33 protein-coding genes (1 of these 33 cut by a window edge) are annotated in these 41,430 nt (G+C 40.0%); 17 read left to right on the top strand and 16 right to left on the bottom strand.

Annotated elements, in window-relative coordinates; translation table 11 throughout:
* From QA601_10430 to QA601_10420, 3 genes are all read left to right on the top strand, one after another.
* A partial coding sequence (locus tag QA601_10430; GenBank protein ID MDG5815497.1) for a hypothetical protein occupies window positions 1-241 on the top strand: 241 nt, incomplete at its 5' end.
* Between the two features lie 3,167 nt (window positions 242-3,408).
* Window positions 3,409-3,792, top strand: a complete 384-nt coding sequence (locus QA601_10425; protein ID MDG5815496.1) for a helix-turn-helix domain-containing protein — start codon at window positions 3,409-3,411, stop codon at window positions 3,790-3,792.
* 168 nt (window positions 3,793-3,960) lie between these two features.
* Window positions 3,961-4,341, top strand: a complete 381-nt coding sequence (locus QA601_10420; protein ID MDG5815495.1) for a DUF2267 domain-containing protein — start codon at window positions 3,961-3,963, stop codon at window positions 4,339-4,341.
* A 51-nt stretch (window positions 4,342-4,392) separates the two neighbouring features.
* Here QA601_10420 and QA601_10415 read toward each other — a convergent pair whose 3' ends face one another.
* The gene (locus QA601_10415) at window positions 4,393-4,587 is read right to left on the bottom strand and encodes a ferredoxin (GenBank protein ID MDG5815494.1); all 195 of its coding nucleotides are present in this window, start codon (window positions 4,585-4,587) and stop codon (window positions 4,393-4,395) included.
* Window positions 4,588-4,599: 12 nt separating this feature from the next.
* Window positions 4,600-5,829 (bottom strand): alcohol dehydrogenase catalytic domain-containing protein, encoded by a 1,230-nt coding sequence (locus tag QA601_10410; protein MDG5815493.1) that lies wholly within the window; start codon window positions 5,827-5,829, stop codon window positions 4,600-4,602.
* Window positions 5,830-6,022: 193 nt separating this feature from the next.
* Between QA601_10410 and QA601_10405 the strand changes: the two genes are divergently transcribed.
* The 4 genes from QA601_10405 (at window position 6,023) to QA601_10390 (ending at window position 13,285) form a co-directional block, all read left to right on the top strand.
* Window positions 6,023-7,153, top strand: coding sequence for a polysaccharide pyruvyl transferase family protein (locus QA601_10405; GenBank protein MDG5815492.1), 1,131 nt, complete (start codon window positions 6,023-6,025; stop codon window positions 7,151-7,153).
* Window positions 7,154-7,201: 48 nt separating this feature from the next.
* On the top strand, window positions 7,202-8,575 hold the full coding sequence (locus tag QA601_10400) for an FAD-dependent oxidoreductase (protein ID MDG5815491.1): 1,374 nt from the start codon (window positions 7,202-7,204) through the stop codon (window positions 8,573-8,575).
* A 169-nt stretch (window positions 8,576-8,744) separates the two neighbouring features.
* On the top strand, window positions 8,745-12,917 hold the full coding sequence (locus QA601_10395; protein ID MDG5815490.1) for a PAS domain S-box protein: 4,173 nt from the start codon (window positions 8,745-8,747) through the stop codon (window positions 12,915-12,917).
* Window positions 12,914-13,285, top strand: a complete 372-nt coding sequence (locus QA601_10390) for a response regulator (GenBank protein ID MDG5815489.1) — start codon at window positions 12,914-12,916, stop codon at window positions 13,283-13,285. Before QA601_10395 ends, QA601_10390 begins: the two co-directional genes overlap by 4 nt.
* 89 nt (window positions 13,286-13,374) lie before the next feature.
* Here the strand turns inward: QA601_10390 and QA601_10385 are convergent, their stop codons facing one another.
* Both QA601_10385 and QA601_10380 read right to left on the bottom strand, forming a co-directional pair.
* On the bottom strand, window positions 13,375-13,740 hold the full coding sequence (locus QA601_10385; protein ID MDG5815488.1) for an STAS/SEC14 domain-containing protein: 366 nt from the start codon (window positions 13,738-13,740) through the stop codon (window positions 13,375-13,377).
* A gap of 86 nt (window positions 13,741-13,826) precedes the next feature.
* A complete protein-coding gene (locus QA601_10380; GenBank protein MDG5815487.1) occupies window positions 13,827-14,894 on the bottom strand; it encodes a hypothetical protein in 1,068 nt (355 codons plus the stop codon).
* 320 nt (window positions 14,895-15,214) lie between these two features.
* Between QA601_10380 and fusA the strand changes: the two genes are divergently transcribed.
* Genes fusA through QA601_10365 form a run of 3 tightly spaced genes read left to right on the top strand, consistent with a single transcriptional unit; the run spans window position 15,215 to window position 18,848 of the window.
* Window positions 15,215-17,308: an elongation factor G gene (gene fusA / locus QA601_10375; GenBank protein MDG5815486.1), complete on the top strand. Its 2,094-nt coding sequence runs from the start codon at window positions 15,215-15,217 to the stop codon at window positions 17,306-17,308.
* A gap of 17 nt (window positions 17,309-17,325) precedes the next feature.
* Window positions 17,326-18,036, top strand: coding sequence for a hypothetical protein (locus QA601_10370; protein MDG5815485.1), 711 nt, complete (start codon window positions 17,326-17,328; stop codon window positions 18,034-18,036).
* A gap of 23 nt (window positions 18,037-18,059) precedes the next feature.
* Window positions 18,060-18,848 carry a biotin--[acetyl-CoA-carboxylase] ligase gene (locus tag QA601_10365; protein ID MDG5815484.1) on the top strand — a complete coding sequence of 263 codons (789 nt, stop codon included), beginning with the start codon at window positions 18,060-18,062 and terminating at the stop codon, window positions 18,846-18,848.
* Here QA601_10365 and QA601_10360 read toward each other — a convergent pair.
* Window positions 18,822-20,384 carry an NAD(P)H-hydrate dehydratase gene (locus QA601_10360; protein ID MDG5815483.1) on the bottom strand — a complete coding sequence of 521 codons (1,563 nt, stop codon included), beginning with the start codon at window positions 20,382-20,384 and terminating at the stop codon, window positions 18,822-18,824. The two genes, QA601_10365 and QA601_10360, sit on opposite strands and share 27 nt — an antisense overlap.
* A gap of 119 nt (window positions 20,385-20,503) precedes the next feature.
* On the opposite strand from QA601_10360, the gene thpR reads away from it, so the two are divergent.
* On the top strand, window positions 20,504-21,046 hold the full coding sequence (gene thpR, locus QA601_10355) for an RNA 2',3'-cyclic phosphodiesterase (GenBank protein MDG5815482.1): 543 nt from the start codon (window positions 20,504-20,506) through the stop codon (window positions 21,044-21,046).
* Here the strand turns inward: thpR and QA601_10350 are convergent.
* Together QA601_10350 and ppdK are read right to left on the bottom strand one after the other, a co-directional pair.
* Complete coding sequence (locus QA601_10350; protein ID MDG5815481.1) at window positions 21,043-21,756, bottom strand: PHP domain-containing protein; 714 nt, start codon at window positions 21,754-21,756, stop codon at window positions 21,043-21,045. The two genes, thpR and QA601_10350, sit on opposite strands and share 4 nt — an antisense overlap.
* 91 nt (window positions 21,757-21,847) lie before the next feature.
* Entirely contained in the window at window positions 21,848-24,568 is a 2,721-nt protein-coding gene (gene ppdK / locus QA601_10345) for a pyruvate, phosphate dikinase (GenBank protein MDG5815480.1), read from the bottom strand.
* Window positions 24,569-24,742: 174 nt separating this feature from the next.
* On the opposite strand from ppdK, the gene QA601_10340 reads away from it, so the two are divergent.
* From QA601_10340 to QA601_10330, 3 genes are read left to right on the top strand one after another with little or no spacing between them, the layout of a single operon-like run.
* Window positions 24,743-26,668 carry a DUF1926 domain-containing protein gene (locus tag QA601_10340; protein MDG5815479.1) on the top strand — a complete coding sequence of 642 codons (1,926 nt, stop codon included), beginning with the start codon at window positions 24,743-24,745 and terminating at the stop codon, window positions 26,666-26,668.
* Window positions 26,655-27,275: an STAS domain-containing protein gene (locus tag QA601_10335; protein MDG5815478.1), complete on the top strand. Its 621-nt coding sequence runs from the start codon at window positions 26,655-26,657 to the stop codon at window positions 27,273-27,275. Before QA601_10340 ends, QA601_10335 begins: the two co-directional genes overlap by 14 nt.
* Window positions 27,259-28,032, top strand: a complete 774-nt coding sequence (locus tag QA601_10330; GenBank protein ID MDG5815477.1) for a lytic transglycosylase domain-containing protein — start codon at window positions 27,259-27,261, stop codon at window positions 28,030-28,032. The genes QA601_10335 and QA601_10330 overlap by 17 nt, the downstream gene beginning before the upstream one ends.
* Here the strand turns inward: QA601_10330 and amrA are convergent.
* The 7 genes from amrA to QA601_10295 form a co-directional block, all read right to left on the bottom strand.
* Window positions 27,999-28,589, bottom strand: a complete 591-nt coding sequence (gene amrA, locus QA601_10325) for an AmmeMemoRadiSam system protein A (GenBank protein MDG5815476.1) — start codon at window positions 28,587-28,589, stop codon at window positions 27,999-28,001. The two genes, QA601_10330 and amrA, sit on opposite strands and share 34 nt — an antisense overlap.
* An 11-nt stretch (window positions 28,590-28,600) precedes the next feature.
* Window positions 28,601-29,389, bottom strand: a complete 789-nt coding sequence (gene amrB, locus QA601_10320; protein ID MDG5815475.1) for an AmmeMemoRadiSam system protein B — start codon at window positions 29,387-29,389, stop codon at window positions 28,601-28,603.
* Window positions 29,390-29,631: 242 nt separating this feature from the next.
* Window positions 29,632-30,216: a nicotinate (nicotinamide) nucleotide adenylyltransferase gene (nadD, locus tag QA601_10315; protein ID MDG5815474.1), complete on the bottom strand. Its 585-nt coding sequence runs from the start codon at window positions 30,214-30,216 to the stop codon at window positions 29,632-29,634.
* Between the two features lie 37 nt (window positions 30,217-30,253).
* On the bottom strand, window positions 30,254-31,015 hold the full coding sequence (gene bamD / locus QA601_10310; GenBank protein MDG5815473.1) for an outer membrane protein assembly factor BamD: 762 nt from the start codon (window positions 31,013-31,015) through the stop codon (window positions 30,254-30,256).
* A gap of 276 nt (window positions 31,016-31,291) precedes the next feature.
* Entirely contained in the window at window positions 31,292-33,145 is a 1,854-nt protein-coding gene (locus QA601_10305) for a flotillin domain-containing protein (protein ID MDG5815472.1), read from the bottom strand.
* Window positions 33,146-33,181: 36 nt separating this feature from the next.
* Window positions 33,182-33,832 carry a YqiJ family protein gene (locus QA601_10300; protein MDG5815471.1) on the bottom strand — a complete coding sequence of 217 codons (651 nt, stop codon included), beginning with the start codon at window positions 33,830-33,832 and terminating at the stop codon, window positions 33,182-33,184.
* A 9-nt stretch (window positions 33,833-33,841) separates the two neighbouring features.
* Window positions 33,842-34,513 (bottom strand): PspA/IM30 family protein, encoded by a 672-nt coding sequence (locus tag QA601_10295; protein MDG5815470.1) that lies wholly within the window; start codon window positions 34,511-34,513, stop codon window positions 33,842-33,844.
* Between the two features lie 397 nt (window positions 34,514-34,910).
* On the opposite strand from QA601_10295, the gene QA601_10290 reads away from it, so the two are divergent.
* The 3 genes from QA601_10290 to QA601_10280 all read left to right on the top strand — a co-directional run bounded on the left by QA601_10290 (window position 34,911) and on the right by QA601_10280 (window position 36,749).
* Window positions 34,911-35,153, top strand: a complete 243-nt coding sequence (locus QA601_10290; protein ID MDG5815469.1) for a hypothetical protein — start codon at window positions 34,911-34,913, stop codon at window positions 35,151-35,153.
* 67 nt (window positions 35,154-35,220) lie between these two features.
* Window positions 35,221-35,844 carry a hypothetical protein gene (locus QA601_10285; GenBank protein ID MDG5815468.1) on the top strand — a complete coding sequence of 208 codons (624 nt, stop codon included), beginning with the start codon at window positions 35,221-35,223 and terminating at the stop codon, window positions 35,842-35,844.
* Window positions 35,845-35,846: 2 nt separating this feature from the next.
* Window positions 35,847-36,749, top strand: coding sequence for a hypothetical protein (locus QA601_10280; GenBank protein MDG5815467.1), 903 nt, complete (start codon window positions 35,847-35,849; stop codon window positions 36,747-36,749).
* Between the two features lie 12 nt (window positions 36,750-36,761).
* Here the strand turns inward: QA601_10280 and treZ are convergent, their stop codons facing one another.
* On the bottom strand, window positions 36,762-38,582 hold the full coding sequence (gene treZ / locus QA601_10275) for a malto-oligosyltrehalose trehalohydrolase (GenBank protein MDG5815466.1): 1,821 nt from the start codon (window positions 38,580-38,582) through the stop codon (window positions 36,762-36,764).
* A gap of 25 nt (window positions 38,583-38,607) precedes the next feature.
* On the bottom strand, window positions 38,608-41,430 hold the 3' portion of the coding sequence (gene treS / locus QA601_10270) for a maltose alpha-D-glucosyltransferase (protein MDG5815465.1). The gene runs 513 nt beyond the window's last position; 2,823 of the gene's 3,336 nt are visible here — the last part of the coding sequence; the start codon falls outside the window, past its right edge; the stop codon is at window positions 38,608-38,610.

The following is a 41,430-nucleotide window of genomic DNA, read 5'->3' as shown; positions in this document are numbered from 1 at the left end:
TCTTTTTCCCACAAATCTCGATGGCATCAACAAATATCCCGCGCCTTCAGCGCTTGGGATCTTTTTTCGCACCTGCACCCGGGGCTGCGCCAGAAGACTGGCTTACCCCGGGCTATTATATCCCGCGCTTTCAGCGCTTAAGAGGGAGATCAAGGCCAAAGAAAGTATCATCTGCAATAGAAACCGCCCTGTTGAGCTGGAAGGAGCAAGGGGAAGGAACAATCGTTCTACAAAACCATAGGAGATACAAATTCGTCTGTTAGCCAGATTAAACCGATGGGAATTATATATAATACCCCAAAGGGGTTTTCTATATTAGCCCCAGGTTTCCTACCTGGGGCGGTTTCTCTACCTGGGGCGATCTTTGAGCGTTGAGCAGAAAAAGGAAAAGAGAAAGATGATTGATTCCTATTTTTTTTCCACTTTCTTTCCCAGGTAACCAAAAACTACCCGAATTTGTAACGTTTTTGGTCAAAAGTCTGTTCAATTGGCCTTAAAAGCGACTTAGGAACTATAAAAAGGGTTCTGATATTAGCTCCTAAGCGACTTGGAAATCAAAAAAAGGGTTCTAATTTTGACTTCTAAGTGACTTGGAAATCAAAAAAAGGGTTCTAATGAGGCTCCTAAGTGACTTAGGAATAAAAAAAAGGGTTCTGATTTTGGCTCCTAAGCGACTTAGGAATAAAAAAAAGGGTTCTGATTTTGGCTCCTAAGCGACTTAGGAATAAAAAAAAGGGTTCTAATTTTGGTTCCTAAGTGACTTAGGAATAAAAAAAAGGGTTCTGATTTTGGCTCCTAAGTGACTTAGAAATCAAAAAAAGGGTTCTAATTTTGACTCCTAAGTGACTTAAAAATGAAAAAAAGGGTTCTAATGAGGCTCCTAAGTGACTTAGGAATGAAAAAAAGGGTTCTAATGAGGCTCCTAAGTGACTTAGAAATCAAAAAAAGGGTTCTAATTTTGACTCCTAAGTGACTTAGAAATGAAAAAAAGGGTTCTAATGAGGCTCCTAAGTGACTTAGAAATGAAAAAAAGGGTTCTAATGAGGCTCCTAAGTGACTTAGGAATGAAAAAAAGGGTTCTAATTTTGACTCCTAAGTGACTTAGGAATCAAAAACAGAGTCCAAATTACTTAACATTATGAAGTAGAAATAAAAAAACGAGTTGTGATTTTCATTTCTAAGCGACCAAGAAATAAAAAAACGAGTTGTGATTTTCATTTCTAAGCGACTAAGGAGCGAAAAAAAGAGTTGTGATATTCATTTCTAAGTGACCAAGGAGCGAAAAAAAGAATTCTGAGTTTCATTTCTAAGTGACCAAGGAGCGAAAAAACGGGTTGTGAGTTTCATTTCTAAGTGACTGAGGAGCGAAAAAACGGGTTGTGATTTTCATTTCTAAGTGACTGAGGAGCGAAAAAACGGGTTGTGATTTTCATTTCTAAGTGACTGAGGAGTGAAAAAACGGGTTGTGATTTTCATTTCTAAGCGACTAAGGAGCGAAAAAACGAGTTGTGATTTTCATTTCTAAGTGACCGAGGAGTGAAAAAACGAGTTGTGATTTTCATTTCTAAGTGACCAAGGAGCGAAAAAAAGAGTTGTGATTTTCATTTCTAAGTGACTAAGTAGCGAAAAAAAGAGTTGTGATTTTTATTTCTAAGTGACTAAGGAGTGAAAAAAAGAGTTGTGATTTTCATTCCTAAGTGACCAAGGAGCGAAAAAAAGAGTTGTGATTTTCATTTCTAAGTGACCAAGGAGCGAAAAAAAGAGTTGTGATTTTCATTACTCCTGCATTTAAATACCACCATAATATCTATCGCTTTCAGCTTGGGAGAGGAGCTCAAGTCCGCATTTCGATCTTCTTTCCTACCCGCGATAATTGCCCAAGGGTCCCCCCAAACGGATCCCTTCACGCTTTAAATAGCTATGAGCTATGAGCTGTGAGCGTTGAGCAGGAAAATGGGAAATTTATTTATTTCCTAATCTTTAATTAGTACTTGGTCATTAGTAATTATATTGTCGCCCTGGCCTCCGTAGCTTCAGCGTAGGACGCCCATATAAATCCTTTTTCCCACAAATCCCAAAAACCATCAACGAATGTTACGCGCTTTCAGCGCTTGGGATCTTTTTGTGTGCCAAAACCCGGGGCTGCGCCAGAAGACTGGCTTACCCCGGGCTATAGAATAACGCGCCTTCAGCGCTTATGAAAAAGATCAAGAGCAAACGTTCGGTTTTTTCTCGTGTAGTATTATGGAAGAACGAAAAAAATATGGATATATAACAGGAATGGTATTCCAATTTCCTCCTTCCTCCCAAGATCATAGCCCAAGGGTCCCCCCAAACGGATCCCTTCACGCTTTCACCATTGACGCCCGGGGGTGACCCAATCTATCGCCTTTAGCCCCATAAAAATCTCTTTTTCCTAAATCCAAATCTCTAACTCTCCAACGAATATCTCGCGCTTTCAGCGCTTATAAAAAAGATCAAGATCAAATTCTCCCTTCACGCTTACACCATTGACGCCCGGCTCCCCTCCGCAGTAGCTACTGCTACGGAGGCCAGGGGGGGTGACCCAATCTATCGCCTTTAGCCCCATAAAAATCCTTCCTACTAACTGTAATTAGTAATTATCTTATCGCCTTTAACCCCATAAAAAAAATAAATAAGTGCGGGACTCTCCCCTCTTTTCCAGGGTGGAACAACACTGTGTTTACTGCATAAGGAATAACCGTAGCACCCCTTTTGACATTCTAACCTAACAACATGAAACAACAACTATCAACGGTTAGGATTACACATAAAAACAACCGGGGCAAAGCAGATTTTTTCGTGCTGTTAAAACGATATCTCCTACCTGAAATGCGCGCGGATATTTTGAAAATTGGCAGATCCGGACTTAGGTACACAACTATATGTTTTACCATTTATTCAGCCAGAAAAACACTGACAGTCCGTTGAGCACCAATACCTTCGGTGTTAAAAATGACAATTTTCACAATCCCGCAGCGTTACCCCTATGTTCTAACATACTAACAAAAGGTGCCTTAGAACAGATTGCATCAGAATTGCTTTCTTTTACCAGTATATTATATGAAAAGAGGGGGATAATTTAGAAACGATCGAAAATTGTCCCTTGCTGAATCCCAAGTGAAGGGGTTTTATTATACTATGAATAGTACTTCTTTTGCTTATTAATCATCCAATTCTAAAATGTGATTGTTTAAATGTTCATTGATCCGATAAAAATGTGTTTATCCTAAATAAATAGATCTATTTACAACGGTCTTATCCTTTTTTTTTAAAAATAATCTTTTTTTGTATGCATTTTCCACTGGCAGATGATAATTTAACTGTTAAATAAAGAATACATTTTCCATTATATAATCTATATCCAAAACAAAAGGAGTTTTTACAATGCCCAGAGTTACTAAAACGGAGCTTCTTCGTTTGCAAAAAAAGTTCAAAACCGATGCGCGTATTGGTGACGAGTTTGGAATAACACGGCAGGCGATTCATCAGCTCCGTAAAAAGTATGGTATTCCATCACGTACATCTGGTAATCCCGAGAGAAACCAACAGATTTTAACAATGAGAGATAAAGGCGCGAGTGTTGAAGCAATTGCCAGAAAATTTAAGCTCTCAATCCCGCAAACGTATCGTATTATAAAAGAATCATCCGCTCCCCCCCGGAAGAAAGCAACCAAAAAAAGTGCCGCGAAGAAAACCAGTGTAAAGAAATCCCCTGCAAAGAAAAGCACTGCAAAGAAAAAGAAAGCCACCAAGAAGAAAAGAAGATGAGCCGAGTATAAAAGTACCCTGCGTATGACATTTGTACCAGGGTACCTTTCCCCCTTATAACTCACTATTCTGGACAATCCCCCCCCTGATACGGTCAATAAACCGTCTCCTGTCCCCGAACTATTTTATGGTTAAGAGCCCATTTACATGTTTTTGGGGGAGGTTAGTATGAATTACCAAGCAATCAAACAGCGGGTACTTGATCTGGATTTTGTCGCGGACGAAGAGGCTGCGGATTCTATGATTAAAGCAGTTTTGGGAACGCTTGCAAGTAGGATGAAAACAGAACAGGCACATCGATTCTCAAACGACCTTCCAGAACCTCTCAGTTATGAGAAATTGCGGGGACACCAGACAAATGTAACCAATATTTCTCTTGAACAGTTTGTTTCTGGAATATGCACTCAGTTTAAACTCACTACAGAGCAAGCACAGTCACTTATCAGAAGTGTTCTGCACTTTGCCAAAGATGGCATTCCTCATGAGGAGATAGAAGTGTGGGAGCAGGGTTTACCCACAGAATGGGCCAAGGTGGTTGAAAATTCTTAATGAATACTTCTAAGTGTCTGCACTTTTGTGTGCAGACACCTTGTATCCCCCCTATACCTGGGAGAAAATTTTAATGGCCTTTTCCGGACAGCTTTGTGCGGCGATCTGATACGAAAGGTGAAGATACTCCGGGACACTTTTATGTCGTGGCTGCGCTTTTTTCCCATCGATCACATCGAAAGAATCAGGGCATATACTGGCACATAAGCCACATCCGCGGCAACACTCATCAACTACAACTCTCATCTTGTTCCTCCCCTATTGGCCCTTATCGGTCATTCCGGGCACGATCTCAACCTTAACCCATCCATTGTCTCTTGAATCAAGCTCTTTATACACATTGGGAGCAAAAGTAAGTGGCTTTATATGGGTTAAGATATCCAGAGGATCAACCACCCCACTCTCCACCAGCCCAATAAGATGGGGAAAGTATTTCCGGTGATTGCAATTTCCCATGTTTATGGTTAAATTCTTCTCAATTGCCATACCTATGGGAAAGGAGTGCGCGGCATCGGGATATACTCCCACTATACCCAGGGTACCGGCCTTATCCACAGCTTCAACTGCCCACCGTAGAGAGAGTGAAGGCGCGTGTCCCGGGGACCATCCCTTTTTTTCACTGATTTTACTGTCGGGGAGTTGGTTTGACTCCTGCTCAAACTGGGACGTGTACAGTGAATAATTGTCCTTAGCAGGTCCTTTGTTTGGCGGCTGAGCATCGATTCCCACCGCTTCAATAACCCGGTCGACCCCTATGCCCCCTGTTAGCTCTCTAATTACCTCGACGGGATCTTCCTCATCGAAATTTATTATTTCTGCTCCGTGGCTCTGGGCCATTTCAAGCCGTCCTTTTACGTTATCTACGGCAAACACCCTTCCTGCCCCCTGTAATTTTGCGCTGATTACAGAAAACAAGCCCACCGGACCACACCCGAAAACTGCCACCGTATCGCCATCTCTCACCTCAGCCACCTCTGCACCAAAATACCCTGTAGAGAACATATCGGTGATTAAGACGGCCTGATCATCACTTATGGCATCGGGCAGTGCAACCATGCAATTTGATGCAAACGGGATTCTGGCACGCTCAGCCTGAAGCCCATGAAAGGGGCCGCTGCTCTCAGGTCCACCAAAAAATGCTGTTCCGGAAAGTTTTCCTTTGGGGTTTGCATTGTCACATTGAGCATAATAGCCTGCTCTGCAATAGGAGCAAAACCCACAGGAGATGGTGGGAGTAATCATAACCCTGTCGCCGACTCTGAAATTTCTAACCTGGGGACCAAGCGCCTCAATGATCCCTACCCCTTCGTGACCAAGGATCGTCCCCTCTTTCATAACCCCCAATGTTCCCCTGGCCATGTGAAGATCGGTACCGCACACCGCAGATGCCGTAATCCTAACGATAGCATCGGTAGGTTGCTCAATTTCAGGCTCATCCACATCTTCACACCGTATATCTCCCACACCGTAATAGATTATTGCTTTCAATAGAGGCTCCTTTCGGCTTTAAATGATGGGTCGTGTTGTTAGTAGGTATCCCCTTAAAGAAAAGCAAATAGAGTGCCTCAGTTGCTATCAGTTCTTTTGCTTTTCCTTTATATCTGCTATGAACCTATAAGGAATGAATTTTGCTCTAAATGGTGTTTGACAATAATTATCCTTTTAAAGGAGTACGTTCATCTTGTCCAGGCAAAGTAACCTTTTTCAGATAGGAATAACAGGCTCTTATGGTGGTTTGAATCTTGGCGATGAAGCGATCCTTCAGTGCATCATTTCCCAGATTCGCTCATCTATTAAGGCTCATATAACCGTTTTCTCCAAAGATCCGGCCGATACACTTAAGCGCCACAAAGTGGAAAAAGCGCTTGCAGTACGAAAACTCACCAGGGAGGAAGCTTCCAAAGAGGTGGAAAGGCTCGATCTGTTGATTTTTGGTGGAGGGGGGATTTTATACGATGCGGATGCAAGAACCTATTTACGTGAGCCGATACTTGCTATAGAAAAAAAAATCCCCTTTATGGTTTACGCCATTAGCGCAGGCCCCCTTTATGATAGCTCTATTCAGGGAACGATAAAAGAGTGTCTTGAATGTGCCGACGTTATAACGGTAAGAGATCATCACTCAAAGAGAATTTTGCAGGATATCGGAATAAGAAAAGCCATAGAGGTAACCGCTGATCCGGCACTTTTGCTCGAGAAGCAGTCTGTTAACAAAGAAACACTAAAGCTCGATGGAATACATCCCGGTAAACGCCTGGTGGGGATATCGGTGCGGGAGCCGGGTGTAGCGGCTCCCGATATTAACGAAACCATTTATCACGATATGCTTGCCAACACAGCCGATTACATAATCGATCGTTTCAATGCAAATGTGGTGTTTATACCCATGGAGAGAAAGGTTTTAGACTTACAGCACAGCCATGCGGTTATCTCCCTTATGCTTCGTCCCCAGCAGGCTACAGTTCTACAGAAAGATTACACCGCCGGTCAACTACTCACAATTTTTTCTCATTTCAGTTTCGCGGTGGGTATGAGACTGCATTTTCTAATATTCGCGGCCCTTAATCAAATCCCTCTTGTGGGCCTCCCCTACTCACCCAAGGTAAACAGTTTCCTTGAAGAGCTTCACCTGGAAATGCCTCCGATCCACCTGGTCAATGCAGGGAGACTTATATCCCATATCGATCATGCCTGGGACAACAAATCCTCTGTGGCTCAAAGAATAAATCGCTTTTTACCAGCTCTTAAAAAACGCGCACAGTATAATAATTCTATTGTAGTAGAGCTTTTAAAGAGTAAATCTGAAACGTAAAAGGGTATAAACGTACCACCTCTTCCCCGCCCAGAAAAATATAATTTCATGCTTCTTCCGGCCAGAAAAGCGGTGGTGGCTGAGAGCTGTGATGTGCTGGTGGTTGGGGGTGGTCCTGCTGGTATTGGAGCCGCACTGGGTGCGGCAAAGCTTGGGGCTCAGGTGGTGTTGGCGGAGCGGTATGGTTTTTTAGGGGGTAGTGCAACTGCTGCTTTAGTGATGCCTCTTATGTCCATTTTCACCCAACATCCAAAAAAGCAACATGCAGGCGATATAAGCATGTTTCCAACAGATCACGGGTGGGGGGAGCCGGTAATAGCCGGTGCTGTGCGGGAGCTTATTGAACGTTTGGTAAAAGCAGGTGGGGCGCTTCCCCCTACATACAAAACAGGATATGTGGTTCCCTTCGACCATGAAGTGTTTAAATTTGTTGCCATGGAGATGGTTGATGAAGCCGGGGTTCATGTGCTTTACCACTCCTTTGCAAGTGAATGTATCATGAGGAAAAAGGAACCAGGGGTGGTGTTTGAAACCAAATCGGGGCCTGTGGTGATTAATGCCAAGATGATTGTGGATTGTACAGGTGATGGAGACGTTGCCACCAGTGCGGGTGGCCACTATGATGTGGGACGAGACACCGATGGTCTTGTGCAGCCAATGACCCTGTATTTCAGACTAACTAACTTCGAAAAGGTAGCATTTGAAAACTATGCCAGGATGCATCCCGATCAGTGGAAAGGGGTTCATGGGTTGTGGGATCTTGTGAAACAGGCCGCTCTGGATGGTGAACTTGATCTTCCCCGTGAAGATATTCTTCTGTTTGGCTCACCGCACCCGGGAGAAGTAAGCGTAAACAGCACGCGTGTTATACGAGTTTTGGGAACCGACATCTGGGATATTACCTATGCCGAGTGGGAAAGCAGAAGGCAAATGAAACACCTCGAAGAGTTTTTTAAACGATATGTGCCCGGGTTTAATAAAAGCTATGTTATCCAAAGTGGTATTCAGATAGGGATAAGAGAAACAAGAAGAATTAAGGGGGATTATTGTCTGAATGCACAGGATGTTATGGAAGCCAGGAGATTTGATGATGTAATTGCACGGTGTATCTACCCCATAGATATTCATAACCCAACGGGGCGGGGAACTGTAATTAAAAGGGTTTCACCCGGGGAGGCATACGATATTCCTCTGCGATGCTGTATTCCTAAAGACCTTGACAACATACTGGTGGCGGGACGCTGTATTTCCGGTACACATGAAGCACACTCTTCTTACCGGGTTATGCCTGTATCGATGTCCACTGGTCAGGGCGCCGGAGTGTGTGCGGCGCTGGCAGCAAGGGCTAATGTGCATTCAAGGGATGTTGCTATTGAGGATGTGCAAAGAGAATTAAAAAAACAAGGGGCAGACCTTGGCTAATTGGTTTGCCAAATATCAGTTACAGCTATAAAACTACAGCCATCAATCAATCTGATAGAGAAAGGGTTGGTTCCGCAAGTGATTTTCAGGCATTAGTTTTGCTCTTTTTGTATAGAGTACTTTATTTGAAACACATACATAAAACCCAGGCTCAGAGAGAGATACAATCGTGAATGCTGAGTTTAGTTGGTTCGATGATACCACTCCTGCAGTTTTTATCACCGATTCTTCAGGTAACATTACCTCCATAAACGAGAGTGCAAGGCGCTTTTTTAGGATCAACGAAAGTGAAGTCTGTAACAAGCCCTATCTTTCCCTTTTCTCTCCTGAGTACACAGCAGTACTTAGCACTGAAGTTGCGAGCGAAGTAAACAAAAGCGGTCACTGCACAATCGACTTAAAAACCAACGGTAAAACTAATTATAAGAACCTGGTACGGGTATCGTTTTCTAAGCTCAGTGGGTGTGCTGAATCTGTTGAATCGATGATCGCTGTTATCGCTTCGGTTTCGGTTTCGGGTAAAAAAGCATCACAAAGCACTATTTGTAACGATGAGTGCCTGAAGGAAAAGGTGCTGTTGGAGGAGAACCTTCGTATTTCAGAGCAGCGTTCTAACTCCTTAATTAAAAACACCACTGAAGGGTTTTATCTGTTTGAATTTCCTGAGCCCATTTCCATTAGTTTACCCCTAAAGCAGCAAATTCAGCTGTTGTTTGACAGTACATTAGTAGAATGCAACGATGCTCAGGCAAAGATGTATGGTTATGAAAGCAGAGATCAGATCATTGGTAAATCATATAAAGAATTAGCCGGTGGGACCTTCAATCCTCAAAACATAAGTTTCTTTACCAAAATGGTAAAAAACGATTACTGTTTATGTGGAGAGATTACCGCCGAAGTCAAAAAAGAGGGGGAAACGGTATGGTTTTCAAACAGCGCTAAGGGGGTAATTGAACACAACAAGCTGATTCGTATCTGGGGTACACAGGTTGATGTTTCGGGGATAAAGAGAACGGAAGAGAAGTTAAGGGAGCAGCACTGGAGGCTTCAGACCATAATTGAAGCAACCGGTATCGGGACCTGGGAGTACAATGTAGTTACCGAAGAAGTACTCTGTAACGAGACATGGGCAAAAATCCTGGGCTATACGCTTCATGAACTCACCCCCTTAAGCATTTCCACCTGGAAAAACTTAACTCATCCCGATGATTTAAAGGGTGCATTGGTACAGTTACAACGTCACTTAAAGGGCGAAATACCTATGTTTAACTGGGAAATTCGAATGCGCCATAAAAGCGGAGCATGGGTATGGATTCTCAACCGGGGGAAAGTGATCTCGCGAACTCCTGAGGGAGATCCCCTGATGCTGTTTGGTACCGTTACCGACATATCTGAGCAAAAGGCAATTGAGCAGGAGATTATGAGGGAGCGGGACCTCTCCAATGCAATTCTGGAAAGTCTTCCGGGGGCATTTTACATCTTCGACCAGGAGGGGCATTATCTTCGGTGGAATACTTTTTTTGAAAATGTAACAGGGTACAATGAAGAAGAGGTTAAGAGGATCAATCCGCTTCAGTTATTCCGCAATGAAGAAAAAGAGCTGGTTACCAAGAGGATTAAGGAGGTTTTTGAGAGAGGGTATTCTGAAGTAGAAGCCTCTTTTTATGACCGCAGCGGGAGATCAAGACCATTTCTGTTCACTGGTCGCAGGATTGAGTATAAAGGTCGCCTCTGTCTTTTAGGGATGGGTATCGATATAAGTAAACGAAAAGAGGCCGAAATTAAGCTGCTTTCAAATGAAGAAAACCTTCGTATTACCCTTAATTCCATAGCAGATGGTGTAATAGCTACCGATCGAAGCGGAAAAGTTGTTAGGATGAACCCTGCGGCAGAAAACCTTACCGGGTGGAATTTAACTCCGGCGTTGGGAAAACCGGTAACAGAGGTTTTTAGGATTGTAAATGCTCAAACCCGCGCTACGGTTCAGGACCCGGTGTCACGGGTGTTTGATTCAGGAGCGGTGGTGGGTCTTGCAAATCACACAGTGCTTATTTCGCGAAACAACACAGAACATCAGATAACGGATTCCGCTGCGCCTATTCGAAGTGACCGGGGTGAAATAATCGGCGTTGTTCTGGTATTCAGAGATGTTACTCAACAATATAAAACCCAGCAACGACTTGCTTTCAATGAAGAACGATTCAGAATAATTTCTAAATTGGTATCAGATTTTGCTATTTGCTACCGAACCGATAAATCAGGACATCTAAAACCGGAGTGGATGTTTGGGCCTTTTGAACTTATTACCGGTTACAAATACGGAGAGTTAGAAAACGAAGATGGGCTTATTACTATAATTCACCCACATGACAGAGACGATTTTCTTAGAACCATTGAAAATGCTTTAAAAAGTAAAAAATCATTCAGACATGAATACCGTATTATCAAAAAAACGGGTGAAACCGGTTGGATTCAGGGCTATGGTATAAGCGATGAGGACAGAGAGCAGCGTCTTTATTATGCTGTAGAGGAGATAACAGAGCGCAAGCAGTCAGAGGAGCGATTACGGGAAGTAAGGGAACGGATGGAATTTGCACTCCAGGCGAGTCAAACAGGGGCATGGGAACTTGATTTTGCAGATCACTTTGTCTATCGAACTCTTGAACATGACAAAATTTTTGGCTATAACGAGCTGTTACCACATTGGAGTTGTGAAGAATTTCTCAATCATGTTCATCCCCAGGACAAAGATACCGTAGACCAAAAGTTTAAAAGAGCAGTTGCCCTAAAGCACAATTATGATATTGAGTGCAGGATAATAAGAGCTGATAATAAAGAGCGTTGGATAAAAGCGGTTGGACAGTTCCGGGAGGGTTCTGAAGGGAAGGGGCTTTATTTGGCAGGAATTGTCCGGGATATAACAGATAGTAAAAACTATGAGATTGAGATTAAGGCATGGCAGGATTTAATGGAATACACGATACGATACGATCCCAATGCCATTGCCGTTTTGGACAAAAATTTAAACCATAAGTTCGTAAGTGATCGATTCAAACGGGATTACCGGGTAGAAGATCAGGAACTAACAGGAAAAAACCACTATGCCGTTTTTCCTGATCTTCCACAAAAATTGCGTACAGTTCATAAAAGAGCCCTAAGCGGAGAAGTAATAAAGAAGGATGAGGATAGCTTTGTCAGAAATGACGGGACAATAGAGTGGGTGAGATATGAGTGCAGGCCCTGGTATGAATCAAGTGGCTCAATCGGTGGTATTATACTCTATACAGAACTAATAACTGAGCGCAAAAATACAGAGATAGCTCTAAAGGAGAGCGAGGAACGTTTTCGTAATCTAATAGACTACTCTCCTGATGCAATTTTTGTATATGTGGATAAACGAATTGTTCTGGTAAATAAAGCTGCAGTTCGGCTATTTAGAGCACATGATGAATCTGAGCTTTTGGGCAAGTCCCCCTTTGAACTCTACCACCCCGATTATCATCAAATAATTTCCGAGCGCCTTCACACGTTGCTAACTCTTGATGAGCCGGTCCCCCTCCAGGAGGAGAAGATCATGCGTCTGGACGGTACTTCTGTATATGTAGATGTGCTTGGTGCTCCCTTTAATTTTGGAAATAAAAGAGCTCTTCATGTAAGCCTAAGAGATGTAAGTGAACGTAAAAAAACAGAAGATAAACTAAAACAGTCGTTACGGGAAAAGGAGACGCTTCTTCAGGAGATCTATCACCGCACGAAGAACAATATGCAGGTCATTTCCTCGTTTCTGGAGCTACAGGGTGCATCTTCCTCCAGCAATGAAGTAAACAGAATTGTAAACGACAGTGTAATAAGAATACGAACTATGGCTCTGGCGCATGAAAAACTGTACAAAGCTAAAAGCCTCTCGCGCATAAACTTAAAGGATTACATTAAAGATCTGGTGGAGATAGTTGCTTCAAGTAATAAAACCCCATCTCAATCTATTTCAGTCGAGTTCGATCTTCAGGATATTGAGAGTCTCATAGATATCGCAATACCCTGTGGTTTAATCATTAACGAGCTGATTTCAAACTGCTATAAGTATGCCTTCCCAGAGGGCAGAAGTGGTACGATCACTATTTCACTTCGCAGACTAAGCACTGGTAATCTTTTTCTGAGCATTGAAGACAACGGGGTAGGTTTACCAAAAGGCTTTGATGTCACAAAAACCCCGACACTTGGAATACAAATTGTTCTTCAAATAACCAGACACCAGTTGCATGGTTCTGCCAGAGCCGAATCTAATGGTGGATTACACTGGAGTATTGAATTTAGTGATAACATCTACGAGACAAGGGTATGATGAAAAACAACTCTTCTCCTTCTGTGCTTATAGTTGATGACGAAGCGGTGATGGTGATGCTTCTTCAGGTGAGACTGCGGGCAAGTGGTTACCATGTTAGTGCAACCGCATCATCAAAAGAGGAAGCGATTTCAAAGGCAGTTGAGACCAAACCGGATTATGTGATTATGGATATTCGTCTTACTGGAAAGGGTGATGGTATCGAGGCTGCAGAGCAGATTTTAAAAAGACTGCAAACCAAGATAATCTTTATTACCGGGTATTCAGAGGGTGATATAAAGCGTCGGGCCCTGGAGTTGGATCCCGCCGCCTTCATCACAAAGCCCTTTGATATAGCTGAACTGCTTACAATTCTTGAACAGGTGTGATTGATGCTATAACGCCGGCAATAAATTTAGCATACTTTCCTGAAAACATGCTTGCTCTTTTTTTATAAGTTATGATCTAAACAAGAGTATTAACGATGAATTGATTCGATCCATGCTTTTGCAAGTGCTTCATCTTCCAGAGAGTAATGTCTAAATTCAATACCTGTAAATATACCGGCAAGTTTAGAAACCCACTCCATTGCCTTAATGTTACTGACCAAAACATAGCGCTCTATATCTTTTAGATGATCTTTTGCAAAACTTAAGCGTTCACTGATTGCATTAAGATCGGGAAAAGCTATTTCTGGTAGTTTAACATAGAGTCTGATTTTATCCTGTTTTGCTATGATCTCTCTTAGTTCAGAGAAAACCTGCTGATTCTCCTCTTTGCTTAAAGTTCCTGATGCTTCATAGGCTACGATGTTATCATGGCTCCAGTCTAACTTCTTAATCATTGTACCTCTCCCTCAGTATAGTTGTTTTTGGAAGGTTAGAACTACCTCTTTTTTATAGCATTAATCATTCCTTTTTTGGTAACCTCTTACCGCTTTGCGATCTGCTCAATCTCTCTGGCACACACCATTGCCCCATTTTTGCTCGCCACTTTTTGTTCTGTTTTGGTCTCTGCCATTTTTAGTATTTCCCCCCACCTGAGGTTTAAAAACGAATCGGTACTCAGCTCCCTTCCAATTCCAAGACTTAGCACCTCTTTTTTAAGAACAGGATATTCCGCAAAGTTTTCTCTGGGCAAAAACACCAATGGTATTCCATTAAGCATACTCTCAGAAGTTACCCCATAACCAAGTTTGCAGAGTATTATGTCAGCGGAAGCCGAGAGATCCTGATATCTAAAGTCTCTCTTTTTAACCAGGTGGAAATTTTGGGGAGCTTGGGAAATTGGGTATACTCCAAAAAACTCCCAATCTTTAAACTGTTCAAGCCTTTTCCAGCGGACATTTTCTAAACCGTAGTTTCCGGTGTATATTAGTCCGATCTTTTTTTGCTGATCAAAGTTGTAGAAGTGAGATAGTTTTGAGCGTTTATTCTCCCCCACTCTGCCCACAACAGGGACATGTTTAATTTGTTTAAAGTAACCCATGTTTAAAGAAGGGTAGAGTGATAGAAGAAGAGTAGCTAAGCTGTACTGCTCCTTAATTTTTTCTAAATGACGCTTAAACCAGGGATGTTGGGGGCAATAGTCATTATATACATCAAACCAGGTAAAATTAGAAACCGCAACAGAAGGGATAGAAGCACAACTGGCTACTTCAAAAGCAAAAGGTGTGATATCACTTACAATACAATCGATTTTCATTTCATTACACAACTGTACTTCTGTTTGGAGCAAAGAAGCATTACGCTTTGCAATCGTTGCGTACTTTTTTAGAGTACTATCGATATCTACACTGACTCCGTCTAATTGCACACATCCACAATCAAATTCTGCAGGTAAAAGGCGGTACGGTCTCTTCATCTCCTCTCTAAAGAAGCTTTCAGGCAAATTGGTACGAAATGTTATGTCTACAGAGGGGCTAAAACTATTAGCAATTGCAGCAGTTCTAACGGCATGCCCAAAACCATGGGAAGTTATATAATAGAGTAGGTTCATGATCTGCTCTAAAGCTTAAAAAAAACAATTTTTGGATAAAATATTTATACTCTTGTTATCGAAATAAGATACTTTTTGCACTAAGTACATTAAATAGCGCTCATTGTTAATTTGGGATGAGGGCTGGGGAAAAGGCAAAAAGGTTTAAAATTGGTATTTTTTTTATAGACATGATATTTAGCACATACTATTTTAGACGGCCGCAATAGTGGTAATTACCTCTTGATCCACGGAGCATCATACCAATTTACTGACCATGGGTTTTAGAGAAATAAGAAACAATAACAATAAGTGCTAATTTTTGAGAGGGAATTTATTGTATGGCGTACAACATCAAAAAAATGCGAAACATCGGGATTAGTGCCCACATTGATTCGGGAAAAACAACCCTGACTGAACGCATCCTGTTTTATAGTAACAAAATTCACGCCATCCATGAGGTCAAAGGCAAAGACGGTGTTGGAGCAACTATGGACTCCATGGAGCTTGAACGTGAACGTGGTATCACTATCGCCTCTGCAGCTACGAATGTATCCTGGCGTGAACACCCAATTAATGTCATTGACACACCTGGACACGTAGACTTCACCATCGAAGTTGAGCGTGCACTTAGAGTTCTGGATGGTGCAGTGTTGGTTCTCTGTTCTGTAGGTGGTGTTCAATCTCAGTCAATAACTGTTGATAGACAGCTTAAGAGATATAATGTCCCAAGACTTGCGTTCATTAATAAAAGTGACCGCTCGGGTGCCAACCCCTACAGGGTAACACAGCAGCTTCGCGACAAACTTGGTCACAATGCAGTTCTTATGCAAATTCCTATTGGACTTGAAGACAAGCATGAGGGAGTTGTGGATCTTATTACCATGAAGGCAGTCTATTTCGATGGTCCCAGTGGAGAGATAATCCGTGAAGATGAGATTCCCGAACACCTTATCGATGAAGCCAACGAGAAGCATGAAGAGCTTCTGGACGCGGTTTCATTGTACTCAGATGAGCTCGCAGAGAGCTACCTGGAAGGTAATGCTACCGTTGAGCAGATTAGAGATGCAGTCCGAAAGGGAACACTTTCTTTGGATCTTACTCCTGTATTTATTGGTTCAGCTTATAAGAATAAAGGTATTCAGCTACTTCTTGATGGTGTGGTTAATTATCTGCCCAGCCCGGATGAAATCGACACTAAAGCCCTTGATATGAGCAATAATGAAGAGCCTGTTCAGCTTTATCCTGTTGAAGACAAACCGGCCGTTGCATTAGCTTTTAAACTTGAAGACGGACAGTACGGGCAGCTTACCTATATCAGAATATATCAGGGTACGGTGAAAAAAGGTCTTGAGCTTACTAACACCAGATCCGGAAAACGCTTTAAGGTAGGTCGGTTAATCCGTATGCATTCCAATTCAATGGAGGATATTGATGAGGCAAATGCGGGAGATATCGTAGCCCTTTTTGGAATCGATTGTGCCAGTGGTGATACATTCACTGAAAAGGGACTCAATCTTACCATGACCACAATGTATGTACCAGAACCTGTTATATCACTTGCTATCAGTCCTAAGGACAAAAAGTCAGCAGACAACATGTCAAAGGCACTAAACAGGTTCGGAAAAGAAGATCCGACATTTAGAAGTTATGTAGATTTAGAGTCTAATGAGACGATTATTAAAGGAATGGGTGAACTTCACCTTGACGTTTACATTGAACGTATGAAACGTGAGTATAAAGTTGACATAGAAACCGGTATGCCACAGGTTGCATACAGGGAGACCGTTGGTACTTCGGCTCGCTTCGATTATACTCATAAGAAACAGAGTGGTGGTTCGGGTCAATATGGAAGGGTTGCAGGTACGCTTGAACCTAACACTGAAGGTGATTACGAATTTGTCGATCAGATTAAAGGCGGGGTAATTCCATCTGAATTCATTAGTTCCTGTGATAAGGGATTTAAATCATGTTTAGCCAAAGGTAAAATCATTGGCTTCCCTGTTGTTGGAGTTAAAGTAACGATTGATGATGGTGCGTTTCACGCTGTGGACTCATCTGATGTAGCCTTTCAGCTGGCCGCAATTGGTGGTTTCTGGCAAGCTTTTGAAAAAGCGAAACCGGAAATTCTTGAACCAATTATGAAGGTTACCGTTGAAACTCCTTCAGAGTTCCAGGGTAATGTGCTGGGAAGTATAAACCAACGACGTGGAATAATTATCGCTACCAACGAAGAAGGTGCTTTTACTATAGTAGAAGCTGAGGTTCCACTTAGTGAAATGTTTGGGTACTCTACTGTCTTGCGGTCCTTAACCCAGGGTAAAGCTGAATTTACCATGGAATTTCTTAAATACAGTAAAGTTCCGACTAATATCTCAGAGCAGCTAAAAAAAGAACATCTTGAAGAGAAAAAATCCGAATCCAAAAAGAAATAAATATAAAGGAGTGGATTATGTTACGTAATGAGCTTATCAAAAAGAGCCCGCTCAGAATCCTGGAGAAATCTACTCATGATGGTGTAGGTGCAGGGAATATCGGTGTACTGGCTGCTCGAAAAGGAGTAGGTAAAACCGCTTGCCTGGTGCATATCGCCACTGACCAGCTACTTCAGAAAAAACACGTTATCCATGTTTCATTTGCCTCAGATACTTCGCATATCGTTGCATGGTATGAAGATATTTTCAAGGAAATAGCTCAACGCTACAAACTTGATAACTACGATGAATTGCATGATGAGTCTACCAGAAACAGGGTTATCATGAACTTTAAACAGTATGGTGACACTGTTTCTAAGGTACAAAATGGAATTCGCGCTTTAGTTAAAGACGGACACTTCTCCGCTGACATGATCATTGTCGATGGTTTTGATTTCAGTAAAAGCTCACCAGAAGAGTTTCAGGTTTTCAAAAACCTGGCTGAAGAACTTAACATTGAAGTATGGTTCAGCGCAACTGTTAGAAGAGATGATAACAAAACTGATGAAAATGGAATCCCTCTTATACTAAAGAGTTTTCAGGATAATATTGCTATTCTTATTCAAATGGAACCCCATGACACACATGTTCATCTCCATTTAATAAAGGATCACGATATCATCCCTGCGAAAGATGATTTGCATCTTAAGTTGGATCCACAAACTCTTCTAATCGCTGAAGAGGGATAACTAATAGTTTTTTAAGGGAACAGATGGAAACATCTATTCCCTGTTTTTTCTTTTTTCCTCCAAAAAGTGCTGGCATGTCTACCACCCTTTCTGAGAACGGTAATTTTATTGAACGTATCTATGCCTTTCCCAGTATTGATTCTACTAACGAATATGCCAAGAAGCTTTCATCTCTGCCCCAAAATGGTGTGTTTATAATCAAGGCAGATGTTCAAACGTGTGGGAAAGGACGTAGGGGTAAGTCTTTTTTTTCCAGTGTAAGAGGTGGACTGTGGGTTAGTATCATTTCACCTATTGAGGACATTTCCTTGCACTTCAGTCAAAACAGAGCTATTTCGCTTGCAATATGCAACTCTATTCTCAAATACTATCCAGATGCTCCAATAAGAATAAAGTGGCCAAACGACATCTATTGGAATGACAAAAAAATTGCCGGTATTTTACTTGAACCAATGCCTCAGTCAACAAAACATATAATTATTGGTTTCGGTCTTAACGTAAATATTAGCGAAACTGCTTTTCCTGATAGTTTAAAAAACATAGCAAGTTCATTACTAATCGAATCGAACCAAATTACTCCTATAGACCACTTACTGAAAAGTATTGCTGAACAATTTTGTTTTTTGAAAGCTCAAACTGTCGAAAAATCACACTCTCAATATAAATCTCTGTTATATAGAGCAGGAAAGCCAGCCCGAATTAATGGCAACAGTGGGATATTTGAATCTGTAACTAACGATGGTTTTTTTGAACTGAAAACACAAAAGGGTATCGAACGTTTTGCGTCAGGCACTGTTAGCTTCAGTTTTTAGCACAAGCAGGTCTTTAAAAACCTTTGGTATATAGTGTGGCAAATCACTGGCTATAACAGAATATTCGGTCATCTCTTCACTTGCGTATTTAGCTGCTTCACCATGAATAAATTGTCCTAATATTGCTGCTTCAATCGGTTTTACTCCCTGGGCAAGTAATGATACTATTATTCCAGAAAGCACATCTCCACTGCCCGCAGTTGCAAGAGCAGAAGAACCAAATGGTAGAATAAATACAGAGCCGGATTGACCGGCAACTATGGTAGGATTACCTTTAAGTAAGATAGTTATGTTGTATTTAGAAGCTGTTATTTTTAATATATCGATGAGTTTAAGAGGATCAGTGGGTAGTTCCCCAAATACTCTTTTCCACTCACCTCTGTGTGGAGTTATAATTATTTCCCCTTTATGCTCCATCAATTCTTCACTTTTATCCTTAAAAGCATTAATGCCATCTGCATCTAACACTATCGGTACCTGAGTTTTAGTGATTGTTTTTCGAATGAATTGAGTTGTTTGCAAATTGTGAGATAACCCAGGCCCAATACAGATAGCATCTTTTCCAGAAGCTAAGTTGATAAAATTTTCTAATGCATCTGTTGAAATAGTGCCGGATTGCGTTTGCTCCATGGGATGAAGAACTGTTTCGGTTAATTTTACGGACATAATATCAATGAGAGATTCAGGTAATCCCATATGAACCATTCCGCAACCAGTACGAAAGGCCGCATTTGCTGCAAGTGTAGCCGATCCGCTCATTCCCTTTGAGCCAGATATGAGCAGTGCTAAGCCATGTTCAAATTTTGAGCCAGCACTTTTTCTTGCTGGAAGGTATTCTGCAAAAGCACTCTTTGTTGGCAAAAATGAATCTCTTAAATTAGCAGATACAATTTTTTCGGGGTAGGAAAGGGTTCTGGTAATAAGCTTTCCGGTTTTATCTCTACCGGGATAGAAGAACTGTCCGATTTTCGGAAAACCCATTGTAATAGTACGATCAGCACGAACACATGGGTTTCCACATTGACCGGTGTCCCCATTAAGGCCAGAAGGAGTATCTACCGAAAGTACTGGAATGTTCAACTCATTTATAAGCCTGATAACATTGGCCAAAACACCTCCAGGATCCCCTTTTACTCCAGTTCCCAGTAAGGCATCAATGATCAGGTCAAAATTATCGGGAAAGAAGTTCATTTCTGTATCATTTATTACACGTACAGTGCCCTCTTTTTCCAAGTATTCATCAGATGCCACTTTAGCTTCACCTTTTAAAACACTGATATCGTAAAGTGAGAAAACGATAACCGTGTATCCATTTTCCATAAGCATTTTCGCTGCTACATACCCATCACCACCATTATTCCCTTTTCCACAAAAAATTGCGACATTAGCTTTGTCTCTGTAGCCAAGCATCTTGCGAGCTTCTTCAAATACTCCCCTACCCGCTTCAAGCATCAGAGAATAACCTACGGTCAAATCACCATTTATTGTTTCCTTATCAATATTTCTCATTTGGGCTGTAGAAACAACAGAAATCATTTTTTACTCCCCAAAAAAATTATACTAAGTCTGAGAAAAGGGTTTTTATTGTAATAATTAGTATCTTTAACCTAATATATATTATACAATACTCATTATTTCACCTCAGGAGAAAATATATGCCCCGTTTATTCGTTGCCATAGATCTTCCTGAAGACATTAAGGATCAATTAATTGAAACCTACCATGCTATACCTGGTGCAAAGTGGATAGATGAAAAGCAGCTACATTTAACACTTCGTTTCATTGGTGATGTACAGAATGATATAGCAGACAGAATACATTTATCTCTTAAATCTGTGTCTTCTTCCTCTTTTAGTATGGCTCTTAAAGGGGTGGGATATTTTCCCCCAAAAAGACATCCACGGGTCCTATGGTTTGGAATAGCAGAAAATCCAGAACTTCTTCAATTTCAAGCCAAAATCGATAAAGTCATTACAGAAGCGGGGATTGCTCCGGAGGGTAGAAAGTATTCTCCTCACATTACTGTTGCACGATTAAACAAGTCACCTCTCGAAAGAATTGTTAATTTCATAAGTGCAAACAGCCTTTTTTCCACTGACTCATTTACAGTCACCGAATTTCATCTCTACTCAAGCACCTTAGGAAAAGAGGGAGCACACCATATAAAGGAAGCTACTTATCCACTTAGAGATTATTAAGCTCTTTTTCTTTCTTTTCTACTTTCAATAAACTGCAAGGTTGTAGTTGTATCTCTGTTAACGATTAACTCTTCAGGAAACCCTACTTTATCCAATAAGGGTGTAACGTAGGAATCATCTCCAAGCTCATGAATTGCATGAGTATCGCTGCATACAGCCATTGTGCATCCGGTACTTTTGCATGCTTCGACCAATTTCAATGTATTCTCAACAGTACTTCTTTTGTACATGATTTTAGAGTTATTCAATTCCAGAGCAACACCGTTTTTTCTGGCAACCCGTGCGACTTCCTCATAATTAACTGGATAAGAGGGATCATTTGGATGTGTGATTATATCGATAGATGGATTTTTATCGATTGCTTTTATAAGCATTTCTGTATACTGAGATGAGTCCATTTTTTTTTGAGTGTTTGGGTGTATTCCCAGTAGCACAACATCAATAAATGGCATAAATGAGTCTGGGGTATCAATCGCTCCGTTTTCATCTATTATATTGCACTCCACCCCTTTTAGTACATCAAAATCCTTAAAGGGCGATTTGAACCTTTCAAAAAAAGGATTATTCAGTCTTCCACCAAGTGTTAAGCCGTGATCAGTAATGGCAATTCCTTTCATACCTAAAGCACGGCCCTGGTTTATCAACTCCAGTACAGTGTGAATCCCACACTTACTGAAAATTGTGTGAACATGAAGGTCAAAATCTATCAATTCTTTATCCTTTCATAAACAATAAACCGAAAAAGGCAAGGTCTCTAATTAGACCTTGCCTCAATTTTAGCTAACTACTTTTAGCAAATACTTAAGCTTTTTTAGCCTTAATTTCTGCCTGAGCAGCTGCAAGACGTGCAATTGGTACACGGTAAGGAGAGCAACTTACATAGTTAAGACCGAGTCCGTGGAAAAATTCAACAGAATCGGGGTCTCCACCATGTTCACCACAAACACCAATCTTTAATTCTGGCTTGGTTTTTCTTCCTCTTTCCACACCGTATTCTACCAGTTGTCCTACTCCGTCCTGATCGATGCTCTGGAAAGGATCGTCTTTAAGGATCTTTCTATCGAGGTATTCACTAAGGAACCCACCGATATCATCACGACTGAAACCAAAGCTCATCTGAGTAAGGTCATTTGTTCCAAAAGAGAAGAACTGAGCATCTTCGGCCATGCGATCTGCAAGTAATGCAGCGCGTGGAATTTCGATCATTGTTCCGTAGAGATACTCAAGTTTGTCGATTTTGAACTTTTCTTTTACTTCTTCTGCGATTTTCTCGACCAGTGCTTTCTGATCTTTAAGTTCCTTTTCATCACATGTAACAGGAACCATTATCTCAGGAAGACACTTTTTGTTTTCCTTGTTAAGTTCAGCAGCAGCTTCCAGAATAGCACGGATCTGCATTTCTGTAACTTCAGGATAAGTTACACCAAGACGAACACCACGGTGTCCCATCATTGGGTTAACTTCATGGAGAGAATCGCCACGTTTTTTCACATCTTCAAGAGAAATACCGAGAGCATCAGCAACTTCCTTCTGCTTTGCTTCACTCTGAGGTACAAATTCATGAAGAGGTGGATCGAGCAGACGAATTGTAACAGGCATACCCTTCATAGCTTCGATGGTAGCCTTCATATCTTTTTTCACGTATGGAAGCAGCTGATCGAGTGCGCTCTTACGTTCTTCTAAAGTGTTACTGAGTATCATTTTACGCAGATAAAATAGTGGCTCATCACTACCTTCACCGTAGAACATATGTTCAGTTCTCATCAGTCCTATACCTTCAGCACCAAAAGACTGAGCTATAGTAGCATCTTCAGGTGTATCAGCATTTGCACGAACACCCATCTTACGGAACTTATCAACAATGTTCATGAACGTTTGGAATCTTGGATTCTCAGTAGCATCAATCATATCAAGAGCGCCGCTGTAGACGTAACCCTTAGTACCATTAAGTGTTACTACATCGCCCTCTTTAAGGGTTTTATCGTTGATTTTGAGTGTTTTTTCCTTAAGGTTGATTTCACAATCACTTGCACCAACGATACAGCATTTACCCCATCCACGTGCAACAAGTGCAGCATGACTTGTCATACCACCACGAGCAGTCAGGATACCAATGGCAGCACGCATACCCTCAATGTCTTCAGGGTTTGTTTCTTCACGTACCAATATAACCTGCTCACCTTTGTTTACCCATTCAACTGCATCTTCTGCTGTAAATACTATTTTACCAGCTGCACCACCTGGTCCTGCAGGTAATCCTTTAAGAATAGCTTCTGCACCCTTTTCTGATTTAGGATCGATAATTGGGTGAAGAAGTTCATCGAGCTGAGCTGGCTTAAGTCTCATCACCACATCTTCTTCCTGGATGAGTTTTTCATCCAGCATATCCATCGCCATATTCAAAGCAGCAGTACCTGTGCGTTTTCCAACACGTGTCTGAAGCATCCACAATTTACCTTCCTGAATTGTGAATTCAAGGTCCTGCATATCACGGTAGTGTTTTTCAAGTTTCTTCTGAATTCCATCAAGCTCTTTATAAAGCTCAGGCATTCCAACTTCAAGAGAAGTCAAATGGGCATTCTGTTCACCCTTTGTACTTTCATTAATAGGTGCAGGTGTACGTGTTCCCGCAACAACGTCTTCACCCTGTGCGTTCACTAAGTACTCACCAAAGAATTTGTTTTCCCCGGTTGCAGGGTTACGGGTAAAAGCAACACCAGTAGCTGATGAATCACCCATATTCCCAAACACCATAGCCTGCACGTTTGTTGCAGTACCCCATTCGTGTGGAATACCTTCAATGTTACGATAAGAGATGGCACGTTTTCCGTTCCAGCTTTTGAACACTGCACCAATTCCACCCCAAAGCTGATCCATTGGTTTGTCGGGAAATTCACTTCCAAGAGCAGATTTGATATGCTTCTTGAATGTGTCACAAAGCGACTTAAGATCATCTACAGTAAGGTCGGTATCGAGTTTGTAACCTTTTTCTTTCTTAAGCTCTTCCATGATCTCTTCAAGCTGCAGACGAATGCTAACACCACCCTTAGCTTCGATTCCTTCAGCTTTCTCCATAACAACATCGGAGTACATCATAATCAAACGACGGTATGAATCATACACAAAGCGCTCATTTTTGGTCTTTTCAACAAGACCGGGGATTGTTTCTGAGCAAAGACCGATATTGAGAACAGTTTCCATCATCCCGGGCATAGACATTCTTGCACCTGAACGACAAGAGATAAGAAGAGGATTTTTGGAATCACCAAATTTCATTCCCATCGCTTTCTCAGTTTCAGCCAAACTTTTTAATACCTGCTCTTCCATCTCTGCAGGAAATTTCATGCCGTTTGCAAAATAATCGGTACAACAATCTGTTGTGATTGTAAAACCAGCAGGAACAGGTAGTCCCAGATTACACATTTCAGCAAGGTTTGCACCCTTACCACCAAGCAGATTTTTCATATCCGCTTTTCCATCAGCCTTACCTGGTCCGTAAAAATAAACGTACTTTTTTGCCATTAAATCCTCCGCATTTTATGTTGACGGTGAAAACAACTTGGAGCTAAGTAAATAGAACTCTATAATATAAATAGAAAGCCTAACCGCATCAAGGAAAACAACTAAAACAGGAGGGTTTATCTAAAACTTTCAAAAATTATTGATCAATTGCTGGCTTCATTATAAATTCTATGTATGAAACGCCACACACTCATACTGCTGCTTCAGCCATACAAAAATAGCCTCATGACAAGAGATGTTATTGAGGAGGGGATCAATTGTTTTTCAGAAAACATAGCGAATTTATGTAACACCCACGCGCACCTGCGTTTTAATTTGATTCTTCCGGCCTATATTCTTGAGTTTATCGATCCCTTTAAATTATCTGTTCTTAGAGATATCCAAAAAAAAGGACTTATCGAATGGATTCCGACCGGATATACCGAACCCTTCCTCAGCTTTTCTCCCCAATGGCTTAGCGCAGAGAATATTCACTATGGAGCTTCGGTATTTAAGGACCTAACCCGTTACGCTCCAATGGGTTATTCACCTCCATTCTCAAACTGGGAACCCTCACAGATCGATATTTTCAGAAAATGTGGAATCAAATATGCAGTGGTATCAAAAGAGTTGCTCTCTAAACAACACCAAAACAGTCACGGCTATTGGATCACAGAGCATACGGGTAGTTCAATAGCATTTTTTCCCTACACAGCGTTTCATCGCTACAATGCTCCGGAGAGCTTAAAGGATTGGATTGAGAAACAATCTGAGGAAAATAGTACCGCAGAGCTTAATAACTCTACATTCATAGTCAAATACCTCTTCTCTCTCGATCCTGAAGAAAAAACTAAACAATATGAGTGGCTTACAAAAATTTCTGAAGAAATAAGCAAAAACATTCTCCATATTCAGCCCTCCCGGGTGCAGGAGGTACTTGGAAACACTCCACCCCTAGGTCTTTACTTTTTACCCTCATGCCTTGTACGCACAAATAATAAACCCTGGGATGCCTATTTTTTAAATCACCTGCACTGTTACGACCAGATAAGCCTTATACAGCGCAAATTGATGGAGGTGTGTAACGATATTTCCCATTACTCTGCAAGCAAAAATCTCTTCAGACTTAAGAAAATGCTATACTTTGCGCAGGATATTAACAGGTTTTTACCATCACCTGTTTCAGGGTTCAGCCATATAAAGGACCGATTGTGGTCTTATGGAAGACTTATTGATATCGATCGGGAAATTCAGAGAAAACAAACTCACTGTGGACAAATCCGGTTGATTGACTTTTTGAGGAATGGCTATAAAAGCATTATTATGTCAAATAAAAACCTTAAGCTTTATATTGACCACAAAAAAGGAGCGCGTGTCTATGCATTGGATTATAAGGATCGCTCCTTTAATGTATGCGCTGCTTATAATCCCAATACCAGTAATAAACCAGATGTTATATCACCTAACAATTCCAAATTATCCTTTATAGACAGAGTTTTTCCAGATCAACCTTTTTCTTCTCATCTATTGGAAAATGATATAAATGATTCAGGAAATTTTTCAGATGCACCATATGACTATACATTTAAAAAATCAAGTTCAGGTGTAAAAGTTGTATTGAATAGACAGGGTTCATTTTTGTTTAAAGATAAACAGCACCCTCTACATCTTGAAAAAGTTTTTGGACTCGATGAAGGGGATTCAATTCTCTCCTTTGCCTACAAACTGAATAATCCATCTTTAACTGATGTTACTTTTCTGTTTGTTATAGAAATGTCTTTTGCTCTCCCTGGAGTTTTCAACTCTGCCACAACTTTGATTCATGATAAATCGAGATATAACTCTATTGGTAAAGAGTTTATTCAATTAAATGAAGCATCAAAATGGTCTATAGAAGATTGTTTAACCGGTGTTAAGCTAACTTTCAAAACACAGAAAAAAGTCAATGTTATCATGCCGCCGGGTAATTACGACCAGAATTCTATTCCTTATCAACCATTTGGTACGCCAGTTTACCTATGTTGTCCAATCAAATTGAAAAGAAATTCATCCTGGTCGTTTGTTGGTAAACTTTTATTCAGTAAAATCAAATCGAAAGGTTTATTAAATGATTTTATCTGAATCCCTTGATATTATTCTAGAGTGCAAAAATGATATAATATGGGTCACCCTTTCGGGGCCCTTTAATAATGAAGAGGTACCAAGCGTACGGGAGAAGATATTTAAGCTTATTGATGATGGTAGCAGATCTTTCGTTTTTGATCTAGAGAGGATTGATTTTATTGGAGATAAGGTTGTACCGTTCTTTGTTAACTTACTAAACAACCTTAAAGGAAAAAAAGGTGAGCTAAAGCTTGTATTCAAAAACGATTTGGTACATGATTCATTTCTTCCCTATAGTAATATCTTCTCCATTTACTCAAACTCTGAGTTTATAAATAAAAGAGAACTGTTTTATTCTCTTCGCCGGACAGGTAATACCCTTAACCGAAAAACCGGATTTAGAATATCCAAACCACTTGCGGTATGTATGTTAATAATTCTTGGTGGTTGGTTTTTTTCACTTTTATATATTATAAACATCCAAAACCAAAAAATTCATGAGCAACAGAATGAACTGCACGAACTAACACACTGGAAAGAGGAAGCTCTTATAGAAATAAACTATCTACAAGAGCGCATACGACCTCTGGAACAGTTAGGGGTTCTTCGTGAAAAAGAAAAGTAAAGGCTCACCTCAAAAATCAGCAAAAGCCTTTGTGACCTTTAGAAAAGGTGAAATATGGGTATCTGAATTATTTTCTTTTATCATTGCTTCACTTATCTTTATCTGCCTTCTTTTTCTTGGCTCAGTAATTATTAGAAAAGAATTTGTTTTAAGAGATCTGGATACACAGATTGCTAATCACAAAAAAGATACAATCCACCTCAGAAAAGACTTGTTAGATTTACAAGAAAGGTACCATGTTTCAGCTGTACTTAAATCGACTATCAGAAGAAATGTTCAACCAAATACTATTTATCGTCTAACAGATATCGTTTTAAAAAACAGTAGGCAGTTTGGATATGATCCACTATTGTTACTAGCAGTTATAGAGGTCGAAAGTTCATTTAACCCCAATGCTTTGGGAAGATTTAGAAGTGGAAGACTTAGTGGGGCCCTTGGGCTTATGCAGATCAAATATAATACAGCTCTTGAAGTTGCAGATTTCCTTGAAATAGAAAACCTCTCCCCTAATGATCTTTTTGACCCTGAGATAAATACGGTTATAGGTACTGCGTATCTAACAAGACTTATAAGCCAGTTTGGTAGTTTTAAACTGGGGCTTCTGGCTTACAATCAAGGCCCCGGTACAATAAGAGGATATTTAATCAGAAAGGAACCGCTTTCAGTTGGATACTATGAGAGAGTACTTGCGAGTTATTATAGAATGAGGGAACAGTTAAACTCTTACGACTCTATCCCTTTTTTTTCAGAGAAGTGAAGCACCTTGTATTTAAAAACCTGAGCACTTTTCCACCCATTGGGTCCCATATTACCTTTCAGTGACAGTTTTTTTAAAAACATCTCCTTATCTGGTAACTGTTTCCAAACCTGAGGTAAAAATGTGGCTTCTCTACCATCTTTTTTTAATATAACCCCATCAGTTTCACTGTTTAATAATTGTAAAAGATCTTCCGGTGTATCATATAACAGTTCTTCAGGAGTGCTAAGAATTGAGATTTCGATTTGAATTTCTTTTAGCTCATCAACAGAAAGTGGTGCGAAACGGGGATCATGTAATGCAGCCTTTTTGGCATTATCAATAATGCTTAGATATAATGCATGTACAGGCACAATGCATCCAATACAACCCCTCAATGAACCTGCAATGGTGATAGTAACAAAGTTACCATACGGTTGGTTAAGAACACTCTCTTGAGGTTTTTTTTCGGCCATTGTGGTATTGTTGCACACAGCAGTTTCAATACTTTGCCTTGCAGAGGCAAGAAGATAATCTTGTGTGTGTTTGAATAAAGAAAAATTGAATTTATCACCCATGGAGCATTTCCTTAAAAAAAAGCAATAGATGTATAGCCAACAACTCTCTGTCCTGATCCAAATTGAGGTGCAGTATCAAAGGATGTTCGGGCATCCAAAACAGAAGGAGTAAGATTCATTTTTTTAGCCAAATGCATAATTACGCGTATGGCATTTTCTCCACAACCATCAATGAATTCATATGCATTACCTTTTATTACAGTCTTTATACTGTTATCATCAATGTGTCTGGCATCTTGCTGATTTTTAAAATGGGAAAGATCAGACGATGCAATAACAAGAGTATTACAATCAATATAAGGAGAAATTAAATCTGCAACACATTTTGGATCAACTTTTCCCACAAGTATAGGTATTAATAAAAAATCATCAAGCTGTACCTGAAGAAATGGAAGCTGTACCTCAATACAGTGCTCCAGTGAATCAGCATCAGCTGTATTACACGTTAGTGTATTTGATTTTAATTTATTTACCACCTGGAGATCAATTTCTACATCCCCTAAGGGGGTAGAATAAAAATGAGCATCGGATATGTGTATTCCATTCACAAATTTGTGGTGAGATGGACCAATGATAAATACCCTCTTTATCTCTTTACTAACCAATTTAAAACCTTTGGCCGCAACAACACCAGAAAAGATATACCCGGCGTGGGGGCTAATCAAAAGGCGCACATCCGTTCTTTCATTTGGAACAGCATCTAACATACTCTTCACTTCTTTTAGAAGCATGGTTTTAGAAGCGCTGTAAAATTTCCCGGCAACAGCAGGTTTTCGAATGTGTTTTGTTTTTTTATACATTGTCATCTTTAAGGTCTTTTAGGTGTAACTGTATTTGCAGGACACAAAAATATGGATTTTACTGTACTTCAAAAAACCGGGAGCTGGTTCCGTGGGAAGCTATAAGGCAGGCAACTTTTCTAAAACACTTAGGGCACCTACCTTCGTATGCACTCTTTTTACTGTTTATATAGATTCTACCATACATATTGCAGCATTTAAAATAAACACCTATGAATGGTTTGCCTCTTTTTTTATCGTTCTCAGACATAGAGATTGTTTTTTTTTATATATCGAAGAACATCATTGGGTACTAAGTACTGACAACTTAGTCCCTTTCTAAGATAATCTCTAAGCATTGAAGAGCTTAAGCCCCAGTTTGGGGAAGGAATGGTTACTATTTTAGCCCCTGAGAGGTAATCAGGAATTTCGTCCTGGTACCCAGGACGATGTGCCACACAAAGGGTTACCATTTTTAAGATAGTCTTGTAATCTCTCCAGCTTTTGATTTCCTTTAGGTTATCAGATCCAATTACATACAAATATTCCCGGTCCGGAAATATTTGTTCAATAATTTTTAAGGAATCGACGGTATAGGAGTAACCATTGCGCTCTATTTCACCTTCCCAGATTTCTCCCTTTTCAAAATCACTGAGTGCATAGCTCAGCATCTTTACCCTGTGTTGAGGTGAAACTGTTACATTTTCTTTGTGCGGAGCAGTACCGGAGGGTATAAACAGAAGTTTATCCAGATTGAAATGATCCCTTGCCATAGAAGCAACTGAGAGATGACCATAATGAACCGGATTGAAGATACCGCCCAGAATTCCTAGAACTGGCTTATTCATTTTTTCAGTTTTGGAAGGATAAACCTTAGAAAATTGGTTAGTTTTCGAGTCTGCTTTTTAAAGTACTACTTCGTTTTTTCATGGATTCATCCATCTCTCGCCCTTCAAGTTTATTTAATACCTCTGCGGCTTCGCTTTTCCTACCTGCATCATAGTAAATTTCTGCCATCTCTATTATACCCTTTGTAGCAAAAGAAGAGGAGCTAAATTTTGAAATCAGAGAATTGTAATAAACCAATGCCGCTTCATTTTTCCCCTGACGACTATAAAAACGGGCATTTTTATACTCTTTTTCAGCTAATTTCTCTACAGCAGCATCTAAATAATACTGAGCACTATCTGCAAACTCATTTCGCGGATAGGTATCAAGAAACTGATTAAACAGATTAATTGCCTCCATTGTTTCTCTCTGATCACGATCTGGTGGATTGGATTCCCGGTAAACCAAATAACCCATCCTATAAAGAGCTTTGGGGGCAAACTGGGAATAGGGATATTCACGAAGAAGGTATTCAAATTCTGTTCTTGCATCCAGTGGCTGTCTTCGATTAAAATAACTCATACCTAAATAATAGTGCACAGAGTCCATTATCGGACTACCACCACACTGATACCTCACATCATCCAAAACTCTTATAACCTCTCCATGATTGCCCCTCTGATATGCCTCTATAGCATCTTCAAGCTTCTCTGAACAATCTATCACACCTGGTGTTCTTCGACTCTTTTGTGTACCAGCACATGAAAATAAGAATAAAGAGATTACTGTCAGTGGAATAACCAGTTTTGTTATATTCATAAATTAGTCCGGATCTGTAGTTAAAATGATTAAAGTACAAGTATTAAAAGCATTACGTTCAGGATTGTAGAAATTGTTAAACTTTTGAGGTTCTATTCAGCTTTCTTCCTTATTTATCTTTTTCAAAACAATCACCAGTATATAAAAGTCGTATTTGAGAAGTTTGAAATCAAGTTTTCAATGAAATAAGCTCCTAGGACATACTGTTTACCGGGCTTTTTTGATACGTAGTCTACAGTCTCACCACTTTAAAGACCATAGACTACGATAATACTATTAAGATGCAGAATCGTTTGAGGCAGCAGGCGTTTTCTTTTGAGCCGAATCACCAATCTCACCTTTACCGGTATTAAATTCCTTTGGATTTTCCTTTAAATGAGATTGAGTTTTCTGCCCAGAAGCTGCTAAATCCTTTTTTATTGCTCCGGTGAGTGAGCCTATATCTTTTCCCGACATACCAATTTCTTTTAACAACGCATCAACCATAGGCGCCTGCCCTCTGTATCTTAAAGCACTGCTTACAACTTGATCGGCAAAACTTGCATTTTGAGTTGAGCTGGTGGGGTCAATTTTTGCTCCTCCTCCGCCGGTGAATCCATCAACCTGTATGATCTTAAAGTCTTTTATTGCTTCAACAGGTTTCATACTTGCAGCAATAATGGAGGCCATGTTTTCTATAGTGGCCAGTCTTATTTTCATGTCGATAATATCCTGAGAAAGCAGATTTTCTGCCTCATGGAGAGCACGCTTTCCATCAGCTTCTGCAAGGTATTTTTGTTTATGTGCATCAGCAAGCACAACTTCTGATTCAGCTTGTCCCCGAGCAATGCGCAGTGTTTTTTCTGCCTCAGCCTTTGCGCCAACATTAATAGCGGCAGCTTTGTCATCCGCAGCACTTTTTTGCGCCTGAGCGGCCACCGTAATACCAATAGCCTCACGCTGTGCAGCCTGTTCTGCTTCAATAAGTTCAATCTGTTTCTTACGATCAGCTACTTCAGTTTCTCTGACTGTGACCACTTCTTCCTGTGCCTTTACTGCGTCGGCTCGTGCCTTATCCGCTTGAGCCTGAGCCGTTGATTGTGCTTTAGACTTTTCTGCGATTGCAATCTGACGATCCTGATCATCAAGCTTAATTTCCTTTTCCCGGACAATTTCAGCTCTTTGTATCATTTTACTTTTTTCAATTTCCTTTTCTTGTATTGTTCTGTCATTTTCTATCCTTTGCTGCTCTATAACTTTTTCAGAATTTATTCTGGCTAATTCTATTTTGTTGTTAGCATCAATCAATGCCTCTTCAGCCAAACGCATATTATCTGATTGCTGTTTTTGAGTTTCCATACTGTCCTGAGATTTTCTTACTTCAACCTCTCTTGCTTGAGCAAGTTGAGCATATTCGGTTTTCTTTGCAAGATCAAGTTTAACCAGTTCTGCATCAAGATTTTTTTGCCTAACCTTTACCTCTGTATCCTGTTCTATATCATTTCGTTCCTTACGCTTGTCCTCAATTGCTTTGGTAAGTTTAGTCAAACCTTCTGCATCGAAGGCATTTTGAGCATTTAGCAAATCCCTTCTGGTTTGATCCAAAGATGTTAGAGAAACAGATTCAAGTTCAAGTCCATTTTTTAATAGATCTTCAGAAACAGCTGCCTGAACCTTCTGTACAAAATCGACTCTTTGCTCATGCAGTTCCTCCATGGCCATCTCTGCTGCTACAGCTCTTAATGCATCGACGAACTTACCCTCAACAAGCTCTTTTAAAGAACCAGTTTCTGTTGTTCTTCGTCCAAGCGTCTGTGCAGCGTTTGCTATAGCCTCAGCTGTCGGTTTTACACGTACATAAAACTCTGCCGTTACATCCACTCTCATGCGATCACGCGTTATAAGTGCCTGTTCATTTGCACGCCTAACTTCAAGACGTAACGTATTCATGTTTACTTTAATAATCTCGTGAAGTACTGGTAGTACAAGCGCACCACCATTCATGATAATTTTTTGTCCACCAAAGCCAGTTCTTACAAACGATCTCTCTTTTGAACTTTTCGTATAGAGTTTGGCGATCATAGCACCTGAAAATACAAATAGTATTACAACGCCTGCTGCAATCAGAAAGATTTGATTAAAACCAACCATGGTTTCCTCCTACAAAATAGTGTGTGATGAATATTATTAGTTTAATACCGATTCCGGCGCTTTGATAACTTTAAATACAGCCCCCTCTTTGCTCACAATTAAAACTTTTTCATTTTGACAAAACTCTTTTCCACTTTCCTCTGGCTCCAAAAGTATGTAGTGAGTGAGCCCGTGTTTGTCCTGAAGCTTTGCTTCGGCTGGCATCCCTTTTCTGGCTTTACCTCTTATTACAGTAGCAACCTTGCCAATAAACGACTGCTCTGAAACGACAAATGTTTCATCTTTGAGAAAGTTTTTTTCTAAAATTGAAGTTAGAAATTTAAGCACAGGAAGCGAAACCAAAAAAGCAAAAATAGCAGCAAAATACCAAGGAATGTAAAATGAAATAATGCTATAAATTATCGTTTGAAACAGTAGCCCTGTTAACCCAAATACAGTTAAAAAGATCATTATTACAAACAAAATGGGAACTTTGCCTACTCCAAGCCAGCTAAGAAATGTAGGCTCCGGGCTATGTATTTGTATATCTGGAATTATGGTATCTAAAATAGCTTCAAGTCCGATACCAAATATAAGTGATACAATTTCAAGCACCGTAATAAACAATACGATAGTTAATGCTAAAGTAAAAGGGAAATTATCTTTTACTAATAACAGCTCGTACATATTTTTATACAGCTCATACATGTTTGTACATCACTCTCCAGTTGTGGTTTTTTTGAACATAGCAAGTCGTTCTTCAATCCTTTTTTTTCTGGCAAGCTCTTCAAGTTCAGCAAGCTGCTTTTCACTCGTTGCACTAAAAGCTATACTTTCTCTATCAAGTAACCTGTCGAAAACTCCTTCAACTTTTCCAATTGTTCTATCTAAATATTTGGAACTACTTCCAGAATTTGCGGTATCATAAGATGAAGTGTTTCTTTCGTTTTTCATCTTTTTGAAATTTGCATATTCCTGCTTTAGTTCACGTTTCTTTGAGCTTAATGCAGAAACATACTTTTCCAACTCAAGCTCTTCTTTCTCCAACCCCTTAATCGTATTATCCAAAATCGGTATTTGGGCTTCCAGGTCAATTTGCCTCGAAACAGCAGCTTCAGCCAAATCTTCTCTACCTTCAGTTATCGCAAGTTCTATTTTTTCTTTTAATGACGTATGTTCCTTTTGTATGTCATTAATCCTTGAATTGGCCTGGTGCTTTTCGGCGATTATTTTGCCTAACTCACTTCTTACATCATAAACCGCAGAGTCAATTTCCTTCAGTGCTTCCTCCAATACCATTTCTGGTGCTGCATTTTCGACAATACTTACCATTTTGCTGGCACCACCGGCTATAATTCTGCTTACACGTGATGATAAACCTTCTTTCATCAAAGATTCTCCTTTTTTATCGTTAGTAGCACATCTGGGTAATTGAAAATTGGGTATGGGAGAGATATTATTAATATATATTGCATGCATCTTTAATGGTACATTTTTTTACATTATTCCATTGCAAATATTTACATTAACTCATAAAACCAGATTTACCCTCATGGATTGTATAAGTAATTACATAAAATCTACTTACTGTATAAGCCAGATCACTTTTCACTGAATAAAACACCTTATTCTTCAGTGAAAAGACAAAACATAGTAAAAAAAATTTAAGATCACCAACCATCTTTTCTAATATATATATGTTATATAAATATCTAATTTTGACAGTGTGGTAGTATTTTTCCTCAGATTTTTTGAAATATCAGTATTTTCAGAAAGATAGGATGTAATGATAGGTAAGTATTTATTAAAGAATTCCTTCATCTTTTTAATTTTCTTTGGTTTGTCGACCTCAGAAGTTGCTACTTTTCCGGTAAATCTAACTAATGCTGATGATACTATTGAAGAAATCATACGGGTTATTTTTATAAGAGAATACAAACAGGTTAGTAAAACCGGAGTTAAAGACGCGACCAAAGTAGAATCAATAGAACTTTATCCCGATACAGAAATAGCAGAAAACTTGTGTTGAGCAATATATAAAGCTTAACGTTGTTGGGCTGAAATATTGAGTTGTACTATATGCAGATCTATACGACATGAGCGGTGAAGTAATATTTAGCGTTCAAAGCAGCACTACATCCAACATCGATGACATAGGTGAAGCTTGTAGGAACCTTGCTCAACAAATTGTAAAACGAAACAAAGATATTAGTACTTCTGATAAAAGTGCTCGTGTAGAAGTGAGACCAAAAGATACATTCTCAATCAATCATGGAATAAAAATTATTTCAAAATATTCCTATTATGATAATTTAAAGTTATCACCGATTATAAGCTTTGGTTACCAGGGAAAGATTCAAACCCATTATTATTTTGTGGAATATTTTGCAGGCCCTTTCTTCCCCAGTATTGGTCATATTGATACTGTATACGACTATGGAAGTGGGATAAATTTTAGTTTGGGTGCTGCTGTTATAGCTCCCTTCGATATGGTTTTTCCTTACATAGGAGCTGGACTAAATCCTAAAGTTCTTTTTTCTTCCTCATTAGAAGCTTCAACTCTATCCATCTATAGCTTATTTGACATCTCTTTTTTTGAATCCTTTCCTATCCAACTAAATGTTGAAGGTAGACTTGCTTTTGCATTAACTCCCATAAATATTGCCGATGATTCGATTCGTCCCAGAGAATTTTCCGTAGCGTTTGGGTTTGGATGGTGAAAATGATGAACAAACAATCGATCCTTTTAATACTAGTACTGCTGAATGTTTCTGCAGCGTTTGAAACAACAATGTTTGCACCTAATTTAACCAATATTGATGAAAGCCTAAAAGATGCTATAGAAGTTATTTTTATTAAAGAGTATGAAAACGTAAGTGGTGAAAATATTTTTCCCCCTTCGCTCATTGATACCAACTATCTAAATGACTATGATAATGCGCAGATTTCACGTATACTGGGACACTCAAAATATGTAGAAATCAGTATTGTCAAACTAAGTACAAACATCTCGATATATGCTGAGTTGTTTCATAACAGTGGAGAGATTATCAGTACGGCTCAAACAAACATCAGTGATTTGGGTTATCTATATGAAGGATGCCAAAAAGTAGTATACAAACTTATTGGATCCCCAAACGATACAATGACAGCCCCAGTCGAAGATGAAATACCACTTTCAAAGTACTCAAGAGGCTTTAAATTTATGTTCTCATCTTATCCAAACGAAAAGGCATCTCCCTACCATAGTTATGGATACAAAGGAAGGGTCGAGGATAACAGGTTTTATTTTGAACACTATACGGGTTTTTTATATTCTACAGATCATGAGAATTCAGCACTAAATTTAGAATTTGGAGCTGGTTATGTCTTTTTTAATTCTCCAGTACTCTCTTTCCATGGCGGTTTAGGAGTTAACCCAAGGATCTATTTTTCCAGGAGAAATCATATAACCAATATTGTATATGGACAGACTGGCCTTATAACAACTCGTCACCTAAGAACCAACTTTATTTTCGATTTCAGGCTCGCCTATTTTTTAAATGATACATACATAAATTACTCCGGTGAGTATCATTTTCTAAAACCTCTTGAAACTGGGTTTAATTTCGGATTTTTATTTTAAAATCTCGTCTTACTAAACCAAATATAGCACCGCACTCTGTGGGGATACTATTGGATTAGGCTCGGCATTTAACTTTTCGGGCATATCTGATCCCCCACCACTCCACTTCTTGTCTGCAGAGTCTAAAACCTTTTCCATTTCTACATCCATTTGTGATACATTTACTTCCAGGGGCTCATTAGAGAAATTCAAATACAAAACTGCTCTGCTATGTCCGTTCCACCTCCTCATAACTAATGAATCAGAATCCCCAATTGCAGATATTTCCATAGTTTTTTTGTTAAGACTTGAAAGTGCAGGTATCTTTCTCCTCAGCTCAAGCAGCGCTCGATAATACTCCGACATCACCTTATGATCGTCTCTTAAAGCACTATCCCAATCCAACTTACTCATCCTAAAAGTACTTTCAGCCTGTGGATCCGGTGGATCACCTTCCCATAAAAATTCACTGAATTCCCTTGCTCTCCCCTGTCTAACCGCTTCCACCAACTCTTCATCTGTATGGCTTATGAAATACAGAAAAGGAGTTTTTGCAGCAAACTCCTCCCCCATGAATAAAAGTGGTACATTAGGAGACAAAAGCATAGTAGCGGCTCCAACTTTCAGCTCTTCAAAGGAAGCCAGCATAGAGAGTCGTTCTCCCAACATCCTGTTTCCAATTTGATCATGGTTTTGAGTGCAAATCACAAGCCTCTCAGGAGCAATATTCTTTGATGATGATCCGTGAAACCTTTTTCGAAAGTTTGAATAATCCCAGGAATATACAAAGCCCTCCTTCAAAGCTTTTATTAAATGACTCACAGATCCATAATCACTATAGTACCCCTTACTCTCTGCTGTGATTAATGTGTGAAGTGCATGGTGAAAACTATCGTTCCACTGAGCATCAATGCCCATTCCATTTTCACTTACCGGGCTCAATACACGGGTGTCATTAAGATCACTCTCCGCAATAAGGTATCGTTTGCGACCACTAAGCTGCGAATATTGTTCGACTTTCTCTGAAATTTCACGCAATATATGCTTGGCACCAAAATCATAAATACCATGAATGGCATCAAGACGCAAAGCATCGAAGTTGTAATCTTTAAACCACGATAGCGCGTTTTGTACAAAGAAATCTCTTACCCCATAGCTCCATGCCTGATCATAATTTACAGCAGCACCCCATGGTGTGGAATACTGATCGGTAAAATAGGGTGCGAAATCCATAACATAAGCCCCTTCAGGTCCCAAATGGTTATAGACAACATCAAGAACAACGGCCATTTCTTTTTTATGACAGGCATTTACTAGCCGTTTTAAACCCTCAGGCCCCCCATAACTGTCTTGAACTGCAAAAGGATATACCCCATCATACCCCCAGTTCCTGTCACCTGGAAACTGAGCAACGGGCATAACTTCTATAGCAGTAATTCCCATGCTTTTTAGATAATCCAATTTTTCTATACAGGCATCAAAGGTCCCCTCAGAAGTGAATGTACCGATATGGAGCTCATAAATTACCATTTCTTGTAAAGTAATACCCTTCCAGTTATCATCAGACCATTTAAAAGAACTATGATCTATAACTGAAGAGGGACCATGAACCGAGCGCGGCTGATACCTTGATGCCGGATCCGGACGTTCCAATTTTCCATCTAATCTAAACATATAAAGAGCATCGGCCGGAGCAGAAACATGTGAAATATGCCAATACCCCAAATCATCTTTCTCCATCTTGTGAAAAGCTTCCTGAGGCTCTAAAATATGGAGCTCAACACTGCTTTTCTGTGGTGCCCAAACTTTAAAAGTACTCTGTCCATCTCCCTCGTAATGCGCTCCAATATGCATGCATAACCCCCAAAGTATTCTTAATTTAATGTAATTTTCCTGATTCCTTGAGTATATTTTTAATACCTCTTATAGGAATTGTTATCCACTCTGGCCGGTTATTTATCTCATAACCGAGTTCGTAAATGGCTTTGTCCAGAAGAAATGTTCTAAGAAGTGTAAATACATCATTTGTGTTATCAGGAATAAATGAGCAATTCTTAGTATTTTCAAGGTAACTGGTCAAGTATACGCCACTAATATAATGATACCAGGGTTCAATCCATTGTTCAAGAAACTCTATATCCTGTGCCCTGAATGATGATTCATGAAAGAGAGTGCTGTAAGCTACATAATGAAATGACCTCAGCATACCGGCAATATCTCTAAATGGAGAACGTTTAAGTTTTCTCTCACTTAGGGCACGGGTCGGCTCCCCTTCAAAATCCATAATTATAAAATCTTTACCAGTAAAAAGAACTTGTCCAAGATGGTAATCACCATGAATTCTGATCTTTTCGGATGCAATCTTTTTGTATGCTATCTTTCTCATCACCTCGAGGATCTGACGCTCATGTTTCATCACTCCAAGAGCTTCTTCTTTTATTGGTGAAGACATCTTTTTCACCGCTTTTTCAAGTGTTCTAAAGGTCTTTTGAACAAGAGCTTGAAGGGCCTGGTAAACAGATCGTTGATATAAAAGTGAGAATGGTTCGGGGTTAAACGCAGGCTCATCCACTGCCTCAGATAACGCTACATGAAGCTCTGCGGTCCGCTTTCCAAGAAGTGCTACCATCTCAAAGAATAACTCCTCACTCAGTTCCCTGAAATGTTCAGGCAACGAGGAAAGGTTAATGTCAAAAAGTGATGGATAGGTTGAAGGTAAATTGGGAAGAGATTTTGAAGAAGCAAGTAACTGTTCAAAGTATGTTGTAACAACACCTGAAGCATAGGTCCAGGCATTGCCACTGTTTTCCACATATCCCTGCATTATCGAAATTGTAAGAGGTTCCTGTTTATCGGTTCTATATTCAAGAGCCCCCGCGTAAGGCGGGATATTAAGAAATGAAGTTTTTGTACCAAGAAACCGTAATACCTCAAGTTCGGGATTAACGCCCTCTTCGAGTCTTCTGTATAGTTTAAGGAACAATATCTCATCATATAGAATCGCAGTGTTGCTTTGCTCTACTTTTAGCGGTCTGGAAGGAATAGGCTGATGTTTTCCACTAAGCAGGTTCTTAAGCTCCCTTGAAGGTACACCTACAAAATCACCAAAAGTCCCTCTTAATTTTCTCCTGTTTTTAATTATAGTAAACAGAAGTTTATGTATTCTTTCATCATAGGTACCATCATACAATATTCCCTCTTCTTTATCTACATGTATATCAGCTATTATTGATTGAGGAAACTCTTCCTGAATGCCACCAGTCATCGGTTTGGGCACATAAGAAAGAGGGAGAAGATAATACTCATCAGAACCATGACTATAGCTTACTTTTATAATCGTAAATCTACATGTCCACGGCCCATCACTCACCCTTGTATCTTCCACAATCTTTATATCATTAATTCTTCTGCTTTTTGCTCCAAACCACCTGCTACGCATCAAATACTCAGGTAAAACCCGCTCCTCAAGTTCTACACGGTTAGACCCAGAAAATATCTCCTCCCACTTCTTTTTAGTATGCAGGACTTTAACCCTGTCTTCAACTCCAACAGTTTCCGGACTTTTTCTTAACATCAACCAGTAATAGTCATAGGGTCCCATAGTAAGCATATACGGCGTCTCTTTTACTATAGGGAATGTGTTTCTTCCAAACACCTCCTCCGGAATATACCCTGCATACTCCGGCATATCCAGATGTATAAGTTGACTGAATCTTGAAAGTGATACAACAACCAAAACCGTTTCATCCTGATATTCTCTTATAAAGGAGAGGATTTTAGGATTATCACCGGGGATGATTTTAATTTCCCCCCTGCTGAAAGCTTTAAATTTTTTTCGCATGGAAATCAAACCCCGCATCCACCACAGCAAGGATGAGTAACTGGATTCCTGGTTTTGTACGTTTATTGCCTCGTAATGATATTCTGGATCTATGATTACAGGGAGATATAGTCTGTGTGGATTAGCTTTAGAAAACCCTCCATTACGATCGGGCCCCCATTGCATTGGTGTTCTAACTCCATTTCTGTCACCCAGGTAATAATTATCCCCCATTCCTATTTCATCGCCGTAGTAGATAATAGGAGTACCCGGAAGAGAGAACAGGAGGATATTCATAAGCTCGATTTTTCTGCGATCATTAGTAAGTAGAGGGGCAAGTCTTCTGCGTATACCGAGATTTATTTTTGCACGTGTATCTTGTGCATACACACGATACATATAGTCCCTCTCCTCATCAGTAACCATTTCGAGGGTAAGCTCATCATGATTTCTTAGAAAAAGAGCCCACTGACAGTTTGAAGGAATATCCGGAGTGGATCGAAGAATGTCTATGATAGGGAAATTATCTTCCATTTGAATAGCCATAAACATTCTTGGCATAAGTGGAAAGTGAAAAGCCATATGACACTCCTCACCTTCACCAAAATATTCAACAGCATCTTCAGGCCACTGGTTAGCCTCAGCAAGAAGCATTTTATCCTCATAGCGCTCATCAACATGCGCCCTGAGTTTTTTCAGAAAATCATGGGTCTCTTTTAAATTCTCACAGTTTGTCCCTTCCCTCTCATAAAGATAGGGAACTGCATCCAACCGAAGCCCATCTACCCCAAGAGAAAACCAGAAATCAATTGCCCTAAAGAGCATCTTATGAACCTGGGGGTTATCGAAGTTCAAATCGGGCTGATGTGCATAGAATCTATG

The organism is Chitinispirillales bacterium ANBcel5, assembly GCA_029688955.1.
GTDB lineage: Bacteria > Fibrobacterota > Chitinivibrionia > Chitinivibrionales > Chitinispirillaceae > Cellulosispirillum > Cellulosispirillum alkaliphilum.
The sequence above is the reverse complement of the archived record's forward strand: the minus strand, read 5'-3'. Positions and strand labels throughout refer to the sequence as shown.

Excerpts from the sequence above, each read along its gene's own strand:
- QA601_10300 (MDG5815471.1), bottom strand. The coding sequence starts at position 33,832 with ATGTATGAGCTGTATAAAAATATGTACGAGCTGTTATTAGTAAAAGAT.
- QA601_10420 (MDG5815495.1), top strand. The coding sequence starts at position 3,961 with ATGAATTACCAAGCAATCAAACAGCGGGTACTTGATCTGGATTTTGTC.
- QA601_10365 (MDG5815484.1), top strand. The coding sequence starts at position 18,060 with ATGGAAACATCTATTCCCTGTTTTTTCTTTTTTCCTCCAAAAAGTGCT.
- QA601_10385 (MDG5815488.1), bottom strand. The coding sequence starts at position 13,740 with ATGATTAAGAAGTTAGACTGGAGCCATGATAACATCGTAGCCTATGAA.
- QA601_10425 (MDG5815496.1), top strand. The coding sequence starts at position 3,409 with ATGCCCAGAGTTACTAAAACGGAGCTTCTTCGTTTGCAAAAAAAGTTC.
- QA601_10305 (MDG5815472.1), bottom strand. The coding sequence starts at position 33,145 with ATGGTTGGTTTTAATCAAATCTTTCTGATTGCAGCAGGCGTTGTAATA.
- QA601_10285 (MDG5815468.1), top strand. The coding sequence starts at position 35,221 with ATGAGCGGTGAAGTAATATTTAGCGTTCAAAGCAGCACTACATCCAAC.
- QA601_10380 (MDG5815487.1), bottom strand. The coding sequence starts at position 14,894 with ATGAACCTACTCTATTATATAACTTCCCATGGTTTTGGGCATGCCGTT.
- QA601_10280 (MDG5815467.1), top strand. The coding sequence starts at position 35,847 with ATGATGAACAAACAATCGATCCTTTTAATACTAGTACTGCTGAATGTT.
- QA601_10335 (MDG5815478.1), top strand. The coding sequence starts at position 26,655 with ATGATTTTATCTGAATCCCTTGATATTATTCTAGAGTGCAAAAATGAT.
- QA601_10370 (MDG5815485.1), top strand. The coding sequence starts at position 17,326 with ATGTTACGTAATGAGCTTATCAAAAAGAGCCCGCTCAGAATCCTGGAG.
- thpR (MDG5815482.1), top strand. The coding sequence starts at position 20,504 with ATGCCCCGTTTATTCGTTGCCATAGATCTTCCTGAAGACATTAAGGAT.
- QA601_10390 (MDG5815489.1), top strand. The coding sequence starts at position 12,914 with ATGATGAAAAACAACTCTTCTCCTTCTGTGCTTATAGTTGATGACGAA.
- amrB (MDG5815475.1), bottom strand. The coding sequence starts at position 29,389 with ATGTATAAAAAAACAAAACACATTCGAAAACCTGCTGTTGCCGGGAAA.
- QA601_10360 (MDG5815483.1), bottom strand. The coding sequence starts at position 20,384 with ATGATTTCTGTTGTTTCTACAGCCCAAATGAGAAATATTGATAAGGAA.
- amrA (MDG5815476.1), bottom strand. The coding sequence starts at position 28,589 with ATGGGTGATAAATTCAATTTTTCTTTATTCAAACACACACAAGATTAT.
- bamD (MDG5815473.1), bottom strand. The coding sequence starts at position 31,015 with ATGAATATAACAAAACTGGTTATTCCACTGACAGTAATCTCTTTATTC.
- QA601_10400 (MDG5815491.1), top strand. The coding sequence starts at position 7,202 with ATGCTTCTTCCGGCCAGAAAAGCGGTGGTGGCTGAGAGCTGTGATGTG.
- QA601_10295 (MDG5815470.1), bottom strand. The coding sequence starts at position 34,513 with ATGAAAGAAGGTTTATCATCACGTGTAAGCAGAATTATAGCCGGTGGT.
- fusA (MDG5815486.1), top strand. The coding sequence starts at position 15,215 with ATGGCGTACAACATCAAAAAAATGCGAAACATCGGGATTAGTGCCCAC.
- treZ (MDG5815466.1), bottom strand. The coding sequence starts at position 38,582 with ATGCATATTGGAGCGCATTACGAGGGAGATGGACAGAGTACTTTTAAA.
- QA601_10290 (MDG5815469.1), top strand. The coding sequence starts at position 34,911 with ATGATAGGTAAGTATTTATTAAAGAATTCCTTCATCTTTTTAATTTTC.
- ppdK (MDG5815480.1), bottom strand. The coding sequence starts at position 24,568 with ATGGCAAAAAAGTACGTTTATTTTTACGGACCAGGTAAGGCTGATGGA.
- QA601_10415 (MDG5815494.1), bottom strand. The coding sequence starts at position 4,587 with ATGAGAGTTGTAGTTGATGAGTGTTGCCGCGGATGTGGCTTATGTGCC.
- QA601_10340 (MDG5815479.1), top strand. The coding sequence starts at position 24,743 with ATGAAACGCCACACACTCATACTGCTGCTTCAGCCATACAAAAATAGC.
- nadD (MDG5815474.1), bottom strand. The coding sequence starts at position 30,216 with ATGAATAAGCCAGTTCTAGGAATTCTGGGCGGTATCTTCAATCCGGTT.